Here is a 57671-nt window from a genome sequence, read left to right as displayed (position 1 = left end):
TTCCATATCCATCAGGGGCCGGGCTCCATGTAGGACACCCTGAGGGCTACACAGCAACCGATATCCTTTCACGCATGAAGCGGATGCAGGGATATAACGTTCTTCATCCAATGGGATGGGACGCATTCGGACTACCGGCAGAACAATATGCTTTAGATACTGGTAACGACCCGGCAGAATTCACCGAGAAGAATATCAATACCTTCCGCAGACAAATCAAAGCATTAGGTTTCTCATACGATTGGGACCGTGAAGTAAATACAACCGATCCTGAATACTATAAGTGGACGCAATGGATTTTCTTAAAGCTTTGGGAAAAAGGCCTCGCCTATATCGATGAAGTAGCCGTGAACTGGTGCCCAGCACTTGGAACCGTACTTGCAAATGAAGAGGTTATCGATGGTAAGAGCGAACGCGGGGGACATCCAGTTGAACGCCGCCCAATGAAGCAATGGATGCTAAAAATTACTGCATACGGCGATCGGTTGCTTGAAGATTTAGAAGAGCTTGATTGGCCAGAAAGCTTAAAAGAAATGCAGCGCAATTGGATTGGCCGTTCAGAAGGAGCCGAAGTAACTTTTGCCATTGATGGTCATGACGAAACCTTCACAGTGTTCACAACTCGCCCGGATACATTATTCGGTGCCACCTACGCAGTATTGGCTCCAGAGCATGCATTTGTTGATACCATTACAACTGTGGAGCAGCGCGCGGCCGTTGATGCTTATTTAGATAAGGTTAAAATGAAAAGCGATTTAGAGCGTACCGACCTTGCTAAAGAAAAAACAGGTGTGTTTACTGGTGCGTATGCTATCAATCCGGCAAATGGGGAAAAAATGCCTATCTGGATTGCTGATTATGTCCTTGTCAGCTATGGAACAGGTGCCATTATGGCTGTCCCGGCTCACGATGAGCGCGACTATGAATTTGCCTCAGAATTCGGTCTGCCAATTAAAGCTGTTGTTGCTGGCGGAGATATCGAAAAAGAAGCCTATACCGGTGATGGCGAACATATTAATTCCGATTTCTTAAATGGTTTAAATAAAGAAGAAGCGATTTCAAAAATGATTTCTTGGTTAGAGGAAAAAGGCATCGGTACCAAAAAGGTAACCTTCCGTTTACGTGATTGGTTATTTAGCCGTCAGCGTTACTGGGGCGAGCCGATTCCAATCATCCATTGGGAAGATGGCACAAGCTCGGCTGTACCGGAAGACCAGCTTCCATTAACCTTACCAAAAACGAAGGATATCAAACCATCTGGCACAGGTGAATCACCACTTGCCAATATATCCGATTGGGTAAATGTTGTCGATCCAAAAACAGGCAAAAAAGGCCGCCGTGAAACGAATACCATGCCGCAATGGGCAGGCAGTTGCTGGTATTATTTACGCTATATTGATCCAAAAAATGATCAGGCACTTGCATCACAAGAAAAATTAAATCATTGGCTGCCAGTCGATATTTATATTGGTGGTGCTGAGCATGCGGTGCTTCATTTGCTATATGCACGCTTCTGGCATAAATTCTTATATGATATCGGTGTGGTACCGACAAAAGAACCATTCCAAAAGCTGTTCAACCAAGGAATGATTTTAGGCGAAGGCAATGAAAAGATGAGTAAGTCAAAAGGGAATGTAGTAAATCCTGATGATATTATTGACAGCCATGGAGCTGATACGCTACGCCTGTATGAAATGTTTATGGGACCGCTTGATGCATCGATTGCTTGGTCGACAAATGGTCTGGATGGTTCACGCCGCTTCCTTGATCGAATTTGGAGATTGTTTGTTGAGGAAAACGGCGAATTAAGTCCGAAAATCCAGCCAAATGATGAAGATCCAAATCTAGATAAGGTCTACCACCAAACGGTGAAAAAGGTTACCGAGGATTATGAAGGCTTGAGATTCAATACCGCTATTTCTCAAATGATGGTATTCATTAACGAAGCTTATAAAGCAACAGTATTACCTAAGCATTACGTTGACGGATTTGTTAAAATGCTTGCACCTGTTAGTCCGCATATCGCTGAAGAGCTTTGGGAAAAGCTTGGACATAGTGAGACGATTTCTTACGAAGCATGGCCTGCATATGATGAAGCAAAGCTTGTGGATGAGGAAGTCGAAATTGTTATCCAAGTAAACGGTAAGGTAAAAACGAAGCTTATGGTACCAACTGATGCCAGCAAAGAGGCATTAGAAGGAATCGCGATGGAAGATGACCGCGTCAAGGAACAAATCGAAGGCAAAACCGTGCGCAAAGTGATTACCGTTCCGGGTAAACTAGTTAATATTGTAGCAAACTAACAAAATAGAACATCCTCCTCTAGTAGGAGGACGTTTTTCCGAAAGGATGAGTGGGATGGAAGAAATTCAAACAATTACACCAGAAGAACTGCAAAAGAAGCTCGAGGCGGGGGAAAAACTTGAGCTAGTAGATGTTAGGGAAGATGAAGAAGTTGCTGGAGGGATGATTCCAGGGGCAAAACATATTCGCATGGGTGACATTCCAGCTAACCTCGATTATTTTGACAAAGATAAAGAATATATCTTTATCTGCCGTTCAAGCGGCCGCAGCGGAAATGTTTGCCATTACCTGCAGGATCAGGGCTATAAAGTCCGCAACATGGTTGGCGGAATGCTAAACTGGACGGGTGAAACAAAATAACCAAAAAGTCACCATCAATTGTAAAATCAAATTTCTTCTTGCGGAGTTTGGTCCCATAGATGCTTCTATGGGACAGTTTTTTGTTTATCTAGTTGAAATTGTCTCATAGAGGGTTTCTATGAGACAGTTTTTTGTTTATCTAGTTGAAATTGTCTCATAGAGGGTTTCTATGAGACAGTTTTTCGGTTTTACTAGTTGAAATTGTCCCATAGAGGGTTTCTATGAGACAGTTTTTCGGTTTTACTAGTTGAATTTGTCCTATAGACTGCTTCTATGAGACAGTTTTTTGTTTTACTAGTTGAAATTGTCCCATAGACCGTTTCAATGGGTCAGATTCCCAGCTTTCACAGTTGAACTTATCCCATTGTACATCAGGTTCCACCTGTTGTTGTATCAAATCCTCCATGATGTCCAAATCCATGGCCGCCGCTATTTGAGAATTGATCCTGCCCATTGCTATTGCTGAATTGATCATTATTACTACTGCCATTATCAACAGAGCCTTGATCGTTTTGATTGAACTGACTATCTCCTCCCCATGAACCATCATTGCCGCTAGAATTATCAAAGCCTTGATCAGGTCCCTGCATGTTCCCGTTATTAAAATTATCCTGTGCCTGCTGATTAGTATTATTATTTGAAGTTTGTCCGCGATTGAATGTTACTTGGTTATTCGATGTATTTCCATTGGATAAACCTAGATAAGAAACCATTCCAGCAACTAATGCCAAGCTGCCAAAGCTGACTCCCCAAGAGATTTTTTGTTTTTTATCCATAATTAATGCTCCTTTCATACTAAAATCATCTTTCTTAAAAGTAATTTACAAGCTCAAACTTAAAATAAACTTAACTTTTTCAAGAGATTTATTTTAAAAATTCAGAAAAATGGCGATAATGGTAGAAAAAAGAAAGGGAGAGTACCGTGATACAGGTCAAATTGTTTGATAGGGAGCACGAAAAAGACCTAGAAAAGGAAATGAATCATTTCTTAAGAGGGTTGGATGAAAAGAGTCTATTAGATATTAAATATAATGTGGCAGCGATGACGGAAGATGAAGAAGAAGAACAAATTTATTGCTTTTCAGCTATGATCATATTCAAGGCCTGATAATATAAATCAGGCCTTTTTTGCATCAAGGGCCGCGTTGGTTCCAGCCAATCTCCCGGTTACAAGGGCAGAAGTGATATTGTATCCTCCTGTGTACCCATGAATATCTAAAATTTCTCCGCAAAAATAGAGGCCATTCATGAACTTCGAGCCCATGGTTTGAGGCTCGATTTCTTTAACTGAAACCCCGCCGCCCGTCACGAATGCTTTTTCCAAAGGAAGAGTGCCATTTACTTTGAACTGGAATTGTTTGCAGCTTTTAGCAAAACCTCGGAATTTTTCATTGGATATCGTACCACCCTGCTCCGAAGCATCAATTCCGTTCTGTTCTAATAGGAATAGGAGATAACGCTCAGGAAGAAGCCCTTTTAAGGTGTTTTTAATACTTTTCTTTGGCTCTTCTTTTACTAATTTCACGATTTCCTGAAAAAGTTCTTCCTCCTTTTTGTCTGGAAGAACATCTAGGCTCATTGTGACCTCTTTTAGGTTCCATTTTTTCATAGCCTTCACGACAAACTGACTGCACCTTAGTACTGCAGGTCCGCTTATTCCAAAATGGGTAAAAATCATATCCATTCGGTGAGAAATAAGAGGCTTTCCTTTTGGATTCAACACGCTAAGATCGATATCTCTTAAGGAAATTCCTTGCAGGGATTTATCGCGAATAAATGGCTCACTAGAGGTAACAGGAACCTCTGTGGGAAAAAGTTCAGTAATTGTATGACCTGCTTTTTCCGCCCAAGCATAGCCATCCCCGGTCGAGCCTGTATGGGGAACTGACTTGCCGCCTACGGCTATCACGATGGATTTTGTCCTGATTTTCTGACCGTCTTTTAACAGGACTGCCGAAACTTGGTCATTTTCATATAAAACGTCAGCAACAGGGCTATTTTTGAACACTTTCACATGAAGCCTTTCCAATTGCGTTAACAAAGCATCAACGACAGATTGTGCTTTATCAGAGACAGGAAACATCCGGCCGTGGTCTTCCTCTTTTAAAGCAATTCCAAGACCTTCAAAGAACTTTATAATATCTTCATTATTAAAAATAGAAAAAGCGCTATATAAAAACTTTCCGTTTCCCGGCAAGTGTTTTATGATTTCTTCAACGGGCAGGCGGTTTGTAACATTACAGCGTCCTCCGCCAGAAATGGCTAGTTTTCTGCCCAACTTGTCCCCTTTATCGATTAATAATACTTTAGCTCCTTTTTCACCAGCGGCAATAGCTGCCATTAGGCCTGAAGGACCGCCGCCAATGACAATAACATCAAATTCCATAATTGCACCAACTTTAAATAGATTCACCTCATTATAAACATTTCAACATGAAAATAAACGATTTTTCATAAATTTAACCCGGTTGTTAGTAGCATCCGAAGGAAAAGAGTTGTAAACTACTAATAGTGTGCAAAAAAAGTCGAATTTTTTCTTTGTGAAAAAGCGCACGTATTTCTTCGGGTAGGAAGGGATTCTATGCAATCTAAGCTTTTAAGAGGAACATTTATTTTAACGTTTGGCACGATACTATCGAAAATTCTTGGCTTAATTTATGTTATTCCATTCTTTCAAATCGTCGGTCGTTCAGGGACTACCCTTTATCAATTTTCCTATGTCCCCTATACCATTTTTATAAGTATAGCAACGGCGGGAGTTCCGCTTGCAGTATCCAAGTTTATTTCAAAATATAATGCTCTAGAGGAATATGCTGTCGGTAGGAAGTTATTTAAATCCGGACTAATGATTATGCTGTTAACAGGATTTTTGGCTTTCTTGATTATGTATCTTGCAGCACCGACATTAGCTGAAATGAGTATTAGCGGCGATAAAAAAGCCAACCTTTCACAGGTCACAACCGTTATGCATGCGGTCAGTTTTGCCTTGATCGTTGTTCCATTTATGAGCTTAATCCGCGGGTACTTTCAAGGTCATCAATCAATGGGACCTTCTGCACTTTCTCAAGTAGTGGAACAAATTGTCCGAATTACGTTTACACTTCTAGGTGCTTATGTAGTCTTACATGTTTTTAATGGAAAAATGGTTACGGCTGTAAGTGTAGCAACGTTTGCAGCGTTTATAGGGGCAATCGGCGGTCTGCTAGTTTTATTTTGGTACTGGTATAAAAGAAAACCATATTTAGATGAACTGCTTACACACGATAAAGGGACAATCGATATTTCTCTTAAAGAAATTTATAAAGAAATCTTCATCTCTGCGTTTCCATTTGTATTGGTAGGAATAGCTAACCCGCTATTTCAAGCCATTGATCAATTCACCTTTAGTAAGGCCATGGCCGAGATAGGAAAAGCTCCAAGCGTAGCGGAATCCTTTTTCTCCATATTGAATTTCGAGTCACATAAGATCGTTATCATACCGGTATCGCTTGCGACAGCCTTTTCGTTAACACTAGTACCAAGTATAACCAAGGCTTTCATTGAAGGTGATAAACATAGCTTAAATCGCCAGCTTAATCAGACATTTCAGGTTCTATTATTTTTAACCTTACCGGCTGCTATTGGCTTATCTTTATTAGCAGAGCCTGTTTACACAGCGTTTTATCAGCATGATTTACTTGGAGCAAGCGTTTTAAGAGCTTATGCTCCGGTTGCAATTCTCTTTTCCTTGTATTCGGTTACTGCTGCCATTTTACAAGGCATAAATGAACAACGATATACCATTCTAAGCTTACTTGTCGGTTTACTAATAAAATTAACCTTAAATATCCCATTGATTAAAATGATGGAAACAAGAGGGGCTGTATTAGCGACAACCTTAGGTTATACGGCAGCCATTATTATTAATATAATCGTGATTAAATTGTTTGCTCGTTACCCATTCCGTTTCGTTTGGAGAAGAAGCTTGTTAATTGTTATTTTCGCTGGAGTAATGTGGGTAGGAACAGAAGTAGTTTATAAATTATTACTGTTATTCCTTTCACCTGCTTCAAAGATGCAATCAGTCTTGATCATTCTTATTAGTGCTGGGGTTGGGGCCGGGATTTATTTTTATCTTGGACTAAAATCAGGTCTTGCCAGACGATTATTTGGCGACAAAGTAGATAGACTAATGACAAAATTACGATTACCGGGGAGGAGATCGGTTGAGAATTGATAAGATGCTGGCGAATCTCGGCTATGGAAGCCGGAAGGAAGTTAAGCAGTTATTAAAAAGTGGTGCCGTCAAAGTGGACGAGACGATAGTGAAGGATGCCAAACAACATGTGGATCCAAACACACAAACCGTTACCTTAAATGGTGAAGTCATTGAGTATAAAGAGTTTATTTATTTAATGATGAACAAGCCTCCTGGGGTTTTATCGGCTACAGAAGATAATCAAGGTGAAACAGTCATCGATTTATTGGAGTTAGAGGATCAGGTCTATGAGCCATTTCCTGTAGGCAGGCTCGACAAGGATACTGAGGGATTACTACTCATTACCAATGACGGGCAATTGGCGCATCGACTGCTATCTCCTAAAAAGCATGTTCCAAAAACTTATTTTGCTGTCATCGATAGAGAAGTTACAGAGGAGGATGTGGAAGCATTCGCCAAAGGTGTGACATTGGATGATGGTTATGAAACAAAACCTGGTGAATTAAAAATCCTAAAATCCGGACTTCGGTCTGATATTGAACTGACCATTACCGAGGGGAAATTTCATCAGGTAAAAAGAATGTTCCAAGCAGTCGGAAAAAATGTCGTTTACCTGCAGCGGATTTCAATGGGACCGCTTGCCTTGGATGAAACACTTGAGCTTGGCGAGTATCGGGAATTGAGCGAAGAAGAAATAGAATTATTGAGAGATTATCAAGTAAAGTGAAAAAGCAGCCAAATCTGGCTGCTTTTTCGATTTTTCGCAAATAAATAGGCACTTTTTTATGTGTTTTTTTCAAATGTTTGATTTTATCGGCGTAAATTGCCAATTTATCGGCGAATCTGACTGGTTTATCGGCGAATTTTTAAATATATCGGCGAATTACGACCATTTATCGGCGAATCACAAAATTAGTTCTTTTTTTCATAAAAGTCATACCCATCAATATTTTCAATCCATACTTGTGGATTTTGACCATTAGAATCAGCAATCCATAAATCTGGCTTTTGAAAGTCTGCTATATCTCTTTTTCGCAGCCAAGTTAATTTGTTTGAAGCGGGTAGGTACTGTGGCTGATAATCGCCGAAATCCTTAGGCGGATGGGTAATCTGATTTTGTGTTTGTTCTTTAATTTTTATTAAAAATAATGAAGGGTCTGGTCGGTTCTTTGCTTCATTTGACCAATCCGCTTCCTTAACTCTTGAAACAAAAAGAGAATTGTCATCCTTCCATCCAAACCCCAATTCTGCAAAATGAGAGGGTGTAAGGGTTGTCGATTTAAATGCCGGCATTTCTGTAATTTTCATATCTTTGTTTTTAAACCCTAAGACAATTCTTCCACCGCCAGCAATATATCCTAATAAATTTTGGGAATATGCCCATTTGGAAGGGCCAATAATGGTTTCATCTAAGACCTCAAAATTTTGTCCTTCAGATGAGATAACACATACCATATTGCTGTCCATCGCCCAAGAAGCAGTTGGAGGACTTACAATAAAGGAAATCCATTTACCGTCAGGAGAAAACTTGAAATTTCCTGGATCAGCTGCCACCATGCTGATACTTCCTTTTTTTAATTCATTAGGAATGGTATATAATTGCTTTACATTTTTCGTAAAGCTTTTTATTTTTGATAAATCTTTTTCGAGAACTATTGTAAAAAGGATTGGATTTGTCCATCCGTCCGGTCTTAAGGAAGCACTTGAGGCGGTAATGAACGATTTACCGTCCGGAAACCACGTATAATCACTAACACCTAAAGCGATATTGTAAAAATGTTCAAGATTCGAAACATTTAAAACCCAACCGCTTTTAAAAGCAACGAGATTCTCGACCGGTGACCACTTCGGATTATATCCGTCAGCAGTAATTTTAATATGCTTTTTCGTATAGACATTATAAACCCATATTTCGGTAAAGGTTTCCGAATTTTTCTTTTTATTAGGTTCAATTTGATACAAAATCCATTTCCCATCAGGGGACCATTGAGGTTGGTAGGAAAGTTTTGAAGCTTTATTTGAAACTTTCTGTTCCTTGCCATTTATTTTTGTCCATAGGAATCCATCTCTAATGAACGCTACCTTGACGTTTTTATCAAAAGGCTCAGCATGCGCAATATTAGGGAGCATCAGAATTAATAGTAATACAAACCAAAAGAATTTTTTCATCCCTTCACCTCTCTTCAGACCTTCAATTATTTTCCACAAGAATTTGGGAATTATGATGAAATAAAAAACAAAGTATCAAAATTTCGATACTTTGTTTTTGAAAGGAAAGTGAAATTATATTAATTCCTGAAGTTCCTCAGTCATTTGTTGAACTAATTCTGGCCTTCCATGGAATTGTGCGGGAGTATTTTGTAAAAGGACAATTTGCCACTTTCCGTCATTTTTATGGGCAACAAGCGTGTGATGAGTATTAACATTAGAATTGATTTCTGTACCTCCAGGCGGTACCATCCCGGCAATTGCCCGAAGTATAGCCACTTCGGATCCAAAAAAACGTACTTCTCGAACTTTTGCCACAAATGACGCAGTTTGATGATGAGCAAAAATTTGCTTAAGATTTGAAACTGCCTCTTCACGGCTAGAGTACTGGCTTCCATCATATCCGATTAATTCGCTTTTCACTGCAAATGGATTCATCATTTCTACGGCATTTTGATTATTCCATCCATCTAGAAACTGAGTATAAAGCTCCTTTATTAGGGCAATTTCATTGTTCAAAATAAGTCATCCCCTTTAAATCTTGTAATTTGGATTCAGTGTACCATGTTACGTAATAATTTTTCCATAAAATAAGGAACTATGGGTAAATTAATAATATTTACTAGCGATATTACCTTTTGACATAGGGGGACAGGGTTCATGAAACTAACACATGAGCAGGCAATTGAATTACATGGCTTTAATAACCTGACTAAATCATTAAGTTTTAATATGTACGATATTTGTTTTACCAGAACGCGGGAAGAGCGTGAAGCGTACCTAAAGTATATCGATGAACAATACAGTGCAGATAGATTACAAAACATTTTAAAGCATGTATCCGATATTATAGGAGCCCATGTGTTAAATGTGGCAAGTCAGGATTTTGAACCAGCAGGTGCGAGTGTAACCCTGCTTGTTTCTGAAGGACCGGTTGCTGCAAATGAACCGGAGGAATCATTTGAAGAATCACCGGGTCCGTTGCCGGAATCTGTTGTGATGCAGTTGGATAAGAGTCATATCACCGTGCATACATACCCTGAATTTCATCCAGACGAGGGAATTAGTACGTTTAGGGCTGATGTTGATGTATCAACGTGCGGTGAAATTTCCCCGCTCAAAGCACTTCATTATTTAATTCGCTCGTTTGAGACTGATGTAATGACAATCGATTATCGGGTTCGCGGGTTTACAAGAGATAAAACTGGCCATAAACTGTTTATTGATCATGAAATAAGTTCCATTCAAAACTACATTCCAGAGGATGTAGGAGAACTGTTTGATATGATTGATGTCAATGTCTATCAGGAGAATATCTTTCACACGAAATGTAAACTGCGGGAGTTTGATTTGAACAACTACTTATTTGGCTACAAAAAAGAAACTTTGTCACCAGACGAACATATCGAAATCACTGAAAGATTAAAGTTAGAAATGGACGAAATCTTTTATGGGAAAAATATTGTGCAATAGGGCTCTGGTCTCAGAGCTCTTTTTAATTCCCATTCAACAAATGATGAAGCATTCTATTTTTATCTTCAAAAAATTGTTTCATGATTCGATAATGATTGGTTTCCTCGAGCCTACTTTCTCTTATACCTTCCTCAGTGAATTCAAAAATTTTCGCATCGGGATATGCCATGATGATGGGTGAATGAGTAGCAATAATAAATTGGGAGTTTTCATTCACTAAATCATGAATCCTAGTCAGCATCGACATTTGCCTGAGCGGCGAAAGGGCAGCTTCCGGTTCATCCAAGATATAAATGCCATTACCAAAAAAGCGATGAAGAAAAGTAGCAAAGAAAGCCTCGCCGTGTGACTGTTCATGAAGCGATATACCGCCGAATGAATCGATTACTCGCGGCCCCCCTCCTCCACGGTCTAATTCCTCGATGTTGGAAGCGACATTATAAAAGCTTTCCGCCCGCAAAAAGAATCCATCCTTTGGCTTTTCGATGCCTTTTATCACTTTCAAGTAATCTCCAAGGGGAGAATGAGAATCGAATGTTGAAAAATTAAAGTTAAAGGAGCCACCTTCAGGATTAAAACCTAAAGCGACCGCGATAGCCTCTAATAAAGTGGATTTACCCATTCCATTTTCACCAATGAGAAAGGTAACTTTTGGGTGCAAAGATAATTCATCTAATGTTTTCAAACTCGGTAGATTAAAAGGAAATTTTTTAAATGAAGGAATTTCTTCCCTCTTTAAATGGATACTTCTTATATATTGATTCATGTCCATAAAACTACCTCAGAATGTATTTTATTTGTATTCTATCACGTTTTGAATATTTATCATGCTTTTCCCATAAATTGAAGTGATAGATACAAGGGAGAGGATGTACATGCAGTTTTATTATGGCGATCAAATGCCGCTTCGAATACTAGATGAAGCAGAGTTTTGGAAGCATCAGGAAGAAGAGCATACCGTTGTGATTCGGGAGCTTGTGAAGGGATTAGAGCCGGAGTTTGTCGATGCGTTGAATAAGTGGGAAACAGCCCTTGGAGAAACACATCGCCAGGTTATCGGATATATCGAAACAGTCATTCGGTCTGGCTCAAACGTGTCCTATGAGCTGTATCAGCATGTTCTTCAACTTGTCTCTTATTGTTTGCAGCAGAGTTTATCGTTCATAAGACTTTGTGAGCAAATTAAAACGGAAAGCTCTGCCGTCAGCGGTAATCCAACTGCAAAGGTCGTTTTAAATCATATTATTAGAGAATCAGAGTATTTTACAGGCATCGCCCAGGCATTGTTATACAGTAATCAGGGTAGAGAAATTTAAATACCCAACAGCCGAGCTTTGTATGATATGAATTTTTTTGGTGACTTTACTTATTGTAGAGTCACCTTTTATTTTGAAAGTCTCGTTATTGTTGTTTTTGAGATTTTTTGCAGTCAAAAAAAGAATTAATTCCATTTTCCAGACAACCAAAAAGGTGCTACGTGACCCCAAACCGGGATAAAAGATGATTAGGGTAACATAGAAAGAGGCTACGTGACCTAAACGGGGATGATAGGAGGATTAGAGTAACGTAGAAGGGGTCTACGTTACCAAAACTGGGATGAAAAGAAAATTAAGGTAACGTAGAAGGGGTATACATTACCTAAACAAGGATGAAATGAGACCTTGGGTAACGTAGCATGTGCGCTCCATTAAAAAAATGAGCGGTTCCATGCCGAAAATGCAATAAAACTTACTCCTTCGGTCAATGAAAAATCAATTCAATGCTTATCTTTTTTACAAAGTAATAGGAATCACGATTTTAGCCTTTAAAAACGCTTGACGTGAAACCAAATGGTGTTATATTATCTTAATGTGAAACCAAATGGTTACATATTAAATTAATCGGAAAGTAATTGAGGAGGAAAATAATTATGGTAAACGAAACACAAGGTACATTAGAAGATATTAAATATACGTTGGTGTATAATGCTCCAATTAATAAAGTATGGGATGCGGTTGCAACTTCTGAAGGCCTTGCAGCCTGGTTCATGCCAAACGATATGCAGCCTGTTGAGGGACACGAATTTCATTTAAATGCTGGTCAATTTGGTATGTCACCATGTAAGGTAACACATGTCGATCCGCCAAACAGTCTCTCTTTCAATTGGGGAAAAGACTGGACACTTACATTTGAGTTAAAAGAGCTTGATGGGAAAACAGAATTCACGTTAATCCATGGCGGTTGGGACGCCAACAAAGTTACTGAGTTTGGTGCTCCACATACTCCAATTCGCGAAAACATGAATCAGGGCTGGTCAGGTCTTGTTAAAAAATTACAAGGGTATGTTGAGGCATAGATGGCTGCTTCTTCAGCAAAGCATGATGTCTTTCAAGCCATTGCTGATCCAACCCGCCGGAGCCTGCTAAAACTATTAAGCAATCAAGAATTGCCTGTCACGGCTATCAGTGAACACTACCCGATAAGCCGCACAGCTGTTTCTAAGCACTTAAGGGTTTTAGCTGATGCCGGTCTGGTGAAGGAGCGAAAAGTAGGCAGGGAAACACGGTATAAGCTGGAACCTGAGCCGCTATTTGAATTAAAAGACTGGCTTCAGTATTTTGAGCTTTATTGGCAAAATAAACTTACTGCGCTTAGACTGTTTGTTGAATCGGAGGATGACCAAGAAAAAAAGTGATGCCCAAAGTTTTTTGGGTATCACTTTTTTAAATAGTGCGAGATGAATTCAAATTAACGGATGTCCATTTATTTCTACCCACAAACGAGAGGATAATAAGTATTCCTAAAGTGATTAAAGAGACGCTTGAACCAATTAAATTATTGGGATTTAAAATAAATCCAATAAAGATGGTGCATAAGGACACAATCGCAAATATCGTGGTGTAAGGAAACCCTTTTACCCGAAAAGCGGGTTGATTTTTATATAATGGTCTTAACTTTAATTGGGCGGCACAAATGCTAATCCAAATTAACATGACTGTAAAACCTGGGATTGTCATAAGATAGCTGATGACTTGACTAGGTGTTATATAGGCTAAATAAACACCGCCTAAAATAAAGGCACTAGTAATCATAATCCCTGCTAATGGAATTCCCGTTTTCGTTGTTTTTAATAAACTCTTTGGTGCCACGCCGCTTTGGGCCATCGAGAATAACGTTCTAGAAGTAGCGTAAATCCCCGAATTGGCAGCCGATAGTACTGCCGTTAAAAGGACGAAATTCATGATATGGGCAGCGCCTGGAAGGCCAGTGCTGCTGAAAACTTGAACGAATGGGCTTTCAGAGCCAGAAACTTTATTCCAAGGCATAAGGCCGCAAATAATTAAGATTGGTAAAATATAAAAAATGATGACGCGCCAGACGGCACCCTTAATGATCTTTGGTAAAACCCGCTCAGAATCTTTTGTCTCCGTAACGGCAACCCCGATTAATTCAGCACCTCCATAGGAAAACATGACCACTAAGAACGCGCTGAACATGCCGACAAGACCGTGCGGGAAAAATCCCCCATGTGCTGTATAGTTCGCGACAGAACCGGTCGAAGAGCCAGGAATGATTCCAAATAGAAGCAAAAATCCTAAAACAATAAATGCCGTTAAGGCTAAAATCTTTATTCCTGCAAACCAAAACTCCAGCTCTCCATAATATTTCACTTGAGTTAAATTGATTCCAACGATTACAACTGCACAAATAAGGCTTAATATCCATAATGGGACAGAAGGGAGCCAATATTGCAAGAAACTGCCAGCTGCTAATAATTCTACTACTGTGACTAAAATCCAATTAATCCAGTAGAGCCAGCCAACAATGAAGGAAACTTGAAATCCAAAAGCTTTTTTTACTAAATGCTGGACATTTAAATTTGGAAAGGCCAACGCCATTTCCCCTAAGGCTGCCATGATAATAAAGAGAATGAGACCGCCAATTAAATAGGTAACAACAACACTTGGCCCTGCAATATTCAAGGTATCAGAGCTTCCTTTAAAGATACCTGTCCCAATCATTCCAGCTAAAGCAATAAACTGGACATGCCTTGGCAATAATCCTTTTTTTAATTCCTGCTGTTTATGTTCCATGTTGATTCAGCTCACTTTTCTTCTTTGCTTAGACGCTTTTAAGCGCTAAAGTATTTTATACTAATATAGCATATTTTAATAAACTGTCAAATAGAGTTGGAGATTTTTCTTAATGAATATTTTTTGCCTGAAGGAAACTTTATTAGTTAAGGCGAATATTATAAATATAAATAGGAGGCGGATTTTATGAATATAAACCCTCGAATGCAGCGGAGGATTTTCCTTTATTCATTTTTGTTTAAAAAGCTCGGAATCTTAAGCGACCAAGAATTTAATAAAATTATTAAATTTGATCAAATCCATGACCGGCGGTAATTCATGAAAACAAAAAAGCACACGATTGACTCGCGTGCTTTTTTTAATGTGTATTAATCTAATTTTATTGGTTTTAAGATGACATCTTCACTTTCTTTTCTGTAGTAGTCCATTTTCCGCGGCTTGGGCTTATGACCAAGTCATTATAGGCTAAGACATTTAAATCTCGTTGTATGGTGCGAGGAGTGATACCAAATTCCTCTACAAGTTCCTGCGTCGTGACAGTGCCGTTATTGCGGATAAACATGTAGATACATTTGATGCGGTTTAACATCCGGTTAGTTGAAGGTTTCAAAGAACCACTCCCTATCCTTTTTTCAAACCTATGGCTTAATCCCTCTACCGACAGCCTCTTTGAAAATATGTAGTTTTCTTTTCCGCGCAGACAACTCCTTTTCATGGATGGTTGTAGTGGATACTTAGATGTCATACATCTAACCATATTGTACCCATAATTTCTGAAAATTTCTACCACAATAGTAAAATTTACAAAATAATTAAATTAAATTTACGTAAATTATTCGGATTTTCTCCCTCACTTTCATTGCTATTACTATATGGTATGGGGGATAATGTTTGGTTTATGATAATTTTTTGAATTTTTAGTAAAATATACTGTTATTTGGAAGCTTTTATAAAAAATTGATAAGATAAATGCCATAATGATATTGTTACATTAGCAACTATATCTGCAACGGCTATTTACGCACAGGCCATATTTGAATGGACACAAAATGAATAAGTAAACAAAGGGGAAATCGGAGATGAAATTTGCTATTTTGAACAGCCAAATAATTGAACGTTCAGAAGCTAGGGTAGACGTGGAAGACCGCGGTTATCAATTTGGTGATGGGGTCTATGAGGTCATCAGGGTTTATAATGGAAGGATGTTTACAGCAAACGAACATTTAAATCGTTTTGTAAAAAGTTCCGCTAGTATTGGGATTACACTACCATATACAATCGAACAATTAACACAATTACTAGAGGAATTAAAGGAAAAAAATAATCTGCAACTGGGCACGATTTATTTACAAATTACAAGGGGAGTTGCTCCGCGTAATCATCCTTTTCCCACGGAAGAGATTGTGCCAACTCTTGTAGCCTATACGAAAGAGGTTGGACGACCAGTAGAAAGTTTGGCGACCGGCGTGACTACGATTCTTACTGAAGATATCCGCTGGCTGCGTTGTGATATAAAGAGCTTAAATTTACTAGCTAATTTATTAGCAAAACAAAAAGCTGCTGAAGAAGGATGCTTTGAGGCCATCCAGCATCGAGGCCAGGATGTTACAGAAGGAAGCTCATCCAATATCTTTATTGTTAAAAACGGAACTGTAATGACACACCAATCAGATAATCTTATCCTAAAAGGGATTACAAAGGATGTTATTCTTGATCTTTGTTTAAAAAATAATATTAGAGTCCAAGAAAGAACTTTTACTCTTGATGAACTAGCGCAAGCTGATGAAGTGTTTCTCGCTAGTACAACGGCAGAGGTAATGCCGATTATTGAAATAGATGGAAAAAAAGCAGGAGACGGACAGCCTGGACCTGTCACAAGAAAATTACAAGAGTTATTTGTTCAGGAAATTGAAAGGCAATGTGGAAATCTATAAGAAAGAGATAAAGACGTGCACGTACGCACGTCTTTTTCTCTTAATCAAATTGAAATAGATCGCTCGATAAATATCTCTCACCCGTATCACAAGCAATGCACACAACTACATCGTCGGAGGTTAATGTCTTTGCGACTTGCAATGCAGCGAAGCAGGCAGCGCCTGAGGACGGACCAACGAGAATTCCTTCCTCACTAGCTAATTTACGGGAAATTTCATAAGCATCTTCATCGGAGATTTTTTGAATTTCGTCATACACATCCTGGTTAAGGATTTCAGGGATAAATCCAGGACTTGTCCCGACAAGCTTGTGTTTACCAGGTTTTCCACCGGATAGAACAGGTGACCCTTTAGGTTCCACAACATGGATTAATAAATTATCAAACTGCTTTCTTAAGACTTCCCCCGTTCCTGTAATCGTCCCGCCCGTTCCTGCAGTGGCAACAAAAGCAGATAAAGTCTTGCCGATTTCTTTCATCGCCTCAATGATTTCAACTGCGGTTGTGTTTCGGTGGGCATCTGGATTTGCTTGATTCTCAAACTGCATCGGAATAAAGCTATTAGGAATAACAGCTGCTAATTCTTGTGCTTTTTTTATAGCACCCGGCATCTTTTCGTCCCCCGGAGTAAGGACAACCTCAGCCCCATAAGCTTTTAAAATATTAATTCGTTCCAATGTCATCGTATCTGGCATTACAATAATCGAGCGATATCCACGTGCTGCTGCATTCATAGCTAAGCCGATGCCGGTATTTCCACTAGTCGGCTCAATAATGGTTGACCCCTCTTTTAAAAACCCTCTTTTTTCAGCTGCAAGAATCATATTAAAAGCGGCGCGGTCTTTTACACTTTTACTAGGATTAAAAAATTCAAGCTTTAAATATACAGTGGCCCCATCTTTTGGAGCAACGCGATTGAGTTTTACGAGAGGTGTTTCTCCAATTAGTTCGGCAATATTATTTACAACTTTCAATTTGGGCCCTTCCTTTCTGTAGTTCCTTATTTAATGATAAATAATTTTTTCCCCATTGTAAAAAATATCGGATAATGTTTGTCTGTAATTAGATACAATTAAAGAAAAATAGACTAAAATTTAATAAAGGATGAATAAATCGAATGGAACCAAGAAACCATTTTTTCTATGCTGTAAAGATACCAGATGAAACAAAAGTAATCATGAAAGATCGGATCGAAAAAATTAAAGGAAGAATTCCGTTTAGCAGATGGGTCCATCATCAGGATCTGCATATTACATTGGCTTTTCTAGGCGGTGCAGGCTCTGAAAAACTTGTAGAGACAGAAAAACTGGTGAGAGAAGCGGTTAAGAACGAAAAAGCATTCCCTTTAAAAATAAACAAACTAGGGATATTCGGAAATCCAGAAACGCCTCGTATTTTTTGGGCGGATACAGAGGATAGTTCGGACCTGAAAGAGTTAAGAAATAAGGTATTTTCTGCTTGTGAAAAAGCTGGCTTTCAACTGGAAACCCGTCCGTTTCGTCCCCATATTACCCTTGCAAGAAAATGGGTTGGGGAACAAGCCTTTCAAAAAGAACTACTTGCCCTGTGGGATGAGCTCCAGTCTAACCCCATTCCTTTTCAAGCAAGGGATGTGGTCTTATACCAAACTCATCTTCAAAGGACCCCAAAATATGAAGCCATAACCCTATTCCCTTTAGAATACCATTAGTAAAGAGGTGGCGGTATGAAACAAATCTATTTTATTATCAATCCAAAAGCAAGAAACGGCCACTGCTTTAATATTTGGAGAAATGTTGAAACGCAATTGGAGAAAGAAAAAATATCCTATTTGGCATTTTTTTCAGAGTATCCAGGACACGCGAAAATCATTGCCAGCCAAATTGCTGCAAGCAACAAAGAGAAAAAAGTAATCATTGCTGTTGGCGGAGACGGAACCATACATGAAGTGATGAATGGAATCGTGAATAATATAAATATCACACTAGGATTCATACCCGGAGGGTCGGGGAATGATTTTTCACGTGGCTTTCTTATTCCGTCGGATCCATTGGAAGCCCTCCATGTCATTTGTCGATTAATGAAACGTGATGCCCAATCAATTGATGCAGGCAAAATGACGATGGAGGATCAATCAGTCCATTATTTTATTAATAATATGGGTGCGGGGTTTGATGCAAGTATTGCCCATGAAGTAAATCAATCCCCAATAAAGGCATGGTTAAATAAGCTCTCAATGGGACGCTTGGTTTATGTGTATTTTCTACTAAAAAAGTTATTTACTTATAAAACATCTACAATTGATTTATCAATTGACGGGAAAAAGCATATATTTGAACAAACATGGTTTGTTACCGTTTCCAATCAGCCTTATTATGGAGGAGGTATGAAAATTGCACCTCAAGCTGAGCCAGACGATGGGCTGTTTGATATAACCGTTGTCCATAAGTTATCACGTCTAAAATTGTTGCTTGTTTTTATTAGTGTTTTTTGGGGGAAACATATCCATTTTAAGGAAGTAAAAACTTTTAAGGGAAAAGTAGTTTCCATCCATTCAAATAGTTCTCTATTTGTACATGGTGATGGCGAGCATATAGGATTTACCCCTTTGACCATTCACCTGCAGACAAAGGCACTGGCAGTTTTGACGGGGTGGAAAAATAAGGAATCAGCTGATTTGAAAGAGAGGGACTCGAATGATTGCCACTGAGCGAAATTTTCTTGCCTACTTAGATGAGATGAAGATCATTACGATTCTTCTGCCACTTTCATATCACCATGGGTCATCATCTTTATTCATTATTTCCAATGACTTTAAAGATGCCCCATTGAAAATCATCGACAAGCGCCAAATAGAAAATAAAATGAAATATGTTTGCCAGCTAGAAGAGGAACTATCATTTGGAAAACAATATTGGATACATGACGAACACGGAGGAAAAACAGATCTCCAAATAGGTGCAGTCATCCGGACGGAAATCTTTGATAAAAAATTTTATTATGACGGTACCGATTTAGGCGTGACCTTTGATGAACGACAAAGTCAGTTTAAGCTTTGGGCCCCAACAGCAACGGCGCTCAAATTAAAGTTACGACCGCCTAACAGCCAATTTTCCGAAATCGTAAAAATGAAGCGAGAAGATTCGGGGATTTGGTCGGTTACGGTAAATGGAAATTTAGAATATTATCAGTATAGCTTTCTTGTCCATGTAAACCTGGAATGGCGGGAGGTCATCGATCCGTATGTAAAAGCCTTGACGGCAAATGGGGAACATGGGATCATTGTAAACCTGAAAAAAACAAAAAGACCCAAAGTAAAGCTTCCTCTAATAGAAAGTCCTGTTGATGCAATTATTTATGAAACACATATTAGAGATTTTACGATTCATTCTAGCAGCGGAGTAACCCATAAAGGCCTATACCTTGGTGCAAGTGAGCTTGACACAAAGGATAAAGATGGGGGACTCACTGGATTGTCTTATGTAAAAGACTTGGGAATCACTCATATTGAATTTCTCCCTTTTCATGATTTTGCGGGTGTGAATGAACTCGATCCGAATGCGGATTATAATTGGGGCTACAACCCCCTTCATTTTAATACTCCAGAAGGAAGCTATTCAACAGACCCCTCTAATCCCTATGTGAGGATTATTGAATTAAAGGAATTAATTGATCAAATTCATCGTGCTGGTCTCAGGGTTATTATGGATGTGGTATATAATCATGTATATATCCGTGAAAATTCCTCTTTTGAAAAAGTGGTTCCTGGTTATTATTTCCGTCATAATGAGATAGGACTTCCTTCAAACGGGACTGGTGTGGGGAATGATATAGCATCCGAGCGGAGGATGGTAAGAAAATTTATTTTAGATTCCATTCAATATTGGATGGAGGAATACCATATTGATGGCTTCCGGTTTGACTTAATGGGTATTTTGGATGTAGAGACGATGAATTTAGTTAGGACAGTCTGTGACAGCATAAATAAAGAAACAATTATTATTGGTGAGGGCTGGAACCTTAATACACCACTCCCCCAAGATCAAAAAGCGATCATCGCGAATCAGGCCAAAATGCCGCAAATTGGCCAATTTAATGATAAATTCCGTGATACCATTAAAGGTAGTACTTTTAATTTATTCGATAAAGGATATGCTTTAGGAAATGAACACTTCCTTGAGGGTGCGATTGAATTAATCACTGGCAGCATCGGTTTTAATAAAAAGAATAATGGATTGTTTAATAATCCATCTCAATCAGTAAATTATGTTGAATGTCATGATAACCATACCATGTGGGATAAGCTTCTTGCTTGTCATAAAGAGACTGATGAGACAGCTCGAATGAAATATCATCGACTTGCCTCGGGATTGGTTTTATTGGCACAAGGAATTCCTTTTCTTCATAGCGGTCAGGAGTTTTTTCGAACGAAACATGGCGAAGGAAACAGCTATCGTTCACCTGATACCGTAAACCAACTTGATTGGGAGCGGAAATGTATCTATAAGGAAAACGTAGAGTATATAAAAGGCCTTATTCAAATTCGAAAATCGTATCCTTGCTTTCGTATGAGAAATCCTGATGACATTCGCTCCGGAATTCAAATCTTACCATTTCTAGCGCCAGTTTTAGGCCTTTTATACGAAAAGAACCAAGTCATCATGATTATAAATCCTTCTTCCCGTGACCATTTAGTCACAATACCTGACGGTGAATGGTTTATGCTTGCCAATCATGAGTTTTCAGGAATTTCTTTAAACAAAATCCTTCAAGGTGGCGAGATAACGGTTGGACCAATCTCGCTAAATGTTTTCCTAAAAAAATAGTTTCGCAAGATTACTTGACGAAAAAAGGCTACCCGCGATAAAATTTATTATGATGGCTATTGTGTCGATGGTTCAATAGCCTTTTTTTATTTTTAAAATGAAGGTAAAAAGGCGCATGCGCTTATATCTAAAAGCTCCCATAAGAACGGCATAAATTGAAGGTGAACAATTTTGGAACATATATTAGGACAAGAGTGGGAAATTACCCCTGCTGGAGGCGCGACAGGAGAAGCCTTTTATGCACATTATGAAGATCAAAGGCTTTTTTTAAAGCGGAATTCTTCTCCATTCCTTGCGGTACTATCGGCAGAAGGGATCGTCCCAAAGCTTGTTTGGACGAAACGACTGGAAAACGGAGATGTCATAACAGCACAGCAATGGCTAGAAGGCCGGGAATTGAAACCTTCTGATATGAATCATGAACTTGTTGCGAAGTTGCTGAAAAAAATTCACCAATCAGAGCCGATGCTGGGTATGCTTAGCCGATTAGAAAAATCGCCTTTGGACCCTGAAATCTTTTTTCAGACGGTGATAACTGATTTAGATGAAGAAATCCTTTTCTTGCCTGAAGTTCAAAAAACATTGAATTTCTTAAAACAGGAAGCGAAGAATGTCTACAGTGAAGAAAAAGTGGTATGTCATGGTGATGTAAACCATAACAACTGGTTGCTTGCGGAAGACAACCAGTTGTACTTAATTGATTGGGATGGGGCGATGATCGCCGACCCTGCAATCGATCTTGGTTTGCTCCTTTACTGGTATATTCCAGAAGAAAATTGGCAGGATTGGCTTAGCATGTATGGGTTAAACCTAACGGATCATCTAAGACTAAGAATGAAATGGTATGTGGCCGTTCAGACCCTATCTTCTATTCAATGGTATAAAAATAAAAACCGCATCGAAGAAATGAACAAATGGTTAATATTTTTAGATGATATCCTTTAATCAGGAAAACTGACCAATATCGTTCACCCACTGGGATAGGTTTTCTTGATTGGATAGGATATGCTCATCTAAGTCAGCCGTCCCTGCGCCCTGTTGGCTATATTGATAAACTTCCTGCAAAATGTTTTTTACATTTTGATCAACCTGTGAGTTTACCATAAGGGACTTCACCAAACGTTCTAATTGTTCACATTCTGATACAGAACCGCAGCAATCTGTTTGATGATTGTTTAGAATATCTTTTAGCAATGTAACTTGGTCACTATGACTTAATGGCATGAATAACACCCTTTCAAGTGGGATTTTATAAAAGGAATTCACAGTTAGGTTGTGAATTCTTTTTTTGTTTATGCATTTTGCTTTTTTCCAAAAAGATTGGCTTGCATGAAAAAAGTCATCGTGTTATGTTTTGAACGAAATTATTTTTTAGGAGTGCTAAAATGAGACTTAGAAATAAACCTTGGGCAAAGGATAAAATAGAGCAGCATCCCCAATATATCGTCGCGAATCCGGAAATATATAAAAGTAAATGGCATGAGGTATTTGGAAATGACCAACCGCTTCATATCGAGGTTGGAACAGGAAAAGGCCGATTCATTACCGAAATGGCTAAAGCAAATCCAGAAATTAATTATATGGGAATTGAGCTGTATGATAGTGTTATCGTTGCGGCTTTAGACCGTTTAATCGAAGCAGATTTACCGAATCTTAGACTTCTTAATGTTGATGCAGCCGATTTAGCTAAATACTTTGCTAAAAATGATGTTGACCGTGTTTATCTGAACTTCTCTGATCCATGGCCAAAAGTCCGCCATGAAAAAAGAAGATTAACGTATAAATCGTTCTTAAAGCTGTATGAGGATATAATGATAGATGGCGGCGAAATTCATTTTAAAACGGACAATCAGGGACTATTTGAATATTCTTTAATGAGTTTTTCCGAATATGGGTTATTGTTGAAGTATCTTAGTTTGGATTTTCATAAGAGCGGCTATGAAGGTAACATCATGACCGAATACGAAGAGAAATTCTCAGAAAAAGGGAATCGTATTTACCGCTGTGAAGTAAAATATCAAAACTAATTCGAAGGACAGTTCTTCTATGAGCTGTTCTTTTTATTTTTCCTCAATATGGGACAATGCTAAAATAATACAAAGGGAGTTGAAACAATGGAAACTTTAAAGATTGGAAATGTCACGCTTACTTGGTTATCAGGAGGGGTTACGAATTTAGATGGCGGTGCCATGTTTGGCGTGGTTCCCAAAGGACTATGGTCAAAGAAATATCCATCCAACGATAAAAACCAAATTGAATTGCCGACTGATCCTATTTTAATTCAAATGGATGGAAAAAATTTATTAGTTGAATCAGGACTTGGTAATGGAAAGTTAACAGAAAAACAGCTTAGAAACTATGGGGTAACGAAGGAATCAGAAATAGATATTTCTTTAGAAAAAATCGGCTTGAGTTCTGATAAAATTGATTTTGTCTTAATGACACATTTGCATTTCGACCATGCTTGTGGCCTGACAAAGTTGCAAGAGGGACGGTATGTTTCAGCCTTCCCAAATGCGAAAATTATTACTTCACAAATTGAATGGGACGAAATGCGAAACCCGAATATCCGATCAAAAAATACATATTGGAAAGAAAACTGGGAGGCCATTGCGCCGCAGGTCGAAACATTTGAAGAATCGTGGATTTTTGGCAGCATTCGTATGATTCATACGGGCGGTCATAGTGACGGACATTCGATTCTTATTATTGAGGATGAAGGTGAAATGGCCATCCATATGGCAGACCTAATGGCGACACACGCCCATCAAAATGTTTTATGGGTGATGGCTTATGATGATTACCCGATAGACTCCATTGCAGCAAAAGAAAAATGGCTATCCTATTGCCTTGGAAAAAATGCGTGGTTTACCTTTTACCATGATGCCTATTATCGAGCTGTCAAATGGGGACAGGATGGAAAAATCGTCGAGAGCATTAAAAGGGAAGGATAAAAATAGCCGCATGATTTATGCGGCCATTTATTATTATAAAGGTTGTATATCTAAGATGGTTCCTGTTTGGGCATCGGCGATAAATTCAAGTTGTTCAGTTGCGCCGTTATTATTTTTGGTGATGCCGCCTTTATATACTCGATATTTTATTTGATGTTTTTCATACGGCTCCGCTGCCATATGTATCCATGATCCACTTATAGGTCCATTTTGTTTTAAATGGTTTTTTACCTGATTTAAAACTTTTTCAGGTGAAACATTTGTTTTTTTGCTTAAGACTTCTTTAGCAGCATAACCGCTAATGGCACCTAAGGCAGCACCAAGAATGAATGATTTCCAGTTCAAATAAAGCACCTCCATCTAATAAAAAACACCTTAAGTAAACGATTCCACTTTCAGTATATCTTATTTGGCTAGATGAAGATAATATAACAGCAGGGATTAGAAATAGTGGTAAGGGGTTCGAAATTTCTGTAAAATAAAAAGATACATAATCATTTTGAGAAAACCAAAGGAGCAGTCTGACTATGAACGAACAAACCTTAAAGCTTTTTCAAACGTTAACAGAGCTTCCTGGAGCCCCTGGTAATGAACATTTAGTAAGGAAATTTATGAGGGAACAATTATCCCAATATGCGGATGAAATCGTTCAAGATAAATTAGGCAGCATTTTTGGTGTAAAAAAAGGAAATGGGCCTACTGTAATGGTAGCTGGGCATATGGATGAAGTAGGATTCATGGTTACCGCCATTACCGATAATGGTATGCTGCGCTTCCAGCCTCTTGGTGGATGGTGGAGTCAGGTTATTTTGGCACAGCGTGTTCAAATCATGACAAAGAATGGTCCTGTTATCGGAGTCGTTGGTTCCATTCCGCCTCATCTTTTGGACGAAGCGAAACGAAACAAACCAATGGAAATTAGCAATATGCTGATCGATATTGGCGCGGATGACCGTGAGGATGCTGAAAGAATTGGTATCAAACCAGGTCAGGCCATCCTGCCGATTTGCCCGTTTACACCAATGGCAAACGAAAAGAAAATCTTAGCAAAAGCTTGGGATAATCGCTATGGCTGCGGTCTTGCGATAGAATTGCTTCAAGAACTAAAGGATGAGACCTTGCCAAATACCCTTTATTCCGGTGCAACCGTTCAAGAAGAAGTGGGCTTACGTGGCGCGCAGACAGCCGCGAATATGATTAATCCTGACCTCTTTTTTGCACTTGATGCGAGCCCGGCTAATGATATGACCGGGAACAAATTGGAATTTGGCCATTTAGGAAAAGGGGCATTGCTACGAATATTGGATAAATCAATGGTGACACATCGTGGAATGAGAGAATTTGTCCTCGATATGGCTGAAACTCACAATATTCCCTATCAGTATTTTGTATCACAGGGCGGAACGGATGCCGGTCGTGTTCATCAATCCAATCAAGGGGTTCCAAGTGCAGTTATCGGAATTTGTTCACGCTATATTCATACCCATGCCTCCATCGTCCATGTAGACGATTACGCTGCAGCAAAAGAACTTTTGGTTAAGCTGGTTAAGGCATGTGACCAAACGACGGTTGATACGATTAAAGTAAACAGTTAATTTTACTTTTGGAGGCAGAGTATTGCCTCCTTTATTTATTGAGGAGATGTCTTAAATGAAAGTAATTATCGGATCGAAAAATCCTGCTAAAATAACTGCTGTTAAAAATGGTTTTCAACATCACGATGCAGAGTTCGTATCTCTAGATATTCCTTCCGGTGTAAATGCACAGCCATTTTCAGATGAAGAAACCATTAAGGGAGCGATTACCAGGGCAGTAGAAGCCCTAGAGCAAGGCAATGGGGATATTGGGATTGGTCTCGAAGGCGGAGTCCAGGAATCGAGCCAAGGATTGCTGATCTGTAATTGGGGGGCACTAGCTTCAAAAGGTTGTGAACCGATTATTGCTGGCGGTGCAAGATTACTGCTGCCAGATGAAGTTGCAGCACGACTTCGGGCCGGTGAAGAACTCGGACCCGTTATGGAGGAGTATGCTAGTATGAAGAATGTCAGAAAACATGAAGGAGCTGTGGGTATTTTCACAAATGGTCTCGTTAATCGTGTAGATATGTTTACACATGTCATGAACCTTCTTGTTGGACAATATATTTATCAAAAAAAATAATCTCTCTTTTTCGACAGCGTTAAAAATGATAAAATAAATGGGTACGATAAGAACGAAGCATATCGTTGGACTGTCTATCACGATGGCTGTTATCATTTGAAAAGATAGAGATCATTTCAAACGGAGGCGTTGGGATTGAAGCATTTAGAGTCAATCGAGGAATTTGAACAACTTAAAGATAATGGGAAAACTATTTTTATGTTTTCAGCAGAGTGGTGCGGAGATTGTCGTTTTATTGAACCAGCTCTTCCTGAAATTGAAGCGAAATTTAATGACTATACATTTATCCATGTTGACCGCGATCAATTTATCGATTTATGCCAACAGGTAGATGTTTTTGGGATTCCAAGCTTCATCGCCTATGAAAACGGTAAAGAGCTTGATCGCTTTGTTAGCAAGGACCGCAAAACTCAAGAAGAAATTGAAGGATTTATTACGGGTTTGAAATCATAATTCAATCAACTCCCACTACTTTTGAGATGGGAGTTTTTTAATGTACAATAAAGGAAATCAACTCCATTGAACAGAGGGATTCATGATGAAAATGGACAGTAAAAAGATGAGGAAAGAATTAGAGTCACGCCTAACAGCAAAGGACCGTGTCATTAAGTATGACCGCGAAAAAGATCAACTTCGCATCGAAAGTGAATTGGTCGGAAAGGGGATCACCATTTCCTTACCTGGAATTGTTGCCAAATGGCATGTGGAAAAGGAAAAAGCAATTGATGAGGTGGTTTACTACATCGAAGAAGGTCTTCGAGCCATGGAAGATCCAGTCCAACTAACGGATCACGAGAAACGAATTTTTCCAGTTATTCGCTCCTCTTCTTTTCCAAAGGAGGCTGAGGAGGATGTCCCGTTTTTAATCGATGAACATACGGCGGAAACTAAAATTTATTATGCCTACGATATGGGTAAAACCTACCGATTAATTGACTCCAAGGTGATGGAAAAAGAAGGTTGGATCCATTCTAGGATAAAGGAAATTGCCCTTTTTAATGTCAGATCACTTACCACACCATTAAAAGAAGATCAGGTTGCCGGTAATACCTTTTATTTTCTTAACACCAATGATGGATACGATGCCAGCAGGATTTTGAATAAAGGCTTCCTTAATGATATGGAAAAACGGATTACCGGGACAATGGTTGTTGCCGTACCACATCAAGATGTATTAATCATCGGAGATATCCGTAATGACAGGGGCTATGATGTATTAGCGCAAATGGCCATGAGCTTCTTCGCAAATGGGCGTGTTCCGATAACTGCTTTGTCATTTTTATATGAAAATGGGGAATTAGAGCCTATTTTTATTTTGGGTAAAAATAAATAAAATAGAATGCAAAGAGATCACATGCATGTGATCTTTTTTCATTCTACTTTGGTACTTCGGATATATTTCGGCTTATTCTGTGAAATTTTCTCGAAAAAATATTAATTACTGATAAAATAGAATGATAGATGAAAGAGAAAGAGTGATAGTTTTGAGTTGGATCCAAGACTTTTTTCAAATGTTTAAAAAAGACGATGAAGAGGAAATTGATCATTTTTTTATACTTAATAAAAAAGCGGGAATTAACCCGTTCCTAAACAATGATGACAGTTTCAAGGATTTAGAGATTAAAATCTCATATCATTATCCAAAAGGTGAGCTAAAGCCTTCTCACATACCTGTAAGTAGAAGAAAGGCAGCCGAAGAAACGATAAAGCAAAACAGAAAAGAGAGACTGTTGCCGGAAAAAAGAAGAAGGAAGGAACAACTTCAAACGGTCAAAAAAGAAATACCAAAGGCTAAAACTGAAGTCGTAAAAGAAATAAAAGAGCAGCCCTCGAGGAAGCGTGGTCCCTTTCAGCCAACAGAAATTCCTTCACCTGTTTTTGGGTTTAGTAGACCGAAGCTTAATAGTTCAATTATCGAGCATGAATTAAGTCATTTTTTAAATGAAGAATTTGAAAGTCAGATGGAATCTGCAGCTGCAACAGAAGAAGTAATTATTGAACCAATTCAATCGGTTTCAGAGCCGCAAGGTAATCCTGTTCAATGGAATGAGCCTATTCCTTCTTTAATAAATCGGATACTAATGGAAGAAGAAAATAATGAAGTGAGTTCAAATATTACCGATCCAGATTTAAAACCTCAAACTAATGAAGTCATTTCAATGGAGCATGAAATAGTAGAGGATTTGAATGGGGAAGAAGTAGGTGAACTACCCGAACCTTCAAGGTCAAGGCGCTCACATTTGCCGTTCAATGTAATGATGCTTAAGCAAGATAAGGAAAAATGGGAAGCTCGCAAAAGTCGTAGGGTTGAGATACCAAAGCAAGAGCCACCTGCCGCGTCTCGACAAGTTGAAGAAATTAAGGAACCTCCTGCTGAATCTGAAAAGAAGGTCGAAAGCTTCCTTCATCATGTGGATGCAGGGGATTATATGTTCCCTAAATCCAGTTTATTAAATCCACCTATCTCTGTCGTAAAAGATACGGAGTGGATTTTATATCAGGAAGAGCTATTAAACCAAACCTTACAAAATTTTAATGTCGGTGCAAGTGTTGTCAATGTGACACAGGGACCATCCGTAACCCGATTTGAAGTACAGCCGGAGCCTGGAGTAAAAGTAAACAAAATCACTAATTTAAGTGATGATATTAAGTTGAGCCTTGCGGCAAGGGATATTCGGATGGAAGCACCAATTCCTGGAAAGCATACGATTGGTATAGAAGTTCCCAATCAAAAATCACGTCCTGTTATGATTAACGAAATTATTTCGGGCCGTGTTTTCCAAGAATCAACTTCACCATTAACGGCGGTGCTGGGGCTTGATATTGCTGGTAACCCGATCGTAACAGACCTTAAGAAAATGCCGCATGGCTTAATTGCAGGGGCCACAGGTTCAGGAAAAAGCGTGTGTATTAACACAATATTAGTCAGTCTTTTATTTAAAGCAAGCCCGGAAGATTTAAAGCTTTTACTTATTGATCCTAAAATGGTCGAACTGGCACCATATAATCGCATACCACACCTCGTTAGCCCAGTCATCACGGACGTGAAGGCAGCAACTGCGGCGTTAAAATGGGCAGTTGATGAGATGGAAAGGCGTTATGAGCTTTTTGCGCATACAGGAGTTCGTGATATTAACCGTTTTAATGAGCTGGCAATAAAGCACAAAAGGTATTCAGACAAGCTGCCGTTTATTGTGATTATTATAGACGAGCTTGCTGATTTAATGATGATGTCACCGGCTGATGTCGAAGAAGCAATCTGCCGGATTGCCCAAAAAGCAAGAGCTTGTGGTATCCACCTTATTGTTGCGACGCAAAGGCCGTCTGTTGATGTTATCACAGGATTAATTAAAGCGAATATCCCAACAAGGATTGCTTTTTCGGTTTCTTCGCAGGTTGATTCCCGTACGATTATCGATATTAGCGGTGCGGAAAAACTGCTTGGCCGCGGCGATATGTTATTTCTAGAAAATGGTTCGTCAAAGCCAGTCCGCCTTCAAGGAACCTTCGTTTCAGATGAAGAAATTGATCTTGTAGTGGCACATGTCAGGGAACAGAGAGAGCCGGAATACCTGTTTGAACAAGACGAGCTTTTAAAAAAAGCCCAAGTTACTGAAGATGAAGATGAACTATTTTTTGATGCCTGTGAATTCATTATTAATCAAGGCGGTGCTTCCACATCTAGCTTGCAACGGCGCTTCAAAATAGGCTATAACCGTGCGGCAAGATTGATGGATATGCTGGAGCAGAACGGTTATATTACCAGTGCAAATGGCAGCAAGCCTCGTGAAGTATTGATTACGGAAGCCGATTTAGAGTCTATCCAAGATTCTAGTATTATTAGTTAATCTATAGTATTCTTTAGTAACGTGTACAAATAATATATAGTGCAAAGTAAATGAAAACAAAGCTTAAAGGTTTCAAATAGTTTTTGTGATGGAACAGTGCTATAATAATGAAATGTGATTAAATTTAGGAATGAGAAAAAAGGACATGAGCAATTGAATAAGCATATCCACTTTTCTTGTTAGCAAATACAGACAGATGTCATATACTGTTTTACAGATAGACGTTGGTTGGAGGTTCTTCTATGACTATTTACCATTTTGTAGGTATAAAGGGGTCTGGAATGAGTGCACTGGCACAAGTTCTTCATGATATGAAATTTCAGGTGCAGGGCTCCGATGTCGAAAAGCGCTTTTTTACTCAGGTCGCCCTTGAAAAATCAGGGATCAAGATCCTTCCCTTTCAAAAGGAAAATATCAAGCCAGGAATGACGATTATTGCGGGAAATGCGTTTCCTGATACTCACGAGGAAATTCAAGAGGCAATGAAGCTCGGACTTCCTATTGTACGTTACCATCGCTTTTTAGGCGATTTTATGCAAAGCTTTACGAGTGTGGCCATTACCGGTGCCCATGGAAAAACATCAACAACAGGGCTTCTTTCTCATGTAATAGCCGGCGCCAAGCCAACATCCTTTTTAATTGGTGATGGTACTGGTAAAGGGGAGGAAGGGGCTGAATATTTTGTATTCGAAGCATGCGAATATAGAAGGCATTTCTTATCCTATTTCCCTGACTATGCCATCATGACCAATATTGACTTTGATCATCCTGATTATTTTGCCAATATTGATGATGTTTTCTCTGCATTCCAAGAGATGGCTGTACAAGTAAAAAAAGGAATATTTGCTTATGGGGATGACGAACAGTTGCAAAAAATCCAGGCAAAGGTTCCGGTTCTTTTTTACGGATTTGCGGATGAAAATGACTATCAGGCTAAAAATCTCGTGAAGACAACCAATGGAACCACCTTTGATGTGTTTATCCGAAATACCTTTTATGATACTTTTTCCATCCCAACCTTTGGGGATCACAGTATATTAAATGCCTTGGCGGTTATTGGCTTATGTCATTACGAGGAAATTAATGTTGAAGTAGTTAAGGAAAGATTACTAACATTCCAAGGTGTAAAAAGAAGATTTTCCGAAAAAACGGTTGGTTCGCAAATTTTGATTGATGATTATGCGCATCATCCAACGGAAATAAAAGCAACCATCGAGGCAGCGAGACAAAAATACCCTGACCGCGAAATAGTTGCTGTCTTCCAACCGCATACTTTTACACGGACACAAGCATTCTTAGATGATTTTGCAAATAGTCTACGTCAGGCAGACAAGGCCTATTTGTGTGAAATCTTTGGTTCCGCTCGTGAAAAACATGGAAAGCTGTCTATCAAAGATTTACAGGATAAAATTTCTGGATCGGAAATCCTCTCAGAAGAAAATACTTCTGTGTTAAAGGACTATGATCATAGCGTTATTATTTTTATGGGAGCAGGAGATATTCAAAAATTCCAGGACTCCTATGAAAAACAATTAGTTCAATAAACTAAAAGGATGCCGCTCCGTTGAGTGGCATCCTTTTAGTTTATTTCAAATTATCAGGATTTAATACTTCTAGCTCAGGTATGACAAATAATCCGTCCTTACGAATTAATACATCATCAAAATACATTTCCCCGCCGCCATATTCTGGACGCTGGATATTGACCATATCCCAATGGATATTAGAATGGTTATCATTAAAGGCATCATCATAACATTGGCCAGGTGTGAAGTGGAAACTGCCGCAAATTTTCTCGTCAAATAAAATATCCTGCATTGGATTAAGGATAAATGGATTTACGCCAATTGCAAATTCCCCGATATAACGTGCTCCTTCATCGGTGTCAAAAATTTTATTAATCCTTGAACTGTCATTTGCCTCCGCCTCAACGATTTTTCCGTCCTTAAATGTAAGCTTAACATTCTCAAACGTAAAGCCATGGTATGGCGACGGAGTATTATAGGTAATAACCCCATTCACAGAATCTCGGACAGGCGCTGTGTAAACTTCACCATCTGGAATATTTAATCTTCCCGCACATTTTATCGCAGGAATGTCCTTTATCGAGAAGCTGAGGTCTGTGCCTGGCCCCTTGATTTGGACTTTATCAGTCCGGTTCATCAGTTCAACAAGGCTGTCCATGGCTTTATCCATTTTTCCATAATCCAAATTACAAACATTAAAGTAAAAGTCTTCAAATGCCTCGGTGCTCATTTTTGCTAATTGCGCCATGTTGGAGGTTGGATATCTTAGCACAACCCACTTTGTTTTCGGAACGCGGATGTCCCGATGAACCTTTTTACCAATGGTATTCCCATGAATTTTCATTTTATCATCTGGCACATCGGCCTGTTCATTAATGTTATTGCCAGAGCGAAGTCCTATGTATGCATCCATTTTACTCATTACATTCGCTTCAAATTCAGCCATCATATTAAACTGTTCTTCCTGAGCTCCTAATAACAAAGAACGGTCGACTTGGTGGTCTTTTAGAAGGACAAAGGGGTAACCACCAGCTGCATAAGCCTCTTTTACAAGAGCGGTCACAAGCTCACGCTGCAAACCAAAGTTTTCAATTAATACCTTTTCGCCTTTTTGCAGCTGAACAGAATAGTTAATTAAATTTTTTGCTAGTTTCTCGATACGAGGATCTTTCATCATAACGCCTCCAACAGAAATAAATAACCTACAAGTATTATTGTACCCGAATTGAAAAAGAAAGTTCATAAATAACGTTTCTACGGCTATTCAATCATGATTTTTTTAAAACAAATGGCAGGAAATACAGACAAAAATATTGAAGTAGTATAAGATAATTACGAGGTTTATATCCATTGCTGATGGGTAATACATAATGATAGAGTATGGCGGAGGTGCACGATGCAAATTATTTTATACTTAAGCGTAGCCTTGATCGCAATTGCGTTTCTTGTGCTTGTCATCTACTTAGCGAAAACGCTTAAATCCCTTCAAGAAACACTGTCAGGCGTTTCTGGCACGTTAAGGGGATTAGAAAAACAGCTTGATGCTGTTATGGGGGAAACCCATCTGCTTTTACAAAAAACAAACGCATTGGCGGAAGACATTCATCAAAAATCCAAGGATTTAAATAGTGTAGTGGTAGCAGTAAAGGATGTTGGAACGACTATTGCAGGATTTAATGGAACGATAAAAAACATCACCACATCAGTGGACCAAACAGTAGAGGAAAGTAAAGAAAAAGTGGCACAAATTATTCAATGGAGCAATATTCTTCTTGAATTAAAGGATAAGTGGCAGGCTAGGAAACAAGCAAATAATGAAGGAATTTCAAACGAGAAACCAACAGTCAGAGCACATTAAATTTTGGGAGGTAATAAAAATGTCAAATAGGGATTATGAATCTCGAGAAACAAATCAAACTCGTAATGAATCATCTTCTAGCGGATTTTTATTAGGAGCGTTAATCGGCGGAGCAGTTGGTGCAGCGGCGGCCTTGCTTTTGGCGCCTAAGACTGGTAAAGAGTTTAGAATTAACTTAAGTAATCAAGCAGATGCCCTTATGGGTAAAACTGCTGACTTACGTGAAAATGTAATGAGTAAAAGTAATGAGTTAGTCTCAAAAACTTCTTCCCTTTCTCAAGGTCTTGTCCTGCAATCGTCAGACCTAATAAATAAAGCAAAAGGAAAAGCAATAAATAAAGTAGAATCCGCTGATGAATCGAATTCTACTTATATTTCAATTGGAAATCCCAAAACAATTAATACGAAAAAGCCTGCTGTCGAAGCGGCCTTAGACAGTGACGAAATACGAAAAAGAATAGCAGAAGCAGAAAAGGCGTTAGAAGAAGAAGAAAGCAAGGTCAAACTTTAAATCTGTTTATTTGTTATAGCCGCGGTGAAGTGATAAAATTACTTCACCGTTTATTTATTTTAGCTGTGTTAAAGAATATTATTGATTTTATAGCCCTGTTGATTGGAACGGAAAGCGAAGTGCCTGGAGCGGAAGTCAACAGCCAAGTTTAACACAGCATTTATTTTAGGGAGGGTTTTTGTAATGTTAGAAAAAATTGATACTGTCGAACAATTTGAGGATTTGCTCAATAAAGAAAGTAAATTTTATTTGTTAAAGCATAGTTTAACTTGTCCAATCAGTCATGCAGCGTATAAGGAATACGAAAAATATGCGGATGAAAATCAAGATTTTCCAACATATTTCTTAGCTGTACAGGATTCAAGAACGCTTTCCAATGATATTGCTGAGAAATTCCAAATTAAGCATGAATCCCCGCAAGCCATTTTGTTTTCAAATGGTGAAGCCAAGTGGAATGCATCCCATTGGAAAATAACCAATCGTTCTTTGGCTAATGCTTTGAACGAAAATCAATAAAAAAGATAATCACATTAGTGTGAGTAACTGCATAAATTACTCAAATATAGATCACGATACTTTAGTGCTTAAAAGCGTTTAATCAATAAAGAAAAAAATAATGACAAACAAATTTATATCCGCTATAATAAAGCCTAATTATAAAAAATATTTTAAAATTTCAATTTTTCATGCTTGTGAACCAGTAAACAATACCAGGTTGTGCTTTTGTGGTATTAAACTGATTTGCAAACGAAAGGACGGGGACGAATGATGGGCGAAAATCAATTAGATCAATTGAGAGCGCGTGTAGATGAATTAAACTTGGAGTTGTTGAGGCTGATTAATGAGAGAGCTCACCTCGTCCAAGAGATTGGGCAGGTAAAAGGTAATCAAGGTGTTTACCGATACGATCCGGTCCGTGAAAGAAAAATGCTTGAGGTAATTAAGGAGCACAACGATGGTCCATTTGAAAATTCCACTATCGACCATATATTTAAGGAAATTTTTAAAGCAGGATTAAATTTACAAAAAGATGATCACGAAAAAGCATTGCTTGTTTCAAGAAAGAAAAAGCCAGAAGATACAATCGTCTCCTTAAAAGGTGAAAATGTTGGCGATGGCAAACAGCATTTTGTCTTTGGCCCATGCGCTGTTGAGTCATATGAACAAGTAGCAACAGTAGCGAAGGCTATGAAAGAAAAAGGTCTAAAGCTTCTGCGTGGTGGAGCGTATAAGCCAAGAACTTCTCCTTACGATTTCCAAGGTCTAGGGGTAGAAGGATTAAAAATTTTAAAACGTGTTGCAGATGAATACGATATGGCTGTTATCAGTGAAATCGTTAATCCTGCCGATATTGAAATGGCGATTGATTATATTGATGTCATTCAAATCGGAGCTCGAAATATGCAAAACTTCGAATTGTTAAAAGCGGCTGGTTCAGTGAAGAAGCCTGTGTTACTAAAAAGAGGTATTGCGGCTACGATAGAAGAGTTTATTAATGCAGCAGAATACATTATGTCACAAGGGAATGGACAAATCATCCTTTGTGAGCGAGGAATAAGGACGTACGAGAGAGCAACTAGAAATACGCTTGATATTTCTGCAGTTCCGATTTTAAAACAAGAAACTCACTTGCCAGTAATGGTTGATGTTACGCACTCAACAGGAAGAAGAGATTTACTTCTTCCAGCAGCGAAGGCTGCGATTGCTATTGGTGCTGATGGTGTTATGGCTGAAGTTCATCCAGATCCGGCCGTTGCCCTTTCTGATGCACAACAGCAGATGAATCTTGAACAGTTTGACCAATTCTACAACGAATTGCTTGCATCAAACTTCGTCCGTATTTAATTAAAAAAACCTTCTGCATCTGTCTGCAGAAGGTTTTTTGTTGAAATTTACAGAAAATGTGACCAATGCAATTGCAGGTTTATTCTTCTTATCGTATAGTTAAAGACATATATCAATTTGTATATTTTCTCACAAAGCGGATAGGTTTTTACTAGCTGCTGTAAAATAAGAGAAATAAGGATCGTTTTAGGAGAGTGTTTAAAAGTGAATATCACCATTTATGATGTTGCCCGGGAAGCTAATGTTTCCATGGCAACGGTCTCACGCGTAGTGAATGGAAATCCAAATGTAAAACCAGTAACTCGTAAAAAAGTATTGGAAGTAATTGAAAGACTTGGCTATCGTCCAAATGCAGTTGCTCGAGGACTGGCAAGTAAAAAAACGACAACGGTAGGAGTTATTATACCGGATATCTCCAATATCTTTTTTGCTGAATTAGCACGGGGTATTGAAGACATTGCCACCATGTATAAGTACAATATCATTTTAAGCAATTCTGATCAAAACAAAGAGAAAGAATTACATTTGCTAGGGACAATGCTTGGGAAGCAAGTAGACGGCATTGTTTTCATGAGCGGGAACATTACTGCTGATCATGTTGAAGAATTTGAAAAATCACCTGTTCCTATTGTCCTTGCGGGCTCAATTGAAGAATCAGACAAGATCCCTTCTGTAAACATTGATTACGAAGAAGCCGTGTATGATTCTGTTAAAGAATTCATTGAAAAAGGCCATAAAAATATCGCTTTTGTTATTGGACCACTTCATGAACCAAAAAATGCACAAAAGAAATTAAAAGGCTACCAACGTGCCCTTCAAGATTCCGGAATTACTTACAATGAAGAGCTTGTCGTAGAGGGTGACTATACGTACGACTCCGGAATAGAAGCTTTTGAAAAATTGCTTGAAGCTTCAGAACGGCCAACTGCCATTCTAGTGGGTGCCGATGAAATGGCTTTAGGAGTAGTTCATGGTGCTGAGGACAAGGGCTATAAAATTCCTGAAGATTTTGAAGTCATCACTTCAGATAATACAAGGCTTTCACTAATGGTACGTCCGCAGTTAACGACAATTGTCCAACCATTATATGATATTGGTGCCGTTGCTATGAGGCTTTTAACTAAGCTGATGAACAAAGAAAAAACAAGCGAAAATACTGTCATTCTTCCTCATCGGATTGAACACCGGCAATCAACGAAATAGACAATAAAAAACACAAGAGACTATCCTAAAGAAATCTCTTGTGTTTTTTTATTTTAGTCCTCAAGAGTGGAAAGGTCACCTGCAGGTAAATTTAATTCCCAGGCTTTTAAGACACGGCGCATAATTTTACCACTTCTTGTTTTTGGCAATTTGTCACGGAAATCAATTTCCCTTGGTGCAGCATGTGCTGCAAGACCTTTTTTCACAAATTGTCTAATTTCCTCTTTTAGCTCATCTGTAGCGACATACCCATCTCTTAAAGAAATAAAGGCTTTGATAATTTCACCGCGGACAGGGTCCGGTTTTCCAATAACACCGGCTTCAGCTACAGCAGGATGCTCGACAAGCTTACTTTCTACTTCAAAGGGTCCTACACGTTCACCAGATGTCATAATGACATCATCAATTCGGCCTTGGAACCAGAAATAGCCTTCTTCATCCATGTAAGCAGAGTCACCAGAGAAATACCATCCTGTAGGCATGAAGTAGGATTCATACTTCTCAGGATTATTCCAGATCGCATACATCATGGATGGCCAGCCTTTTTTAATCGCTAGGTTCCCCATTCGATATGGCGGCAGTTCATTCCCTTGATCGTCTACGATAGCAGCGACAACACCAGGAATTGGTTTACCCATTGAACCAGGCTTAATAGTCATGCAAGGGTAATTACAAATCAACTGGGAGCCAGTTTCCGTCATCCACCAAGTATCGTGAATCCGGTGATTAAATACTTTAACACCCCATTTAACAACTTCTGGGTTTAACGGCTCACCAACACTTAAAATATGGCGAAGGCTGCTTAAGTTAAATTTCTTTACCAGCTCATCACCAGCACCCATTAACATCCTAAAAGCGGTTGGAGCACTATACCAAACGGTAACCCCGAAGTCTTCAATCATTTGATACCATGACTCAGGACTAAAGCGACCGCCGATAATTACATTGGAAGTTCCGGTTAACCATGGTCCGAAAATACCGTAGGACGTTCCTGTTACCCAGCCTGGGTCGGCTGTACACCAGTATACATCGTCCTCTTTTAAATCAAGCACCCATTTTGCTGTTTGATAATGCTGGATCATCGCATTATGTACATGCAATACTCCTTTAGGTTTTCCTGTAGAACCGGATGTATAATGAAGTATAAGACCGTCTGTACGATCTACCCACTCAATCTGAAGCCCTTTGCCAGCCGCTTCAAATTTTTCTAAAAAGTTAATATATGGACCCTGTTCTTCTATATTTTTTCCGATTAGGAAAATATGCTTCAATGAAGGCAATTCGCTGACAGGGACTCTGTCCAATAATTCAGGTGTCGTAACCAAAACTTTTGCCTCACTGTCCTGCAGGCGGTCTTTAACGGCACCTTCCATAAATGCTTCGAATAATGGACCGACGATCGCTCCAAGTTTTATGGCACCCAAAACGGTAAAGTAAAGCTCAGGTGAGCGCGGCATAAAAATAAAGACACGGTCGCCTTTTTCAACATCCCCGTAATTTTTTAGGACATTTCCAGCTTTGTTTGAAAGTTCTTTCATTTCTTTAAAAGTATACTTTTCATTCCTTGACCCATCACGATAATAAAGAGCAACCTTATTTTTTCGGAAGGTTTTGACGTGGCGGTCAATAGCTTCATAGGCTAAATTCACAAGACCTGTTTCACTCCAAGAGAATTGCTTTTCCGTTTCCTTCCAGTCGAAATTTTTGTACATTTCTTCATAATTTTGTAAATTGTGCTCCCCTTGAACAACTGGTAACGCTTCCACTTTCATTTAATCTCCCCCTCGTAGTGTATTTTAAGATAATTATAGTACAAATAGTTACTATTCACAATTTTTTAAATATTATTGGAAGTAATTATATTATAATACTGAAAATTTTGTTAAATCAACCTCTGTTACTAGATTTTATGTATAATAGAATTGAAACACGAATGATTCTTTCAGGTAGGTGACTGTATGGAACATAAAAAGACATATAATGCAAAACAGCTAAAAACACCACATGGGACTCTTATCATTGAAGGTCCTATTTCTTCAGATAAACTTGCAGGGTTAGAATTTCATGAAGATCTGATTGCTTTTCGCCCACCGGAACAGCAGCACAAGGCCCTCATTGGCATCGCAGAACTTCCGGAAGGCAGAATTATTATTGCCAGGCATCGAAATACCATCGTTGGATATGTCACATACCTTTACCCTGATCCGCTGGAAAGATGGTCAGAAGGAAAAATGGATAATTTAATTGAACTCGGTGCAATTGAGGTCATTCCTCAATATCGAGGCTGTCAGGTCGGCAAAAACCTTCTTATCGTTTCGATGATGGATGATGCCATGGAAGACTATTTAACAATAACAACTGAGTATTATTGGCACTGGGATTTAAAAGGAACGAAATTAAATGTATGGGAATATCGAAAAATCATGGAAAAAATGATGAATGCCGGTGGCCTTGAGTGGTATGCAACAGATGACCCTGAAATTTGCTCCCATCCTGCCAATTGCTTAATGGCGAGAATCGGCAAAAGGGTGGATATTGAAACGGTTCAAAGGTTTGACCGACTGCGTTTTATGAACAGATTTATGTATTAAAATTTATTCTGATATTTTCCTGTACCTGAGGGGGGATTTTCTTATGATCGTAGAAGAAATCATGAAAACAGATGTCGCAACTCTATTTCCAACAGATACAATTGCAGATGCCATAAAATTAATGGAATCGAGAAAAATCCGCCATATTCCCATTATCACGGCGGAAAAACATTTAGTGGGACTTGTTACGATTGCAGAAATACGTGAAGCAACACCATCGATTTTTCATACGAATGAACATCCGGAGGATTTGAAAAAGCCGCTAGAGACGATCATGGAAAAAAACGTTATTACAGGGCATCCTCTTGATTTCGTCGAAGAGGTGGCCGGCCTTTTCTATGAACATAAAATAAGCTGTATTCCGATCATAAATGGTCAAAAATTAGTCGGTATTGTTACAGAGACTGATTTGTTACGGACAATGGTTGAATTAACAGGTGCACATCAACCAGGTTCCCAGATTGAAATAAAGGTTCCCAATTTAGCTGGTAAACTTAGTGACATTACTGCTGTCATTAAAAACAGAAAAGCTAATATTTTAAGTGTGTTAGTTTATCCAGATAAATCGGACGATCAATTTAAAATTCTGGTCATCAGAGTCCAAACCATGAACCCTACTGCGCTTATTCAGGATCTCAAAGAGGCTGGTCACCATGTTTTATGGCCTAATTTACCGGGGATTTCACTATGAGAGACCAATGCTCGTTTGTTTTTTCAGAAGAGCTGTTAAAATATAAATTTAGCAGTCACCATCCTTTTAACCAATTTCGCATTAAGCTGACAGTAGATCTATTAAATAAATTGGATGCATTAGATCCTGTACATGTCATTCCGCCAAGAATGGCAACTGATGAAGAATTAGCACTTATCCATGACCTAAACTACATAGAGGCAGTTAAAAAAGCTGGAAAGGGGCTGCTTCCGAAAGAAATTGCAGAAAATTATGGTCTGGGGACTGAAGATACACCTGTTTTTCCTAATATGCATGAAGCAAGCGCTTTATTAGTTGGTGGGACATTAACAGCAGTTGACCAAGTGATGTCAGGGAAGGCCTTTCACGCTTTACATCTAGGTGGGGGATTGCATCATGGCTTCCGCGGAAAAGCATCTGGATTTTGTATTTATAATGATAGTTCTGTAGCCATCAAGTACTTGCAGGAAAAATATAATGCCCGTGTACTTTATGTTGATACAGATGCTCATCATGGCGATGGAGTTCAATGGTCTTTCTATGATGACCCAAAAGTGTGCACCCTTTCCATACATGAGACAGGAAGATATTTATTTCCTGGAACAGGGAATATCAATGAAAGAGGGCAGGGGTTAGGCTACGGGTATTCCTTTAATATACCTGTTGATGCCTTTACAGAGGATGAGTCATGGCTGCATGCCTACTCTCATTCAATTAAAGAAGTTGCCGAGTTTTTTAAACCAGATGTGATTCTGACTCAAAATGGCGCTGACTCCCATTATTATGATCCCTTAACCCATTTATCAGCTACGATGAAAATCTATCGGGAAATTCCCAAGCTTGCCCATGAAATTGCCCATAAATATTGTAATGGGAGATGGATTGCTGTCGGCGGTGGCGGCTATGATATTTGGAGAGTAGTACCAAGAGCTTGGGCCCTTATTTGGTTAGAAATGACTGAAAACTCAAATTGTTATGGTAACTTACCAGAGAATTGGGTAGAACTATGGCAAAAAGAATCACCTGTCCAATTGCCAAGGGAATGGGACGACCCAGAAAATTTATACACACCTATTCCTAGAAAATCTGAAATTACTGAAAAGAACTCTCTGACATTAGAAAAAGCACTCTATCCGATTCGGAACCATTTAAAAAGTGAATCTATATAAATGAAAAAAACACAAGAGTTCAATTCTCTTGTGTTTTTATATTTATTGCGTTGGCGGCGTAATTGCTGCACCAATAGTAACTTGATTGGATGGCGCTGATTCTTTACCAGCAATATCAACTGCCGTTACATAATAGGTCCCGTTGCCTCCAGTATAAGAAAGTTTGGAGCCGTTAATGATATTTGCCACTGTGCTGCCTCCTTGATATACCCGATATCCAACAACATCATAATCTCCAGATGCTGCCCAGGTTAAAGTACTGCCGGAAACAGATAAGCTTACACCATTTGGATTCTTACCGTTATCAACCATTTTAGCGGAAGAAACGAGAACTTTTCCCCAGCGGTCCTTATTTGGAATTAATTGGCTATAATTTTTGAAATTTTTCCCCACCATTCGAGTGATGAAATCAGGGTTTAGTATTAAGCCAAATTGAGCAAACTCTTTTGGGGTAGAATCCATTGCGACATACCTTTTGCCACGAATCGTGACAAATTTGCCTTCAATCAAACTATCGTCGATTTTTGATGGCACGTTATTAACATTAAAGTAATCACTCTCTATTAATCCGGCTTTTGAACAAGCATCAGAAGGGAGCATTCCGGAAACCGCGCAATAGGAGCGTTTCACAATTCCTTCAGGCATTTTGAAGGATTCTTTTGGATCGATTAAATCCGGCTTTTGCTTATAAGCAGAATTGATTAATTCAGCCCAGAGATTATTTGTGCGCTGGCTATAAGACATCCCACCATTTTGAAGTGATTTTGGTGTATCATAACCTGTCCAAATACCAAAAGTAATATTTGGGTTGGTTGCCACAAACCAAGAATCTACATATTCATTTCCTGTACCTGTTTTTCCTGCCCAATCGGCACGGAAATTCAATTTACTATTTATTCCTGCTGCAGTTCCCATTTTAATAACATCTCTCATCATATCGAGAGTTAAATAGGCTGTTTGGGGCTTAAAAACGTCAACAGGTGTAACTTGATGTTGATATATGGCCTTTCCATCTTTATCAACAATTTTCTCAATCATATAGGCATCAATAAACTTTCCGCCGTTGGCAAAAGTACTAAACGCATTCGTGTTTTCTTCAACTGTAACACCAGTAATGGACCCGATGGCCGCTGAAAGGTTCGTATGATCATCTTTACTCAGTGAGGTAAATCCCATCTTTTCGAGATACTTTGCAGGATGCTGATTGACAATTTCTGAGTAAAGTTTAACGGCTGGAACGTTATAGGATTTTGCAAGTGCATATCGTGCAGATACTAAACCGCTATAGCGATAATCATAGTTTTGTGGCCATGGTTTACTTCTGCCAGGAATAAAGTTTAAGGCGACATTCGGCAACGGAGTTCCAGGTGATGCTTTCCCTAACTCAATTGCTGGTCCATAAACCAGCAGCGGTTTCATTGTGGACGCATTAGGACGGAGCGAGTTGGTCGCATGGTTCATTTGCTGTTTTTCAAAGTCTCTTCCGGCAACAAAACTGATAATTTTTCCAGTTTTATTTTCAATCATTTCTGCCCCGACTTCTACTGGCTCCATAACAGTCTTTTTCTCTCCAGTTTCAGGATCTTTCTTCTCTTGTGGTTTATCTGGACCGTAATATTTATATCCATCTTTAACCTTTTGCATCGCATCGTAAATATCTTTGTCAATTGTGGTATGAATTTGGTACCCATTTTGATGCAAATCATGGTTTGCCATTGTTTGATATTTGTAGAAAAGATTATCATCTTTTTGTAACTCTTTTTCTGTATGACCATCTTTTTGGGCTAAAGCCGTAGTTAATACTTCTACAGCACGTTTTTCAATTTCGAACGTTAACTCTGGGTAATTTTCAAGCGGATTTCCGGCTGAAGGTATAAAATCCTTTGTAATATCGTAAGCGGATGCTTCTACGTATTGCTTTTGATTAATATAACCACCATCATACATTCTTTTTAATACGGTTTTCATTCGAGTCAGGCCTGGTTCGAGATTATTTTTAACCGAACCATCTCTTGTAAAAGGTGTGTACCCAAACGGACTTTGCGGTAATCCTGCTATAAAGGCTGCTTCTGGTAGGGTTAATTCACTGGCCTTTTTTCCGAAAATGCCTTTTGCTGCTGCTTGAACACCGGCAATATTTCGGCCGGATGAGTTTCTGCCGAAGGTTGATACATTTAAGTAAGCCTCCAGGATTTCTTTTTTATCGAAAAATTTCTCTAATCGAAGTGCAAGGAGAATTTCATTGGCTTTTCTTTGAAAGGAAACCTCATTGGTTAATAGCTGATTTTTAATTAATTGTTGTGTTAACGTACTCCCGCCAGATTGGACCGAGGAATTGGTTACTTCTTGAAAAAGCGCGCGGAATACAGCTTTTGGAACTACGCCATGATGCTGATAAAAATATTCATCTTCAGTTGCCACGACTGCGTTGATCAAATTATCGGAAACTTGGTCGATTTTGACTTCTTCGCGTTCGAGATCTGACCGCATTTTTCCTAATTTCACGTTATTAGCAAAATATAATTCCGATGTTTCTGTATAATTATAAATATCTTTTTTCATGCTTTCATATGAGCGGACAGGCTCGTCCTTCACAAGTGAGGCAAAATAGCCGGCCCCAACCCCTGTAGCAAAAGATCCACCAAGGATGACGACTGTTAAAACTAACAAAAGCAGGTTCCAAACAACTGAATAGGTAATTCTTACCCCTTTAACCGTCCTTTTATTTGTTATCAAGTTAAACATGGATTTAGTTTTTTCCAGCCATGCTTGGATTTTTTCATTCATTAATAGCATCACCTCATCTAAAATCACATACATTATAGCATATTGAAGGTATAAAAACTGACAACGTTCTACATTTTTCTGAAATTTCCATTTCGAGTTTGACATGGGATGAAAGATATGGTAAAAATGCTATAAGTTAAAATTAAATAAAAAGCTGTGAAGGGAATCAATGGTAGTTCTTCTATCCCTGTATTGTAGAGAGTCAGCGGCTGGTGAAAGCTGTCACAAATAGAAGAATGAATTACATCCTCGAGCTTTCTCTGTGAAAAGACAGTAGCAGTGAACGGTCTAAACCGTTATTTTTTTAGAGTTGGAGGAGTTTTCCTCAAGCTGGGTGGTACCGCGATTATCTCGTCCCTGCATTTTAGCAGGGGCGTTTTTATTTTGACTGGAGGGATAATGAATGGATTTATTACAAGATTTAGCATGGAGAGGGATTATTTATCAACAAACGGATGAAGAAGGCTTAAAGGATGTTTTAAGCAAGGAGAAGATATCTTTATACTGTGGAGTGGATCCTACAGCTGATAGTATGCATATTGGACATTTACTGCCGTTTTTAACACTGAGAAGATTTCAACAGCACGGACATCGTCCAATCGTTTTAGTAGGGGGAGCAACCGGACTTATCGGGGACCCAAGTGGGAAAAGTGAAGAACGAAAACTTCTCACACTGGAAACAGTACAGGAAAATGTGGCAGGAATCAAAAAACAATTAGCCAGTATTTTTGAGTTCGAAGGTGAAAATGGTGCAATCATGGTTAATAACTATGATTGGGCTGGTTCCATGGATGTAGTAACCTTTTTACGTGATATCGGGAAGCACATCGGCGTAAATTACATGCTGGCAAAGGATACAATTGCCTCTCGTCTTGAAACAGGTATTTCATTTACTGAATTTACCTACACGATTTTGCAGGCAATGGATTTTCTTCATTTATACCAGAATCATAACTGTAAATTACAAATCGGCGGCAGCGACCAGTGGGGGAACATTACATCCGGTCTCGAATTAATCCGGAAAATCGAGTCGGAAGGTTCTAAGGCATATGGTTTAACTATTCCACTGGTAACAAAAGCGGATGGAACAAAATTCGGAAAAACAGAAAGCGGTGCAGTTTGGCTTGACCCAGAGAAAACGACGCCTTACGAGTTCTACCAGTTCTGGATTAACGCTGCTGATGCTGATGTCGTGAAATACTTAAAGATTTTCACTTTCCTATCACATGAGGAAATCGAGCAATTAGAAAAAGCAGTTGAAGAAGAACCGCATCTTCGGAAAGCACAAAAGGTTTTAGCAGAAGAAATGACTCGCCTTATCCATGGTGAGGATGCACTAGAGCAGGCAATTAAGATTTCACAAGCACTATTTAGCGGCGATGTGAGAAACCTCTCAGCATCGGAAATTAAGCAGGGCTTTAAGGATGTACCGTCATATGCCGCAGCAAATGAAGAGAATTTAGTCGATCTATTAGTAGCAGCGAAGATTTCACCGTCTAAAAGACAAGCACGTGAAGATATTACCAATGGAGCCGTAACTGTAAATGGTGAAAAAATCACTGATACTGCTTACTTCCTGCAGGAAACAGATCGAATTGAGGGTCAGTTTACTATCATCAGAAGAGGGAAAAAGAAATACACATTAATTAACTACTAGAAAAAATTAGTAAGGCACTTGGTGAATCCAAGGCCTTTTTTTTTCGTCTAATTAAATAAGATGAAATAAATGGGGTGAAAGCAAATGAAATATGTATTGCATGCATTCTTTCTCATTCTCATTGCCCTTGTGACATTTTTCGGACTAGGACCAGTTCTTTTAGCAGATGGAGCGGTCCGCGAACGGGTATTGACTTCAATCGTACTTGTATTAATCTATGCCCTGCTAGGCTTTGGATATTGGATGTCCATTAAATTAATCAATAGAAAATAAAACAAAAAAACCCCGAACCGTAATGGCTTGGGGTTTCATTGTTATTAACGAGAGTAGAACTCAACGATAAGAGCTTCGTTAATTTCAGCTGGAAGTTCAGAACGCTCTGGTAAGCGAGTGAAAGTACCTTCAAGCTTGTCAGCATCGAAAGTTAAGAAATCAGGTACGAAGTTGTTCACTTCAACTGCTTCTTTAACCACGTCAAGGTTACGTGATTTTTCACGAAGGCTGATTGTTTGGCCAGCAGTTACGCGGAATGATGGGATATCAACGCGTGAACCGTTAACTAAAATGTGGCCGTGGTTAACTAATTGGCGAGCCGCACGACGAGTACGAGCTAAGCCTAAACGGTAAACTACGTTATCAAGACGTGATTCTAAAAGAACCATGAAGTTTTCACCGTGTTTACCAGCTAATTTGCCAGCTTTATCAAATAAATTACGGAATTGACGCTCATTGATTCCATACATGTGACGAAGCTTTTGCTTCTCTTGTAATTGCAATCCGTATTCAGAAAGCTTTTTGCGTTGGTTTGGACCATGTTGTCCAGGAGCGTAAGGACGCTTTTCTAATTCTTTACCTGTGCCGCTTAGAGAGATTCCAAGACGACGGGATAATTTCCAGCTTGGGCCGGTATAACGAGCCATGAATGACTCCTCCTCTGTGTTTTTATTTTGGTAAAATAAAAACCGTTATGAAACATCATTAAAGCCATTTTGTTTTCATGCACCTTCGCCCTAGCAGCTAAGGGTTACAAGATGCACCTTCGAAAGAACAATTGCTCTTACGAGGAACAAAATGTGACATATAATTTGTTCACATAGGCTGCAATATTTTACACAAAGAGTATTATATATTTTTTATTCATGGTAAGTCAAGTATGATTTTTAAAACAGATGAAGTAGAAAAAAAATTTCATTGAAAAAATTTATAAATTATCAAAATATTATTCCAAAAACATCAAGAAATTAACTATAATTAGGATATGATGTATATTTTTGGAATTTAATAATGGTTATGACAATTAGGTGGGGATAGTATGGATATTCTCGAAAGAGATCTAATATTGCAAGCAGAAAGATATGAGAAGCTATTTCGTATTTCTGAAAAACTTCATTCCACACTTGATAAAGATACAATTTTGGGAGAAATATTCGTCATCCTCCAAGACATATATCCTGATTATTCCTATTACCTACAGTTGTCTCAGGATACATACAGCCATAATGATCTTCCTATTTTAGAATTAGAATATGACAACGAAAACTTATCGGCAATAAACACCTATATAACTGGAGAAAGTCAGTTTGAACAATCAGGCAAGCATGCCATTCTTTACGAACCGATAAAAGGGATTCAAGGTATTTACGGGGTCTTGCAGGTAATTGTACCAAATGCAGGTGAATTTCCGAAAAGCGAGGCAGAATTCATTAAATTATTGGCTGAAAGTGTGGGAAAAGCTTTAGAAAATGCGATCCTTTATCAGCAGTCAAGGCGGGTTATTTCAAACTTAAGATTAATAAATGAAACCTCGCACCGATTAAACTCTAATCTTCGTTTAGAAGAAACCCTTGCCTACATGTCAGAACAAATAAAGTCTTCCTTTAAAGCACAGGAAGTTGGTTTCTTTTTATTCAGTGATGAACAAGAGGATATCAAAGTACTTCCTGGGTCTACTCCTTCCTTTTTTACAAAACAAGCACGTATCTATATTGAACCTATAAAAGCAAGAATTCTAATGGAAAAAGAATCACTCTTTATAGGAGATTTTAATCTTTCTAAAATTAATAACCTTAAACGCTTTCATTCAATAATGGCGATTCCAATGATACAAAGTGAAAATTTGAATGGTTTCTCTATTGTCATGCATCGAAAACCTTATTTTTTTTCATTTGAATCATTTAAGCTTTTGCAATCGTTAATACACCATGCTTCCTTAGCTCTATCTAATTCCATGCTTCGCGAAGAATTAGAAAAATTGGTAATCACAGACCATCTAACAAAGCTTCATTCCCGAAAATATTTAGATGAACAAATTCAATGGTCAATGGATAAGGACGAAGAAGGTACATTTATCCTCATTGATATTGATAATTTTAAAGAAATAAATGATGCGCATGGCCATCAGGTTGGTGATGAAGTTCTCATCCAAGTAGCAAATATTATTAATAGCAATATTCGCGTGAACGACATCGGTGCCCGTTGGGGTGGAGAAGAACTAGCTGTTTATCTCCCAAGGGTCACACTTGATACTGGGATTGGCATTGCAAATAGATTAGTCGAGAAGGTAGCAAAAAGTACTAATCCACGCATAACCATCTCATGTGGTGTTTCCTACTGGAATAAAGATCGGCATGATTCCTATAATTATTTATTTAAACGGGCAGATGAAGCACTTTATAACGCTAAAGGAACAGGCAAGAATAAGGTTGTTTCGCAAGATGATAACATGAAAGTAAGTTAAGGCACGGTAGTTTTACCGTGCCATGTTTTTAAAGATGCTCTATTAATATAGCTGTATATTCTTCCAGTTTTTGTTGATCTAATTCATCGAATCGGTTTTTTTCTGGTGAATCAATATCTAATACACCGATCAATTGTTCGCCCTTTATTAGTGGAATGACAATCTCTGATTGGGATGCGGCATCACAGGCAATGTGGCCTGGAAATTGATGGACATCCATGACACGCACTGTTTCCTTTTTCAATGCAGAAGTCCCACATACACCCTTGCCAAGCGGAATCCGGACACATGCAGGCAAACCTTGGAATGGCCCTAGAACAAGTTCCCCATTTGTATCCATTAAATAAAATCCGACCCAATTGACACGGTCAAGGAATTGGTTTAGCAGGGCAGTGGCATTGCTAAGGTTTGCGATTTGATTTTTTTCATCATGTAAGAGTGCCTGCAGTTGTTTTTTTACGAGTTCATAATTTTCTTCGCGGTTCCCCGTAAACATTTCGACGTTAAACATTGAATTTCACCTATTTCTTTTAAAATTTATAGTCTATTTTATCAAAATTAGATGAAAATAGGCAGACTTTGTCGATATTTTCATAAAGGAATCTACTGTGACACAAAGAATCATTATAATAAGGGGAAAATCGGTGTTTTAATTGGGGGGGGAAAGCTGATGAAGAAAAATTCAAAAGAAGCAATCGTTAAAGCCGCCGTATTGTTGTTTAATTCAAAAGGGTACAATGGAACGTCAATCCGAGATATTGCTGCCATGGCAAAAGTAAATTCGGCAACCATTGCTTACCATTTTGAAAATAAAGCAGGTTTGTTAGAATATTGCTTTACCCATTTTTTTGAACAATATATCGGCAAAATGGAAGAAGCCTACCTCTCAATTGAAAGAGGCGCAGAAGCTTGCTTAAAGCGAATTGTCGCCGATCTACTGCATTTTCAATGCGCAAACATTCAGTTAGCGTGTTTTGTCTATCGGGAAATGTCGATGGATTCTCAGGTAGTTAGGGAAATCATGTCAACATATTCATTAAAAGAGAAATATTACCTTCAAAAAATATTTGAAAGAGGATTTGAATGGGGAGAATTCCGCCCGCATTCAATCCCCTATTTAATTATCCAACTTAAGGGTTTAATCATGATGCCCTTTATGAATACACATTATATGAGAGAAGTGTTATATGTATTTCCAAATGAGCAATTTTTTGAACAAAAATATTTAAAAGATATCAACCAGTGGATAGATAAAACTTTATGCTCGGATGTGCCAATTAAAAAGGGAGCAGTTCTAAAATAGCGTCAAGCGCTATTTTTTTTTCATTTTACAAAAAAATTGAAAATAATAGTCAAAAATTGTCGTTTACATGTTATCATAAAAGCATTGAATAGAACTTAAATTAATCTTTTTACATAGATGTAAAAAATGCTTTGAATAGAATTATTGTGATTGAGCTAGGAGGCTTTTATGTGAAGTATTTCATTGGACTTTTCTTCCTATTACTTGCTCTTTTTGTAGTAGGATATTTTATAAAGAAAAAGTATTTTAAAGAGATGGATCGTTTGGAAGCGTGGAAAATTGATTTAATGAATCGTCCCATCCTGGATGAAATGTCAAAGGTAAAGCAACTTAATATGACCGGACAAACCGAGGAGCTTTTTGAGCATTGGAGGAACCAATGGGATGACGTCGTAACCGTGAAGCTTCCAGACTTAGAAGAGATGCTTTTTGACGCGGAAGAGTACATCGACAAGTACCGATTTAAGAAGTCAAAAGAAGTACAGCAAAACATTGAGGATAAACTCCAGGAAACAGAAGACCAAATAAAAAATATTTTGGAAGAACTCCATGAACTTGTTGGCAGCGAGGAGAAAAACAGAGTAGAAATAGAGGAATTAAAAGAACAATACCGAGAATCGAAGAAAATGCTCCTTGCCCATCGTCACAGTTTTGGCAATGCCGAAAAGTATTTAGAGATTCAATTGGGGGAAGTTTCGCAAAAATTCCATGAGTATGATGAAAAAACGGAAAACGGCAATTATCTTGAAGCGCGTGAAGTAGTCCTACTGATGCATAGTAAACTAGGTTCGATTAGAAACAATATGAATGCAATCCCGCAATACTTAATAGAATGTCAATCGCTGCTTCCAAACCAGCTTTCTGATGTGTTCGATGGATACAAGGAAATGACTGAACAGGGTTATTACTTAGAACATATAAATGTCCAACAAGAAAAAATTCGCTTAGAAGAAAAACTTACAGAAATAATAGTATTTATTGAAAAGACAGAAATGGAACAAGCAGAAGAAGGAATTAAAGAAGTTAAAGACAGAATTGATATACTTTTTGACCTATTAGAAAAAGAAGTTCATGCCAAGCATTTCGTACAGAAGCATGAAAAGCAGACAAGCAGCCTTTTTGATTTGGCCGAGGAGGATAATAAGAACCTTTCAAATGAACTTCTTCATATTCAAGAAAGATATCAGTTATTAGATGAAGATTTTGAAATAATGAGAAACCTTGATAAAGAACTCGCCACAGTCTATAAACATTATGATATCCTATTTGAGAAATTAAAGATTAATGAAACAGCCCAAACAGTCCTCAGTGAGGAATTAGCCGAAATTAAAGAACAATTAGAGATCATTCTTGAAGGACAGCAGGCATTTGCCTATAAACTCCAAGCTCTGAGGAAGGATGAAATTGAGGCAAGGGAAAAACTAATAGAACTCACTAAAAAGGTGGGTGAGACAGTACGGCTCGTGAATAAGAGCAATGTTCCTGGCTTACCTGAAGACTATAAATATCTTTATGAAGATACAAACGAAAGTATTCAAAATGTCAGGTATCAACTTGAGGAAAAGCCGCTTAACATTTCTGCACTTAATCAGTATTTAGAAATTGCGGTATTAACGGTTGATAAGCTCCTGAATTCAACGATTGAATTGATCGAGAATGCAACGCTTGCTGAAAAGGCTATCCAATATGGAAATCGCTATAGACGACATAATTCAGCGGTGGCTAAAGGATTATCAGATGCTGAAGCAGCATTTAGACAATATGATTATCAAGAAGCTTTAGAGCAGGCTGCTACATCCTTGGAGATTATTGACCCTGAAGCATTAAAGAAAATAAAAGCCTCTGCTGTTTCGGAATAAGAAAGAAAAACCGATTTTGCCATTTTGGCACGAATCGGTTTTTTTCTTTGCTTTTTAAAAGAATATGTTTATGATAAGATTTTATTTTGATGGAGGAGTAGAAAATGATTTATTTTGATAATAGTGCGACGACAAAACCCTATAAAGAAGTATTGGATTCTTTTGTGAAGGTATCCAGTGACTATTTTGGCAACCCCTCTTCCTTGCATAGTATGGGCGGACAAGCGGAAAAGCTTTTATCACAGGCTCGAGAACAAGTAGCCAGCCTTTTAAAGGTAAAAGCAAATGAGATTTATTTTACTTCTGGAGGTACGGAAAGTAACAACATCGCCATAAAGGGTGCTGCCTTTTTAAATCAGCATAAAGGGCGCCATTTAATTACTTCTAGTATAGAGCATGCCTCGGTCCGTGAGGCAATGGAGTATCTAGAGCAGGAGGGCTATGAGATCACGATACTTCCAGTAGATAAAAACGGAATAGTTTCTGCATTAGATGTGGAAAAGTCAATTCGTAAGGATACGATATTAATCTCCATTATGCAAGTAAATAACGAAATTGGAACGGTACAGCCGATTGAAGAAATTGGAAAGATCCTTAAAAATTTTCCATCTATCCTTTTTCACGTAGATGCAGTTCAGGCTGTCGGGAAAATTCCCGTTTCTTTATATGAAAATCGAGTTGACCTTTGTTCCATTTCAGCTCATAAATTTCATGGATTAAAAGGGACAGGCGCCTTGTTTATTCGTGACGGCTTAAGGCTGACGCCATTATTTTCTGGAGGTAATCAAGAACGGAAGATGCGCAGCGGCACGGAAAATGTTGCTGGTGCAGTTGCCATGGCTAAGGCGCTCAGGATGACAATGGAAAAAAGTGGAGTAGGAATCGCAGAAATGAAAATCATTCAAAATCTGCTTCGAAGAGGGTTAACAGATATGGAAGGCATTCAAATTCATACGCCCGAACGATACACAGCACCACATATACTAAATTTTTCCTTAATAGGGATAAAATCAGAAGTGTTTATCCATGCTCTCGAGCAGAAAGGTATTTTCGTGTCAACAACTAGTGCCTGTTCTTCAAAGAAGAAATCGCCAAGCAAAACACTTTTGTCCATGGGTGTACCGGAAAATCTAGCGGATAGCGCCATCAGAATCAGCCTATCTTTTGATAATACGGAAGAAGAAGCCAAAGCAGTCCTCATCGCAATCGAAAAAATTGCAAACCAATTACGAAAGGTTATGAAATAGATGAATTATGATCGTATTTTAATCCGCTATGGAGAGATATCGACAAAAGGTAGAAATCGTAATAAATTTATTGATAAATTGAAAAAAAGTGTACGTATCGCCCTTGCCCCATTTCCAAAAGTGAAAATTGAAGCAAGTCGTGATCGAATGTATGTATTACTAAATGGTGAAAATGGGATAGAGATCATTGAAAAATTAAAGAATATATTTGGGATTCAATCCTATAGTCCGGCAATTAAAATTGAAAAGGATGTAGAGACATTAAAGCAGTCCTCCTTAGAGTTAGTTAAATCTCAATTTAAGGATGGCCAAACCTTTAAAATCACGGCGAAAAGGTCTGACAAAACGTTTGAATTGAATACAGACGGCATCAATCAAACAATTGGGGCCCATCTGTTAAAAAATATTCCAGGATTAAAAGTGGATGTGAAGAAACCTGATATCAATCTAAGAGTTGAAATCAGAAAGGAAGCTATTTATTTATCATCTCAAACCATTCAAGGTGCTGGTGGTCTTCCAGTCGGATCCAGTGGAAAAGCCATGTTGATGCTTTCAGGAGGCATTGACAGTCCGGTAGCAGGATATTTATCCATGAAGCGGGGAGTGGAAATCGAAGCTGTTCACTTTTTTAGTCCACCATTTACGAGTGAGAGGTCAAAGGAAAAAGTCATCGATTTAACGAAAAAGCTTGCTGGAATTTTCGGCTCAATGACGCTGCATATCGTCCCGTTCACTGATATCCAGCAGGCTATTCGAGAGCAGGTACCCGAAAATTATTCGATGACATCGATGAGAAGAATGATGCTTAGAATTACAGATGAAATCAGAAAAAAACAAGAGGGTCTTGCAATTATTACGGGAGAGAGCCTAGGACAGGTGGCCAGCCAGACGCTTGAAAGTATGTATGCGATTAACGAAGTGACAAATACCCCGATTCTTCGTCCCTTGATTTCGATGGACAAAACGGATATTATTAAAATCGCTGAGGAAATTGATACCCTCGATATTTCGATTCGCCCATTTGAAGATTGCTGCACGATTTTTGTGCCATCATCTCCAAAAACAAAACCGAAACGAGAAAAAGTAAACCAGTATGAAAGCTTTTTTGATTTTGAACCATTAATTCAAGAAGCTGTGCAAGAGGTTGAAACTCTTAAAATCAAACCAGAAAGTGAACATCGATCAGAATTCAATGAATTATTCTAAATTGTATATGTGACGTTTTTGTGAATAATTACCAATTGTTATTTAGAATGAACCTTGTGAGTTCTACACATTCTATACTCACAAGGAGGTGATTATCACATGGCTCAAAATAACAACTCTAATCAACTACTAGTTCCTGGTGTTGAACAAGCTCTTAGCCAAATGAAGTACGAAATTGCAACTGAGTTTGGTGTACAACTTGGTGCAGACACTACATCACGTGCCAACGGTTCTGTTGGTGGTGAAATCACTAAGCGTTTAGTCGCTATGGCTGAATCTCAATTAGGCGGCGGATTTGCTCGTTAATCACAAATAAATACGATGGCTACAGAGAGTGAGGCGCAAGCCTCGCTCTCTTTTTTTGACTAAAAATATTTTCAAATGAATAATAATTTAAAATTTTAAAATAATTATGTATAATAAATTCTGTGGGATATTTAATCAAAATTCGAGGGGGAGAAGAATGAAACGAGAAGATTTAATTGCACCAGATAAGTATAATCTTGTGTCAGAAGTAGAGCGATTTGCCAAGGATCCAAACAAGGTAGCATTAAAATGGGAAAATGAATCAGGCGAAACAAAGCAAGTTACATATGAACAACTATTAAAACACATTAACCAGGCTGGAAATGTTTTTGCACAAAACGGCTTGAAAAAAGGCGATGTCGTTCTCGTAATCATCCCGAGATTGATCGAAGCCTACGTTGTCTATCTAGCTGCATTAAAAGCAGGGATGGTTGTTATTCCAAGTTCAGAAATGTTACGAGAAAAAGATCTACAATACCGAATCTCACATGGTGATGTGAAAGCAGTTGTCAGTTATTATCCTTATGTGGACCAGTTTGTTAATATTAAAGCCTCTCAGCCACTTGTGAAATTTACGATTGGGGCAAAGGAAGAAGGCTGGATTCATTTAGACGAAGAAATGAAAGGGCATTCAGAAGAATTCTCATTGGCTGAAACGCTTCGAGATGATATGGCCTTTTTATCCTATACTTCAGGTACAACCGGAAATCCAAAAGGAGTAGTCCATACACATGGATGGGCTTTTGCACATTTAAAAACCGCTGCTCCAAAATGGCTATGTATCGAAGAAGGAGATACGGTTTGGGCTACCGCGAGTCCTGGGTGGCAAAAATGGATTTGGAGTCCTTTTCTTTCTGTACTTGGCTCAGGTGGAACTGGATTAGTATATAACGGAAAATTTGAGCCGAAAAAGTATTTAAGTCTTCTGCAAAAATATGATGTCAATGTTCTTTGTTGTACACCGACAGAATATCGGATTATGGCAAAGGTTGATAATTTAACGGAATACAAGCTGCCAAATCTTCATAGCGCTGTTTCAGCTGGGGAGCCGCTAAATCGTGAAGTAATTGATACGTTTAGAAAATATTTCAATGTGAATGTTCGTGATGGTTATGGCCAAACGGAAAATACATTACTTGTTGGTGTTACTAAAGGAATGGAATTGAAGCCGGGTTCCATGGGCAAGCCGACTCCAGGTAATAGAGTTGAAATCATTAACGATGAAGGTCAGGTTTGTGCAGTCGGAGAAGTAGGTGATATCGCCGTACACGTAGAGACTCCAGCATTATTCAAAAATTATTATAAAGATCCGGAGAGAACAGCGATGCAGTTCCGCGGCGATTATTATGTTACTGGAGATAAAGCGAAAATGGACGAGGAAGGCTATTTCTGGTTTGAGGGACGTGGTGATGATATTATCATTAGTTCTGGTTACACGATTGGACCGTTTGAAGTAGAGGATGCTCTTGTTAAACATCCGTATGTAAAAGAATGCGCGGTTGTAGCCAGCCCAGACGAAATCCGTGGTTTTATTGTTAAAGCATTTGTTGTCTTAAAAGAGGATGTCGATCACAATGATCCTGAATTGACGAAAAACCTTCAAGAGCATGTAAAAACGCTGACGGCCCCTTATAAATATCCTAGAAAAATAGAGTATTTGAGTGAACTTCCGAAAACAACTTCTGGTAAAATTCGCCGGATTGAACTTCGTCAAAAAGAAATGGAAGCTGTAAAAAATAATTAAATAAAAATGGCAGGCGGGCGGTTTGATTTCCGCCTGCTTTTTTCATGGATTAGATTAACAGGCAAAAATATCCCCAATTTTGGTTATTTCACGTTATAATAATAAATATTTCGATACTAGAAAGAATAAGGGGATTAAGGAGAGATATGAAAAAAACGGAAACACAACAAGGAGTCATCCATGCTGGCTTTTCCTATTTGCTTTGGGGCTTATTGCCGATTTACTGGAAGTTTTTAGACAATGTAAATGCAAAGGAAATTCTCGCAAACCGCGTTTTTTGGTCATTTATTTTTATGGTGGTTGTTCTTATTTTCACAAAAAAATGGGGCCAATTTATCCAGACTTTTAAGGGATTTGCGCAAAACAAAAACCAAATGTATGCATTAATTATTGCCTCACTTCTAATCAGCGTAAACTGGTTTATTTATATTTGGGCAGTTAATAGTGGACATATGATTGAAGCAAGCCTCGGTTATTATATAAATCCTTTAGTGAGTATATTATTGGGAATGGTAGTTCTGAAGGAGAAATTATCGATTCCTCAATATGCATCCTTCGTTTTGGCTGGAATTGGCGTAGTGATTATTACTGTATCACATGGTAATTTTCCTTGGATTGCTATCGCTCTCGCTGTTTCATTTGGATTGTATGGGTTAGCTAAAAAATTAATTCATGTCGATTCTGCTGTTGGATTAACATTAGAAACCTTAGTAGTGGCACCCCTTGCAGCGATTTATATAATCATCTTATTTTTTAATAAATCCAATTCATTTTTAACTGCAGGTTTCCGAACTGACTTGCTCCTAATAGGTGCTGGTGCTGCTACGGCCATACCACTGCTCTATTTTGCAAAAGGGGCACAAAAAATCCCACTCTCATTACTGGGTATTCTGCAATATATTGCTCCAACGATTACACTGCTGTTAGGCGTTTTTGTTTATAACGAGCATTTTTCAAAAATTCAGCTTCTCGCCTTCATATTTATTTGGACTGCATTAACGATTTATTCTTTATCAAAAACAAAGTTATTCTCTGCAAAAGGATTAAAAATTCCCGAAGAAAAACGAGTATAAAAGAAACCTTATCCTATTTTTTAGAGTGACCTAATTAAATGA

At 38.5% G+C, this 57671-nt stretch carries 56 protein-coding genes and 1 other annotated feature (1 of these 57 running past the window's edge); of the genes, 41 read left to right on the top strand and 15 right to left on the bottom strand.

What is annotated here, in order from left to right; genetic code table 11:
• A protein-coding gene (gene leuS, locus ABES02_RS02500; RefSeq protein ID WP_430130329.1) for a leucine--tRNA ligase crosses the window boundary here: on the top strand, positions 1–2303 show its 3' portion. It extends 115 nt beyond the left edge of the window; the window shows 2303 of its 2418 coding nt (coding positions 116–2418); the start codon falls outside the window, past its left edge; it ends in the stop codon at positions 2301–2303.
• A gap of 55 nt (positions 2304–2358) precedes the next feature.
• Positions 2359–2664, top strand: a complete 306-nt coding sequence (locus ABES02_RS02495) for a rhodanese-like domain-containing protein (protein WP_430130326.1) — start codon at positions 2359–2361, stop codon at positions 2662–2664.
• Positions 2665–3035: 371 nt separating this feature from the next.
• Here the strand turns inward: ABES02_RS02495 and ABES02_RS02490 are convergent, their stop codons facing one another.
• A complete protein-coding gene (locus tag ABES02_RS02490) occupies positions 3036–3440 on the bottom strand; it encodes a hypothetical protein (protein WP_430130324.1) in 405 nt (134 codons plus the stop codon).
• Positions 3441–3586: 146 nt separating this feature from the next.
• On the opposite strand from ABES02_RS02490, the gene ABES02_RS02485 reads away from it, so the two are divergent.
• The gene (locus ABES02_RS02485; RefSeq protein ID WP_430130322.1) at positions 3587–3772 is read left to right on the top strand and encodes a sporulation protein Cse60; all 186 of its coding nucleotides are present in this window, start codon (positions 3587–3589) and stop codon (positions 3770–3772) included.
• Positions 3773–3781: 9 nt separating this feature from the next.
• Here ABES02_RS02485 and ABES02_RS02480 read toward each other — a convergent pair whose 3' ends face one another.
• Positions 3782–5050, bottom strand: a complete 1269-nt coding sequence (locus tag ABES02_RS02480; RefSeq protein ID WP_430130320.1) for an NAD(P)/FAD-dependent oxidoreductase — start codon at positions 5048–5050, stop codon at positions 3782–3784.
• Positions 5051–5245: 195 nt separating this feature from the next.
• On the opposite strand from ABES02_RS02480, the gene ABES02_RS02475 reads away from it, so the two are divergent.
• Both ABES02_RS02475 and ABES02_RS02470 read left to right on the top strand, forming a co-directional pair.
• Positions 5246–6880 carry a putative polysaccharide biosynthesis protein gene (locus ABES02_RS02475; protein WP_430130317.1) on the top strand — a complete coding sequence of 545 codons (1635 nt, stop codon included), beginning with the start codon at positions 5246–5248 and terminating at the stop codon, positions 6878–6880.
• Entirely contained in the window at positions 6870–7589 is a 720-nt protein-coding gene (locus tag ABES02_RS02470) for a pseudouridine synthase (RefSeq protein WP_430130314.1), read from the top strand. The genes ABES02_RS02475 and ABES02_RS02470 overlap by 11 nt, the downstream gene beginning before the upstream one ends.
• Before the next feature lie 185 nt (positions 7590–7774).
• Here the strand turns inward: ABES02_RS02470 and ABES02_RS02465 are convergent, their stop codons facing one another.
• Positions 7775–9031 carry a TolB family protein gene (locus ABES02_RS02465; protein WP_430130311.1) on the bottom strand — a complete coding sequence of 419 codons (1257 nt, stop codon included), beginning with the start codon at positions 9029–9031 and terminating at the stop codon, positions 7775–7777.
• A 114-nt stretch (positions 9032–9145) separates the two neighbouring features.
• The gene (locus ABES02_RS02460; RefSeq protein WP_430130308.1) at positions 9146–9589 is read right to left on the bottom strand and encodes an SgcJ/EcaC family oxidoreductase; all 444 of its coding nucleotides are present in this window, start codon (positions 9587–9589) and stop codon (positions 9146–9148) included.
• Between the two features lie 141 nt (positions 9590–9730).
• Between ABES02_RS02460 and speD the strand changes: the two genes are divergently transcribed.
• A complete protein-coding gene (speD, locus tag ABES02_RS02455) occupies positions 9731–10543 on the top strand; it encodes an adenosylmethionine decarboxylase (protein ID WP_430130305.1) in 813 nt (270 codons plus the stop codon).
• A 22-nt stretch (positions 10544–10565) separates the two neighbouring features.
• On the opposite strand, the gene ABES02_RS02450 is transcribed toward speD, so the two are convergent.
• Positions 10566–11315 (bottom strand): AAA family ATPase, encoded by a 750-nt coding sequence (locus ABES02_RS02450; RefSeq protein WP_430130302.1) that lies wholly within the window; start codon positions 11313–11315, stop codon positions 10566–10568.
• 103 nt (positions 11316–11418) lie between these two features.
• Between ABES02_RS02450 and ABES02_RS02445 the strand changes: the two genes are divergently transcribed.
• The 3 genes from ABES02_RS02445 to ABES02_RS02435 all read left to right on the top strand — a co-directional run bounded on the left by ABES02_RS02445 (position 11419) and on the right by ABES02_RS02435 (position 13217).
• Complete coding sequence (locus ABES02_RS02445) at positions 11419–11859, top strand: DUF2935 domain-containing protein (RefSeq protein WP_430130299.1); 441 nt, start codon at positions 11419–11421, stop codon at positions 11857–11859.
• Positions 11860–12452: 593 nt separating this feature from the next.
• Positions 12453–12878, top strand: a complete 426-nt coding sequence (locus ABES02_RS02440; protein ID WP_430130296.1) for an SRPBCC family protein — start codon at positions 12453–12455, stop codon at positions 12876–12878.
• A complete protein-coding gene (locus ABES02_RS02435; protein ID WP_430130293.1) occupies positions 12879–13217 on the top strand; it encodes an ArsR/SmtB family transcription factor in 339 nt (112 codons plus the stop codon).
• Positions 13218–13245: 28 nt separating this feature from the next.
• Here the strand turns inward: ABES02_RS02435 and ABES02_RS02430 are convergent, their stop codons facing one another.
• Positions 13246–14616, bottom strand: a complete 1371-nt coding sequence (locus tag ABES02_RS02430) for an amino acid permease (RefSeq protein WP_430130290.1) — start codon at positions 14614–14616, stop codon at positions 13246–13248.
• Positions 14617–14802: 186 nt separating this feature from the next.
• Between ABES02_RS02430 and ABES02_RS02425 the strand changes: the two genes are divergently transcribed.
• Positions 14803–14931: a hypothetical protein gene (locus ABES02_RS02425; protein ID WP_430130287.1), complete on the top strand. Its 129-nt coding sequence runs from the start codon at positions 14803–14805 to the stop codon at positions 14929–14931.
• 73 nt (positions 14932–15004) lie between these two features.
• Here the strand turns inward: ABES02_RS02425 and ABES02_RS02420 are convergent, their stop codons facing one another.
• Positions 15005–15226: a DeoR family transcriptional regulator gene (locus ABES02_RS02420; protein WP_173058944.1), complete on the bottom strand. Its 222-nt coding sequence runs from the start codon at positions 15224–15226 to the stop codon at positions 15005–15007.
• Positions 15227–15695: 469 nt separating this feature from the next.
• On the opposite strand from ABES02_RS02420, the gene dat reads away from it, so the two are divergent.
• Entirely contained in the window at positions 15696–16550 is an 855-nt protein-coding gene (dat, locus tag ABES02_RS02415) for a D-amino-acid transaminase (protein ID WP_430130284.1), read from the top strand.
• Between the two features lie 40 nt (positions 16551–16590).
• Here the strand turns inward: dat and cysK are convergent, their stop codons facing one another.
• Positions 16591–17523, bottom strand: coding sequence for a cysteine synthase A (cysK, locus tag ABES02_RS02410; RefSeq protein ID WP_430130281.1), 933 nt, complete (start codon positions 17521–17523; stop codon positions 16591–16593).
• A gap of 143 nt (positions 17524–17666) precedes the next feature.
• On the opposite strand from cysK, the gene thpR reads away from it, so the two are divergent.
• The 4 genes from thpR to ABES02_RS02390 all read left to right on the top strand — a co-directional run bounded on the left by thpR (position 17667) and on the right by ABES02_RS02390 (position 22299).
• Positions 17667–18239 (top strand): RNA 2',3'-cyclic phosphodiesterase, encoded by a 573-nt coding sequence (gene thpR / locus ABES02_RS02405; RefSeq protein ID WP_430130278.1) that lies wholly within the window; start codon positions 17667–17669, stop codon positions 18237–18239.
• A 15-nt stretch (positions 18240–18254) separates the two neighbouring features.
• Positions 18255–19238: a diacylglycerol/lipid kinase family protein gene (locus ABES02_RS02400; RefSeq protein WP_430130275.1), complete on the top strand. Its 984-nt coding sequence runs from the start codon at positions 18255–18257 to the stop codon at positions 19236–19238.
• Entirely contained in the window at positions 19225–21354 is a 2130-nt protein-coding gene (pulA, locus tag ABES02_RS02395) for a type I pullulanase (RefSeq protein ID WP_430130272.1), read from the top strand. The genes ABES02_RS02400 and pulA overlap by 14 nt, the downstream gene beginning before the upstream one ends.
• Before the next feature lie 171 nt (positions 21355–21525).
• On the top strand, positions 21526–22299 hold the full coding sequence (locus ABES02_RS02390) for a phosphotransferase (RefSeq protein WP_430130269.1): 774 nt from the start codon (positions 21526–21528) through the stop codon (positions 22297–22299).
• Here the strand turns inward: ABES02_RS02390 and ABES02_RS02385 are convergent, their stop codons facing one another.
• Positions 22300–22578: a YtzH-like family protein gene (locus tag ABES02_RS02385; RefSeq protein ID WP_430130266.1), complete on the bottom strand. Its 279-nt coding sequence runs from the start codon at positions 22576–22578 to the stop codon at positions 22300–22302.
• 161 nt (positions 22579–22739) lie between these two features.
• Between ABES02_RS02385 and trmB the strand changes: the two genes are divergently transcribed.
• Positions 22740–23381: a tRNA (guanosine(46)-N7)-methyltransferase TrmB gene (gene trmB / locus ABES02_RS02380; RefSeq protein ID WP_430130263.1), complete on the top strand. Its 642-nt coding sequence runs from the start codon at positions 22740–22742 to the stop codon at positions 23379–23381.
• A gap of 87 nt (positions 23382–23468) precedes the next feature.
• On the top strand, positions 23469–24308 hold the full coding sequence (locus ABES02_RS02375) for a YtnP family quorum-quenching lactonase (RefSeq protein ID WP_430130260.1): 840 nt from the start codon (positions 23469–23471) through the stop codon (positions 24306–24308).
• Positions 24309–24341: 33 nt separating this feature from the next.
• Here the strand turns inward: ABES02_RS02375 and ABES02_RS02370 are convergent, their stop codons facing one another.
• Complete coding sequence (locus ABES02_RS02370) at positions 24342–24653, bottom strand: PepSY domain-containing protein (protein WP_430130257.1); 312 nt, start codon at positions 24651–24653, stop codon at positions 24342–24344.
• 182 nt (positions 24654–24835) lie between these two features.
• Here ABES02_RS02370 and ABES02_RS02365 point away from each other — a divergent pair, with 182 nt between their 5' ends.
• From ABES02_RS02365 to murC, 6 genes are all read left to right on the top strand, one after another.
• Complete coding sequence (locus tag ABES02_RS02365) at positions 24836–25903, top strand: M42 family metallopeptidase (protein ID WP_430130254.1); 1068 nt, start codon at positions 24836–24838, stop codon at positions 25901–25903.
• Between the two features lie 55 nt (positions 25904–25958).
• Positions 25959–26468: a DUF84 family protein gene (locus ABES02_RS02360; RefSeq protein WP_430130252.1), complete on the top strand. Its 510-nt coding sequence runs from the start codon at positions 25959–25961 to the stop codon at positions 26466–26468.
• 135 nt (positions 26469–26603) lie between these two features.
• A complete protein-coding gene (locus tag ABES02_RS02355; protein WP_430130249.1) occupies positions 26604–26921 on the top strand; it encodes a thioredoxin family protein in 318 nt (105 codons plus the stop codon).
• Positions 26922–27006: 85 nt separating this feature from the next.
• Positions 27007–27801: a DUF1444 domain-containing protein gene (locus ABES02_RS02350; protein ID WP_430130246.1), complete on the top strand. Its 795-nt coding sequence runs from the start codon at positions 27007–27009 to the stop codon at positions 27799–27801.
• Between the two features lie 628 nt (positions 27802–28429).
• Positions 28430–30316, top strand: a complete 1887-nt coding sequence (locus ABES02_RS02345) for a DNA translocase FtsK (protein ID WP_430130441.1) — start codon at positions 28430–28432, stop codon at positions 30314–30316.
• A gap of 242 nt (positions 30317–30558) precedes the next feature.
• A complete protein-coding gene (gene murC, locus ABES02_RS02340; RefSeq protein ID WP_430130243.1) occupies positions 30559–31860 on the top strand; it encodes a UDP-N-acetylmuramate--L-alanine ligase in 1302 nt (433 codons plus the stop codon).
• Positions 31861–31900: 40 nt separating this feature from the next.
• On the opposite strand, the gene ABES02_RS02335 is transcribed toward murC, so the two are convergent.
• On the bottom strand, positions 31901–33016 hold the full coding sequence (locus ABES02_RS02335) for an aminopeptidase (protein ID WP_430130240.1): 1116 nt from the start codon (positions 33014–33016) through the stop codon (positions 31901–31903).
• A gap of 222 nt (positions 33017–33238) precedes the next feature.
• Between ABES02_RS02335 and ABES02_RS02330 the strand changes: the two genes are divergently transcribed.
• The 5 genes from ABES02_RS02330 to ccpA all read left to right on the top strand — a co-directional run bounded on the left by ABES02_RS02330 (position 33239) and on the right by ccpA (position 37259).
• Complete coding sequence (locus ABES02_RS02330) at positions 33239–33700, top strand: DUF948 domain-containing protein (protein ID WP_430130237.1); 462 nt, start codon at positions 33239–33241, stop codon at positions 33698–33700.
• A 19-nt stretch (positions 33701–33719) separates the two neighbouring features.
• A complete protein-coding gene (locus ABES02_RS02325; RefSeq protein WP_430130234.1) occupies positions 33720–34211 on the top strand; it encodes a YtxH domain-containing protein in 492 nt (163 codons plus the stop codon).
• A gap of 183 nt (positions 34212–34394) precedes the next feature.
• The gene (gene ytxJ, locus ABES02_RS02320) at positions 34395–34727 is read left to right on the top strand and encodes a bacillithiol system redox-active protein YtxJ (protein ID WP_430130231.1); all 333 of its coding nucleotides are present in this window, start codon (positions 34395–34397) and stop codon (positions 34725–34727) included.
• A gap of 252 nt (positions 34728–34979) precedes the next feature.
• Positions 34980–36056, top strand: a complete 1077-nt coding sequence (locus ABES02_RS02315) for a bifunctional 3-deoxy-7-phosphoheptulonate synthase/chorismate mutase (protein WP_430130437.1) — start codon at positions 34980–34982, stop codon at positions 36054–36056.
• A gap of 204 nt (positions 36057–36260) precedes the next feature.
• On the top strand, positions 36261–37259 hold the full coding sequence (ccpA, locus tag ABES02_RS02310) for a catabolite control protein A (RefSeq protein WP_430130229.1): 999 nt from the start codon (positions 36261–36263) through the stop codon (positions 37257–37259).
• A gap of 53 nt (positions 37260–37312) precedes the next feature.
• Here ccpA and acsA read toward each other — a convergent pair whose 3' ends face one another.
• Entirely contained in the window at positions 37313–39031 is a 1719-nt protein-coding gene (gene acsA, locus ABES02_RS02305) for an acetate--CoA ligase (protein ID WP_430130226.1), read from the bottom strand.
• Between the two features lie 186 nt (positions 39032–39217).
• On the opposite strand from acsA, the gene ABES02_RS02300 reads away from it, so the two are divergent.
• From ABES02_RS02300 to ABES02_RS02290, 3 genes are read left to right on the top strand one after another with little or no spacing between them, the layout of a single operon-like run.
• Positions 39218–39850 carry a GNAT family N-acetyltransferase gene (locus ABES02_RS02300; RefSeq protein WP_430130224.1) on the top strand — a complete coding sequence of 211 codons (633 nt, stop codon included), beginning with the start codon at positions 39218–39220 and terminating at the stop codon, positions 39848–39850.
• 43 nt (positions 39851–39893) lie between these two features.
• Positions 39894–40541 carry an acetoin utilization AcuB family protein gene (locus ABES02_RS02295; RefSeq protein WP_430130221.1) on the top strand — a complete coding sequence of 216 codons (648 nt, stop codon included), beginning with the start codon at positions 39894–39896 and terminating at the stop codon, positions 40539–40541.
• Positions 40538–41710: an acetoin utilization protein AcuC gene (locus ABES02_RS02290; RefSeq protein ID WP_430130218.1), complete on the top strand. Its 1173-nt coding sequence runs from the start codon at positions 40538–40540 to the stop codon at positions 41708–41710. Before ABES02_RS02295 ends, ABES02_RS02290 begins: the two co-directional genes overlap by 4 nt.
• A 42-nt stretch (positions 41711–41752) precedes the next feature.
• Here the strand turns inward: ABES02_RS02290 and ABES02_RS02285 are convergent, their stop codons facing one another.
• Entirely contained in the window at positions 41753–44497 is a 2745-nt protein-coding gene (locus tag ABES02_RS02285) for a transglycosylase domain-containing protein (RefSeq protein ID WP_430130215.1), read from the bottom strand.
• A gap of 147 nt (positions 44498–44644) precedes the next feature.
• Positions 44645–44859: a binding site (T-box leader), on the top strand.
• Between the two features lie 41 nt (positions 44860–44900).
• Between ABES02_RS02285 and tyrS the strand changes: the two genes are divergently transcribed.
• Both tyrS and ABES02_RS02275 read left to right on the top strand, forming a co-directional pair.
• The gene (gene tyrS / locus ABES02_RS02280; protein WP_430130212.1) at positions 44901–46154 is read left to right on the top strand and encodes a tyrosine--tRNA ligase; all 1254 of its coding nucleotides are present in this window, start codon (positions 44901–44903) and stop codon (positions 46152–46154) included.
• Positions 46155–46238: 84 nt separating this feature from the next.
• Positions 46239–46427, top strand: coding sequence for a DUF6954 family protein (locus ABES02_RS02275; RefSeq protein WP_430130209.1), 189 nt, complete (start codon positions 46239–46241; stop codon positions 46425–46427).
• Positions 46428–46471: 44 nt separating this feature from the next.
• Here ABES02_RS02275 and rpsD read toward each other — a convergent pair whose 3' ends face one another.
• Positions 46472–47074, bottom strand: a complete 603-nt coding sequence (rpsD, locus tag ABES02_RS02270; RefSeq protein ID WP_430066797.1) for a 30S ribosomal protein S4 — start codon at positions 47072–47074, stop codon at positions 46472–46474.
• A 392-nt stretch (positions 47075–47466) separates the two neighbouring features.
• Between rpsD and ABES02_RS02265 the strand changes: the two genes are divergently transcribed.
• Positions 47467–48891: a sensor domain-containing diguanylate cyclase gene (locus ABES02_RS02265; protein ID WP_430130206.1), complete on the top strand. Its 1425-nt coding sequence runs from the start codon at positions 47467–47469 to the stop codon at positions 48889–48891.
• A 28-nt stretch (positions 48892–48919) separates the two neighbouring features.
• On the opposite strand, the gene ABES02_RS02260 is transcribed toward ABES02_RS02265, so the two are convergent.
• Entirely contained in the window at positions 48920–49402 is a 483-nt protein-coding gene (locus tag ABES02_RS02260; protein ID WP_430130203.1) for a GAF domain-containing protein, read from the bottom strand.
• Between the two features lie 159 nt (positions 49403–49561).
• Between ABES02_RS02260 and refZ the strand changes: the two genes are divergently transcribed.
• From refZ to rarD, 7 genes are all read left to right on the top strand, one after another.
• Positions 49562–50194 (top strand): forespore capture DNA-binding protein RefZ, encoded by a 633-nt coding sequence (gene refZ / locus ABES02_RS02255; RefSeq protein ID WP_430130201.1) that lies wholly within the window; start codon positions 49562–49564, stop codon positions 50192–50194.
• A 170-nt stretch (positions 50195–50364) separates the two neighbouring features.
• Complete coding sequence (gene ezrA / locus ABES02_RS02250; protein ID WP_430130198.1) at positions 50365–52053, top strand: septation ring formation regulator EzrA; 1689 nt, start codon at positions 50365–50367, stop codon at positions 52051–52053.
• Positions 52054–52157: 104 nt separating this feature from the next.
• On the top strand, positions 52158–53300 hold the full coding sequence (locus ABES02_RS02245) for a cysteine desulfurase family protein (RefSeq protein WP_430130195.1): 1143 nt from the start codon (positions 52158–52160) through the stop codon (positions 53298–53300).
• Positions 53301–54506: a tRNA uracil 4-sulfurtransferase ThiI gene (gene thiI / locus ABES02_RS02240; protein WP_430130192.1), complete on the top strand. Its 1206-nt coding sequence runs from the start codon at positions 53301–53303 to the stop codon at positions 54504–54506.
• Between the two features lie 99 nt (positions 54507–54605).
• Positions 54606–54812, top strand: coding sequence for a small, acid-soluble spore protein, alpha/beta type (locus ABES02_RS02235; protein ID WP_430130189.1), 207 nt, complete (start codon positions 54606–54608; stop codon positions 54810–54812).
• Positions 54813–54969: 157 nt separating this feature from the next.
• The gene (gene mbcS, locus ABES02_RS02230) at positions 54970–56556 is read left to right on the top strand and encodes an acyl-CoA synthetase MbcS (protein ID WP_430130186.1); all 1587 of its coding nucleotides are present in this window, start codon (positions 54970–54972) and stop codon (positions 56554–56556) included.
• Positions 56557–56702: 146 nt separating this feature from the next.
• Positions 56703–57629: an EamA family transporter RarD gene (rarD, locus tag ABES02_RS02225; protein WP_430130183.1), complete on the top strand. Its 927-nt coding sequence runs from the start codon at positions 56703–56705 to the stop codon at positions 57627–57629.
• Positions 57630–57671: the final 42 nt, after the last annotated feature.

It is taken from the genome of Neobacillus pocheonensis (assembly GCF_050477905.1).
Lineage (GTDB): Bacteria > Bacillota > Bacilli > Bacillales > Cytobacillaceae > Neobacillus > Neobacillus pocheonensis_A.
Note: the sequence above shows the minus strand (reverse complement) of the source record. Positions and strands in the feature narration are given on the sequence as shown.

Excerpts from the sequence above, each read along its gene's own strand:
- ABES02_RS02290 (WP_430130218.1), top strand. The coding sequence starts at position 40,538 with ATGAGAGACCAATGCTCGTTTGTTTTTTCAGAAGAGCTGTTAAAATAT.
- ABES02_RS02400 (WP_430130275.1), top strand. The coding sequence starts at position 18,255 with ATGAAACAAATCTATTTTATTATCAATCCAAAAGCAAGAAACGGCCAC.
- ABES02_RS02375 (WP_430130260.1), top strand. The coding sequence starts at position 23,469 with ATGGAAACTTTAAAGATTGGAAATGTCACGCTTACTTGGTTATCAGGA.
- thiI (WP_430130192.1), top strand. The coding sequence starts at position 53,301 with ATGAATTATGATCGTATTTTAATCCGCTATGGAGAGATATCGACAAAA.
- ABES02_RS02365 (WP_430130254.1), top strand. The coding sequence starts at position 24,836 with ATGAACGAACAAACCTTAAAGCTTTTTCAAACGTTAACAGAGCTTCCT.
- rpsD (WP_430066797.1), bottom strand. The coding sequence starts at position 47,074 with ATGGCTCGTTATACCGGCCCAAGCTGGAAATTATCCCGTCGTCTTGGA.
- thpR (WP_430130278.1), top strand. The coding sequence starts at position 17,667 with ATGGAACCAAGAAACCATTTTTTCTATGCTGTAAAGATACCAGATGAA.
- ABES02_RS02285 (WP_430130215.1), bottom strand. The coding sequence starts at position 44,497 with ATGAATGAAAAAATCCAAGCATGGCTGGAAAAAACTAAATCCATGTTT.
- ABES02_RS02265 (WP_430130206.1), top strand. The coding sequence starts at position 47,467 with ATGGATATTCTCGAAAGAGATCTAATATTGCAAGCAGAAAGATATGAG.
- murC (WP_430130243.1), top strand. The coding sequence starts at position 30,559 with ATGACTATTTACCATTTTGTAGGTATAAAGGGGTCTGGAATGAGTGCA.
- ABES02_RS02465 (WP_430130311.1), bottom strand. The coding sequence starts at position 9,031 with ATGAAAAAATTCTTTTGGTTTGTATTACTATTAATTCTGATGCTCCCT.
- ABES02_RS02450 (WP_430130302.1), bottom strand. The coding sequence starts at position 11,315 with ATGGACATGAATCAATATATAAGAAGTATCCATTTAAAGAGGGAAGAA.
- mbcS (WP_430130186.1), top strand. The coding sequence starts at position 54,970 with ATGAAACGAGAAGATTTAATTGCACCAGATAAGTATAATCTTGTGTCA.
- trmB (WP_430130263.1), top strand. The coding sequence starts at position 22,740 with ATGAGACTTAGAAATAAACCTTGGGCAAAGGATAAAATAGAGCAGCAT.
- ABES02_RS02440 (WP_430130296.1), top strand. The coding sequence starts at position 12,453 with ATGGTAAACGAAACACAAGGTACATTAGAAGATATTAAATATACGTTG.
- ABES02_RS02350 (WP_430130246.1), top strand. The coding sequence starts at position 27,007 with ATGAAAATGGACAGTAAAAAGATGAGGAAAGAATTAGAGTCACGCCTA.
- ABES02_RS02360 (WP_430130252.1), top strand. The coding sequence starts at position 25,959 with ATGAAAGTAATTATCGGATCGAAAAATCCTGCTAAAATAACTGCTGTT.
- ABES02_RS02430 (WP_430130290.1), bottom strand. The coding sequence starts at position 14,616 with ATGGAACATAAACAGCAGGAATTAAAAAAAGGATTATTGCCAAGGCAT.
- rarD (WP_430130183.1), top strand. The coding sequence starts at position 56,703 with ATGAAAAAAACGGAAACACAACAAGGAGTCATCCATGCTGGCTTTTCC.
- speD (WP_430130305.1), top strand. The coding sequence starts at position 9,731 with ATGAAACTAACACATGAGCAGGCAATTGAATTACATGGCTTTAATAAC.
- ABES02_RS02445 (WP_430130299.1), top strand. The coding sequence starts at position 11,419 with ATGCAGTTTTATTATGGCGATCAAATGCCGCTTCGAATACTAGATGAA.
- ABES02_RS02385 (WP_430130266.1), bottom strand. The coding sequence starts at position 22,578 with ATGCCATTAAGTCATAGTGACCAAGTTACATTGCTAAAAGATATTCTA.
- ABES02_RS02275 (WP_430130209.1), top strand. The coding sequence starts at position 46,239 with ATGAAATATGTATTGCATGCATTCTTTCTCATTCTCATTGCCCTTGTG.
- acsA (WP_430130226.1), bottom strand. The coding sequence starts at position 39,031 with ATGAAAGTGGAAGCGTTACCAGTTGTTCAAGGGGAGCACAATTTACAA.
- dat (WP_430130284.1), top strand. The coding sequence starts at position 15,696 with ATGAAATTTGCTATTTTGAACAGCCAAATAATTGAACGTTCAGAAGCT.
- ABES02_RS02425 (WP_430130287.1), top strand. The coding sequence starts at position 14,803 with ATGAATATAAACCCTCGAATGCAGCGGAGGATTTTCCTTTATTCATTT.
- ABES02_RS02295 (WP_430130221.1), top strand. The coding sequence starts at position 39,894 with ATGATCGTAGAAGAAATCATGAAAACAGATGTCGCAACTCTATTTCCA.
- ABES02_RS02300 (WP_430130224.1), top strand. The coding sequence starts at position 39,218 with ATGGAACATAAAAAGACATATAATGCAAAACAGCTAAAAACACCACAT.
- ABES02_RS02475 (WP_430130317.1), top strand. The coding sequence starts at position 5,246 with ATGCAATCTAAGCTTTTAAGAGGAACATTTATTTTAACGTTTGGCACG.
- pulA (WP_430130272.1), top strand. The coding sequence starts at position 19,225 with ATGATTGCCACTGAGCGAAATTTTCTTGCCTACTTAGATGAGATGAAG.
- ABES02_RS02490 (WP_430130324.1), bottom strand. The coding sequence starts at position 3,440 with ATGGATAAAAAACAAAAAATCTCTTGGGGAGTCAGCTTTGGCAGCTTG.
- ABES02_RS02245 (WP_430130195.1), top strand. The coding sequence starts at position 52,158 with ATGATTTATTTTGATAATAGTGCGACGACAAAACCCTATAAAGAAGTA.
- ABES02_RS02315 (WP_430130437.1), top strand. The coding sequence starts at position 34,980 with ATGGGCGAAAATCAATTAGATCAATTGAGAGCGCGTGTAGATGAATTA.
- ABES02_RS02325 (WP_430130234.1), top strand. The coding sequence starts at position 33,720 with ATGTCAAATAGGGATTATGAATCTCGAGAAACAAATCAAACTCGTAAT.
- ABES02_RS02260 (WP_430130203.1), bottom strand. The coding sequence starts at position 49,402 with ATGTTTAACGTCGAAATGTTTACGGGGAACCGCGAAGAAAATTATGAA.
- ytxJ (WP_430130231.1), top strand. The coding sequence starts at position 34,395 with ATGTTAGAAAAAATTGATACTGTCGAACAATTTGAGGATTTGCTCAAT.
- ABES02_RS02330 (WP_430130237.1), top strand. The coding sequence starts at position 33,239 with ATGCAAATTATTTTATACTTAAGCGTAGCCTTGATCGCAATTGCGTTT.
- ABES02_RS02335 (WP_430130240.1), bottom strand. The coding sequence starts at position 33,016 with ATGAAAGATCCTCGTATCGAGAAACTAGCAAAAAATTTAATTAACTAT.
- tyrS (WP_430130212.1), top strand. The coding sequence starts at position 44,901 with ATGGATTTATTACAAGATTTAGCATGGAGAGGGATTATTTATCAACAA.
- ABES02_RS02345 (WP_430130441.1), top strand. The coding sequence starts at position 28,430 with ATGGAATCTGCAGCTGCAACAGAAGAAGTAATTATTGAACCAATTCAA.
- ABES02_RS02435 (WP_430130293.1), top strand. The coding sequence starts at position 12,879 with ATGGCTGCTTCTTCAGCAAAGCATGATGTCTTTCAAGCCATTGCTGAT.
- ABES02_RS02495 (WP_430130326.1), top strand. The coding sequence starts at position 2,359 with ATGGAAGAAATTCAAACAATTACACCAGAAGAACTGCAAAAGAAGCTC.
- ABES02_RS02235 (WP_430130189.1), top strand. The coding sequence starts at position 54,606 with ATGGCTCAAAATAACAACTCTAATCAACTACTAGTTCCTGGTGTTGAA.
- ABES02_RS02480 (WP_430130320.1), bottom strand. The coding sequence starts at position 5,050 with ATGGAATTTGATGTTATTGTCATTGGCGGCGGTCCTTCAGGCCTAATG.
- refZ (WP_430130201.1), top strand. The coding sequence starts at position 49,562 with ATGAAGAAAAATTCAAAAGAAGCAATCGTTAAAGCCGCCGTATTGTTG.